The organism is Siphonobacter sp. SORGH_AS_0500 (genome assembly GCF_031453245.1).
Taxonomy (GTDB): Bacteria; Bacteroidota; Bacteroidia; order Cytophagales; family Spirosomataceae; genus Siphonobacter.
This window is the reverse complement of sequence record NZ_JAVIYT010000001.1, coordinates 3,319,432-3,377,102: the sequence shown is the minus strand read 5'-3', so window position 1 is coordinate 3,377,102 and position 57,671 is coordinate 3,319,432. Positions and strand designations below refer to the sequence as shown.

At 42.9% G+C, this 57,671-nt stretch carries 50 protein-coding genes, 2 tRNA genes and 1 pseudogene (1 of these 53 running past the window's edge); 25 read left to right on the top strand and 28 right to left on the bottom strand.

Going from position 1 to position 57,671, the window contains the following annotated elements; genetic code table 11:
* From QE357_RS14475 to QE357_RS14460, 4 genes are all read left to right on the top strand, one after another.
* Nucleotides 1–1,121: the 3' portion of a hypothetical protein gene (locus QE357_RS14475; RefSeq protein WP_309708738.1), read on the top strand. 361 nt of this gene lie to the left of the window's left edge; only the last 1,121 of its 1,482 coding nucleotides appear in the window; the start codon falls outside the window, past its left edge; it ends in the stop codon at nt 1,119–1,121.
* A gap of 387 nt (nt 1,122–1,508) precedes the next feature.
* Nucleotides 1,509–1,694, top strand: a complete 186-nt coding sequence (locus QE357_RS14470; protein WP_309708735.1) for a type II toxin-antitoxin system HicA family toxin — start codon at nt 1,509–1,511, stop codon at nt 1,692–1,694.
* A gap of 68 nt (nt 1,695–1,762) precedes the next feature.
* A complete protein-coding gene (locus tag QE357_RS14465; protein ID WP_309708732.1) occupies nt 1,763–2,143 on the top strand; it encodes a hypothetical protein in 381 nt (126 codons plus the stop codon).
* Nucleotides 2,144–2,203: 60 nt separating this feature from the next.
* Nucleotides 2,204–3,034 (top strand): DUF2971 domain-containing protein, encoded by an 831-nt coding sequence (locus QE357_RS14460; RefSeq protein WP_309708729.1) that lies wholly within the window; start codon nt 2,204–2,206, stop codon nt 3,032–3,034.
* Between the two features lie 199 nt (nt 3,035–3,233).
* Here the strand turns inward: QE357_RS14460 and QE357_RS14455 are convergent, their stop codons facing one another.
* Together QE357_RS14455 and QE357_RS14450 are read right to left on the bottom strand one after the other, a co-directional pair.
* Nucleotides 3,234–4,355 (bottom strand): phage integrase SAM-like domain-containing protein, encoded by a 1,122-nt coding sequence (locus QE357_RS14455; protein WP_309708727.1) that lies wholly within the window; start codon nt 4,353–4,355, stop codon nt 3,234–3,236.
* Nucleotides 4,356–4,871: 516 nt separating this feature from the next.
* On the bottom strand, nt 4,872–5,468 hold the full coding sequence (locus tag QE357_RS14450; protein WP_309708724.1) for a helix-turn-helix domain-containing protein: 597 nt from the start codon (nt 5,466–5,468) through the stop codon (nt 4,872–4,874).
* A 125-nt stretch (nt 5,469–5,593) separates the two neighbouring features.
* Between QE357_RS14450 and QE357_RS14445 the strand changes: the two genes are divergently transcribed.
* The 8 genes and pseudogenes from QE357_RS14445 to QE357_RS14415 all read left to right on the top strand — a co-directional run bounded on the left by QE357_RS14445 (nt 5,594) and on the right by QE357_RS14415 (nt 11,529).
* On the top strand, nt 5,594–5,812 hold the full coding sequence (locus QE357_RS14445) for a hypothetical protein (protein WP_309708721.1): 219 nt from the start codon (nt 5,594–5,596) through the stop codon (nt 5,810–5,812).
* A gap of 233 nt (nt 5,813–6,045) precedes the next feature.
* Nucleotides 6,046–7,188, top strand: coding sequence for a site-specific integrase (locus QE357_RS14440; protein WP_309708718.1), 1,143 nt, complete (start codon nt 6,046–6,048; stop codon nt 7,186–7,188).
* Nucleotides 7,185–7,430 (top strand): hypothetical protein, encoded by a 246-nt coding sequence (locus QE357_RS14435; protein ID WP_309708715.1) that lies wholly within the window; start codon nt 7,185–7,187, stop codon nt 7,428–7,430. The genes QE357_RS14440 and QE357_RS14435 overlap by 4 nt, the downstream gene beginning before the upstream one ends.
* 103 nt (nt 7,431–7,533) lie before the next feature.
* The gene (locus QE357_RS14430; protein WP_309708713.1) at nt 7,534–8,709 is read left to right on the top strand and encodes a VapE domain-containing protein; all 1,176 of its coding nucleotides are present in this window, start codon (nt 7,534–7,536) and stop codon (nt 8,707–8,709) included.
* 318 nt (nt 8,710–9,027) lie between these two features.
* Nucleotides 9,028–9,243 (top strand): annotated as a pseudogene (locus QE357_RS25030) (CHC2 zinc finger domain-containing protein); the annotation flags it as partial.
* Between the two features lie 78 nt (nt 9,244–9,321).
* A complete protein-coding gene (locus QE357_RS14425; RefSeq protein WP_309708710.1) occupies nt 9,322–9,855 on the top strand; it encodes a toprim domain-containing protein in 534 nt (177 codons plus the stop codon).
* 4 nt (nt 9,856–9,859) lie between these two features.
* Nucleotides 9,860–10,102 carry a hypothetical protein gene (locus QE357_RS14420; protein ID WP_309708708.1) on the top strand — a complete coding sequence of 81 codons (243 nt, stop codon included), beginning with the start codon at nt 9,860–9,862 and terminating at the stop codon, nt 10,100–10,102.
* Nucleotides 10,103–10,422: 320 nt separating this feature from the next.
* Complete coding sequence (locus QE357_RS14415) at nt 10,423–11,529, top strand: RimK family alpha-L-glutamate ligase (RefSeq protein WP_309708706.1); 1,107 nt, start codon at nt 10,423–10,425, stop codon at nt 11,527–11,529.
* 34 nt (nt 11,530–11,563) lie between these two features.
* Here the strand turns inward: QE357_RS14415 and QE357_RS14410 are convergent, their stop codons facing one another.
* From QE357_RS14410 to QE357_RS14385, 6 genes are all read right to left on the bottom strand, one after another.
* Complete coding sequence (locus tag QE357_RS14410) at nt 11,564–12,244, bottom strand: hypothetical protein (RefSeq protein WP_309708704.1); 681 nt, start codon at nt 12,242–12,244, stop codon at nt 11,564–11,566.
* Between the two features lie 328 nt (nt 12,245–12,572).
* Nucleotides 12,573–13,286, bottom strand: coding sequence for a DUF2290 domain-containing protein (locus QE357_RS14405; RefSeq protein ID WP_309708700.1), 714 nt, complete (start codon nt 13,284–13,286; stop codon nt 12,573–12,575).
* Nucleotides 13,286–15,442 (bottom strand): ATP-binding domain-containing protein, encoded by a 2,157-nt coding sequence (locus QE357_RS14400; protein WP_309708697.1) that lies wholly within the window; start codon nt 15,440–15,442, stop codon nt 13,286–13,288. The genes QE357_RS14405 and QE357_RS14400 overlap by 1 nt, the downstream gene beginning before the upstream one ends.
* A 172-nt stretch (nt 15,443–15,614) precedes the next feature.
* Nucleotides 15,615–15,699, bottom strand: a tRNA-Ser gene (locus tag QE357_RS14395).
* A gap of 58 nt (nt 15,700–15,757) precedes the next feature.
* A complete protein-coding gene (locus QE357_RS14390; protein WP_309708694.1) occupies nt 15,758–16,276 on the bottom strand; it encodes an ABC transporter permease in 519 nt (172 codons plus the stop codon).
* Between the two features lie 102 nt (nt 16,277–16,378).
* On the bottom strand, nt 16,379–17,755 hold the full coding sequence (locus QE357_RS14385) for a cystathionine beta-synthase (RefSeq protein WP_309708691.1): 1,377 nt from the start codon (nt 17,753–17,755) through the stop codon (nt 16,379–16,381).
* 177 nt (nt 17,756–17,932) lie between these two features.
* On the opposite strand from QE357_RS14385, the gene QE357_RS14380 reads away from it, so the two are divergent.
* A complete protein-coding gene (locus QE357_RS14380; protein WP_106635726.1) occupies nt 17,933–18,259 on the top strand; it encodes an iron-sulfur cluster assembly accessory protein in 327 nt (108 codons plus the stop codon).
* A 106-nt stretch (nt 18,260–18,365) separates the two neighbouring features.
* Here QE357_RS14380 and QE357_RS14375 read toward each other — a convergent pair whose 3' ends face one another.
* The 5 genes from QE357_RS14375 to QE357_RS14355 all read right to left on the bottom strand — a co-directional run bounded on the left by QE357_RS14375 (nt 18,366) and on the right by QE357_RS14355 (nt 23,801).
* Complete coding sequence (locus QE357_RS14375; protein WP_106635727.1) at nt 18,366–18,692, bottom strand: MGMT family protein; 327 nt, start codon at nt 18,690–18,692, stop codon at nt 18,366–18,368.
* 74 nt (nt 18,693–18,766) lie between these two features.
* A complete protein-coding gene (locus QE357_RS14370; RefSeq protein ID WP_309708688.1) occupies nt 18,767–19,351 on the bottom strand; it encodes a DUF3109 family protein in 585 nt (194 codons plus the stop codon).
* Between the two features lie 102 nt (nt 19,352–19,453).
* Nucleotides 19,454–21,757, bottom strand: a complete 2,304-nt coding sequence (locus tag QE357_RS14365; RefSeq protein WP_309708686.1) for a LysM peptidoglycan-binding domain-containing protein — start codon at nt 21,755–21,757, stop codon at nt 19,454–19,456.
* An 88-nt stretch (nt 21,758–21,845) separates the two neighbouring features.
* Nucleotides 21,846–22,487, bottom strand: coding sequence for a class I SAM-dependent methyltransferase (locus tag QE357_RS14360; protein ID WP_309708684.1), 642 nt, complete (start codon nt 22,485–22,487; stop codon nt 21,846–21,848).
* A 78-nt stretch (nt 22,488–22,565) separates the two neighbouring features.
* Nucleotides 22,566–23,801 carry a pitrilysin family protein gene (locus QE357_RS14355; protein WP_307143521.1) on the bottom strand — a complete coding sequence of 412 codons (1,236 nt, stop codon included), beginning with the start codon at nt 23,799–23,801 and terminating at the stop codon, nt 22,566–22,568.
* A 380-nt stretch (nt 23,802–24,181) separates the two neighbouring features.
* Here QE357_RS14355 and QE357_RS14350 point away from each other — a divergent pair, with 380 nt between their 5' ends.
* Nucleotides 24,182–25,156, top strand: a complete 975-nt coding sequence (locus QE357_RS14350; protein ID WP_309708680.1) for a glycosyltransferase family 9 protein — start codon at nt 24,182–24,184, stop codon at nt 25,154–25,156.
* Here QE357_RS14350 and QE357_RS14345 read toward each other — a convergent pair whose 3' ends face one another.
* From QE357_RS14345 to QE357_RS14330, 4 genes are all read right to left on the bottom strand, one after another.
* Entirely contained in the window at nt 25,157–26,689 is a 1,533-nt protein-coding gene (locus QE357_RS14345; RefSeq protein ID WP_309708673.1) for a DUF1097 domain-containing protein, read from the bottom strand.
* A gap of 381 nt (nt 26,690–27,070) precedes the next feature.
* Nucleotides 27,071–27,198: transfer RNA gene (locus QE357_RS14340), tRNA-OTHER, on the bottom strand.
* A gap of 207 nt (nt 27,199–27,405) precedes the next feature.
* Entirely contained in the window at nt 27,406–28,176 is a 771-nt protein-coding gene (locus QE357_RS14335; protein WP_309708670.1) for a DNA polymerase beta superfamily protein, read from the bottom strand.
* 186 nt (nt 28,177–28,362) lie between these two features.
* A complete protein-coding gene (locus tag QE357_RS14330; RefSeq protein ID WP_309708667.1) occupies nt 28,363–29,928 on the bottom strand; it encodes a TROVE domain-containing protein in 1,566 nt (521 codons plus the stop codon).
* Between the two features lie 101 nt (nt 29,929–30,029).
* On the opposite strand from QE357_RS14330, the gene QE357_RS14325 reads away from it, so the two are divergent.
* Nucleotides 30,030–31,073, top strand: coding sequence for a WYL domain-containing protein (locus tag QE357_RS14325; protein WP_309708664.1), 1,044 nt, complete (start codon nt 30,030–30,032; stop codon nt 31,071–31,073).
* A gap of 4 nt (nt 31,074–31,077) precedes the next feature.
* On the opposite strand, the gene QE357_RS14320 is transcribed toward QE357_RS14325, so the two are convergent.
* The 7 genes from QE357_RS14320 to QE357_RS14290 form a co-directional block, all read right to left on the bottom strand.
* Entirely contained in the window at nt 31,078–31,845 is a 768-nt protein-coding gene (locus QE357_RS14320) for a TIGR03915 family putative DNA repair protein (RefSeq protein ID WP_309708661.1), read from the bottom strand.
* Entirely contained in the window at nt 31,846–33,108 is a 1,263-nt protein-coding gene (locus QE357_RS14315; protein WP_309708659.1) for a putative DNA modification/repair radical SAM protein, read from the bottom strand.
* A gap of 450 nt (nt 33,109–33,558) precedes the next feature.
* Nucleotides 33,559–34,968: a tetratricopeptide repeat protein gene (locus QE357_RS14310; protein WP_307143514.1), complete on the bottom strand. Its 1,410-nt coding sequence runs from the start codon at nt 34,966–34,968 to the stop codon at nt 33,559–33,561.
* Between the two features lie 921 nt (nt 34,969–35,889).
* A complete protein-coding gene (locus QE357_RS14305; protein ID WP_106635738.1) occupies nt 35,890–38,889 on the bottom strand; it encodes a DUF2723 domain-containing protein in 3,000 nt (999 codons plus the stop codon).
* A gap of 169 nt (nt 38,890–39,058) precedes the next feature.
* Nucleotides 39,059–40,390: an ABC transporter permease gene (locus tag QE357_RS14300; protein WP_307143512.1), complete on the bottom strand. Its 1,332-nt coding sequence runs from the start codon at nt 40,388–40,390 to the stop codon at nt 39,059–39,061.
* Between the two features lie 13 nt (nt 40,391–40,403).
* Entirely contained in the window at nt 40,404–41,333 is a 930-nt protein-coding gene (locus tag QE357_RS14295; RefSeq protein WP_307143511.1) for an ABC transporter ATP-binding protein, read from the bottom strand.
* A 250-nt stretch (nt 41,334–41,583) separates the two neighbouring features.
* Nucleotides 41,584–42,021 (bottom strand): hypothetical protein, encoded by a 438-nt coding sequence (locus QE357_RS14290; protein ID WP_106635740.1) that lies wholly within the window; start codon nt 42,019–42,021, stop codon nt 41,584–41,586.
* Between the two features lie 228 nt (nt 42,022–42,249).
* Here QE357_RS14290 and QE357_RS14285 point away from each other — a divergent pair, with 228 nt between their 5' ends.
* On the top strand, nt 42,250–43,524 hold the full coding sequence (locus QE357_RS14285) for a dicarboxylate/amino acid:cation symporter (RefSeq protein ID WP_106635741.1): 1,275 nt from the start codon (nt 42,250–42,252) through the stop codon (nt 43,522–43,524).
* Between the two features lie 244 nt (nt 43,525–43,768).
* Here QE357_RS14285 and QE357_RS14280 read toward each other — a convergent pair whose 3' ends face one another.
* Nucleotides 43,769–44,107, bottom strand: a complete 339-nt coding sequence (locus QE357_RS14280; protein ID WP_106635742.1) for a phosphoribosylpyrophosphate synthetase — start codon at nt 44,105–44,107, stop codon at nt 43,769–43,771.
* A 157-nt stretch (nt 44,108–44,264) separates the two neighbouring features.
* On the opposite strand from QE357_RS14280, the gene QE357_RS14275 reads away from it, so the two are divergent.
* The 3 genes from QE357_RS14275 (at nt 44,265) to QE357_RS14265 (ending at nt 46,533) form a co-directional block, all read left to right on the top strand.
* Nucleotides 44,265–44,495: a 4a-hydroxytetrahydrobiopterin dehydratase gene (locus QE357_RS14275; protein ID WP_106635743.1), complete on the top strand. Its 231-nt coding sequence runs from the start codon at nt 44,265–44,267 to the stop codon at nt 44,493–44,495.
* Nucleotides 44,496–44,567: 72 nt separating this feature from the next.
* Nucleotides 44,568–45,239, top strand: coding sequence for a 16S rRNA (cytidine(1402)-2'-O)-methyltransferase (rsmI, locus tag QE357_RS14270; protein WP_106635744.1), 672 nt, complete (start codon nt 44,568–44,570; stop codon nt 45,237–45,239).
* Between the two features lie 118 nt (nt 45,240–45,357).
* The gene (locus QE357_RS14265) at nt 45,358–46,533 is read left to right on the top strand and encodes a DUF4105 domain-containing protein (RefSeq protein ID WP_309708645.1); all 1,176 of its coding nucleotides are present in this window, start codon (nt 45,358–45,360) and stop codon (nt 46,531–46,533) included.
* Nucleotides 46,534–46,848: 315 nt separating this feature from the next.
* On the opposite strand, the gene QE357_RS14260 is transcribed toward QE357_RS14265, so the two are convergent.
* Nucleotides 46,849–48,210 carry a methyltransferase RsmF C-terminal domain-like protein gene (locus tag QE357_RS14260; protein ID WP_309708641.1) on the bottom strand — a complete coding sequence of 454 codons (1,362 nt, stop codon included), beginning with the start codon at nt 48,208–48,210 and terminating at the stop codon, nt 46,849–46,851.
* A 175-nt stretch (nt 48,211–48,385) separates the two neighbouring features.
* On the opposite strand from QE357_RS14260, the gene QE357_RS14255 reads away from it, so the two are divergent.
* From QE357_RS14255 to QE357_RS14245, 3 genes are all read left to right on the top strand, one after another.
* The gene (locus QE357_RS14255) at nt 48,386–49,165 is read left to right on the top strand and encodes an alpha/beta hydrolase (protein ID WP_309711400.1); all 780 of its coding nucleotides are present in this window, start codon (nt 48,386–48,388) and stop codon (nt 49,163–49,165) included.
* A 93-nt stretch (nt 49,166–49,258) separates the two neighbouring features.
* Nucleotides 49,259–49,924: a CBS domain-containing protein gene (locus tag QE357_RS14250; protein WP_106635747.1), complete on the top strand. Its 666-nt coding sequence runs from the start codon at nt 49,259–49,261 to the stop codon at nt 49,922–49,924.
* Between the two features lie 108 nt (nt 49,925–50,032).
* Nucleotides 50,033–50,530: a low affinity iron permease family protein gene (locus tag QE357_RS14245; protein ID WP_309708636.1), complete on the top strand. Its 498-nt coding sequence runs from the start codon at nt 50,033–50,035 to the stop codon at nt 50,528–50,530.
* A 208-nt stretch (nt 50,531–50,738) separates the two neighbouring features.
* Here the strand turns inward: QE357_RS14245 and QE357_RS14240 are convergent, their stop codons facing one another.
* Nucleotides 50,739–52,004 (bottom strand): glutamate-5-semialdehyde dehydrogenase, encoded by a 1,266-nt coding sequence (locus QE357_RS14240; protein ID WP_309708633.1) that lies wholly within the window; start codon nt 52,002–52,004, stop codon nt 50,739–50,741.
* A gap of 112 nt (nt 52,005–52,116) precedes the next feature.
* Nucleotides 52,117–53,148, bottom strand: a complete 1,032-nt coding sequence (gene proB / locus QE357_RS14235; protein WP_309708630.1) for a glutamate 5-kinase — start codon at nt 53,146–53,148, stop codon at nt 52,117–52,119.
* A gap of 346 nt (nt 53,149–53,494) precedes the next feature.
* Between proB and QE357_RS14230 the strand changes: the two genes are divergently transcribed.
* The 3 genes from QE357_RS14230 (at nt 53,495) to QE357_RS14220 (ending at nt 57,409) form a co-directional block, all read left to right on the top strand.
* Complete coding sequence (locus tag QE357_RS14230; protein WP_106635750.1) at nt 53,495–54,700, top strand: histidinol-phosphate transaminase; 1,206 nt, start codon at nt 53,495–53,497, stop codon at nt 54,698–54,700.
* 126 nt (nt 54,701–54,826) lie between these two features.
* Nucleotides 54,827–56,380 carry a flavin monoamine oxidase family protein gene (locus QE357_RS14225; RefSeq protein ID WP_307143504.1) on the top strand — a complete coding sequence of 518 codons (1,554 nt, stop codon included), beginning with the start codon at nt 54,827–54,829 and terminating at the stop codon, nt 56,378–56,380.
* 72 nt (nt 56,381–56,452) lie between these two features.
* Nucleotides 56,453–57,409 (top strand): hypothetical protein, encoded by a 957-nt coding sequence (locus tag QE357_RS14220; RefSeq protein WP_309708623.1) that lies wholly within the window; start codon nt 56,453–56,455, stop codon nt 57,407–57,409.
* The last annotated feature ends 262 nt before the right edge of the window (nt 57,410–57,671 follow it).

Sequence of the window (57,671 nt, the reverse complement as noted above, 5' to 3'; positions counted from 1 at the left end):
GGACCAACTGTATAAGCTTTGTAAATGGTTTTGTAATAGAGCTTTGCGGGTATAAGCTGGACGCCGATAGCCACCGGGGGCGAAACGATGATTTTGTGCTGATGGATGAAGCCTTACGCTTCAAGCGTGAATGGCTTAAAATCTGTTTAGGCCGGATTCGGGCCAATGTGGGTAAGTTTTCTTCAAATCTGCATTGGCTTTTCGCTTTTTTCAGCTCACCCCCTTACGGAGCGGTGGGCGACTGGATGTGGGAGTATGAAGACCTGCAACGAAAAGACCCCAAGCGGTACCACTTTACACAAGTTATTACCAAGGATAACGAGGTTTTTTTACCCCCTGGTTACATCGCCGGATTAAAAGATAAGCTTACCCCGCTGGAGTATTCCGTTGAAGTAGAAGGCAAACGGCTTTCGAGTATTCCAAAGGCTTATTATTCGGCGTTCGATTGGGAAAAACACAGCGATATTGACGACTTGCCAGGCACGTGGTACAATCCGGACGCACCCCTGGAAATGTCGGGCGACTTCAACGTCCTATTCACGTCTTGCACCGTATGGCAGGACGAAGGCCGCCTACTCAAAGGCCAGCGGGCGTTGTGGGTAAAAGAGCCCATGAAAGACCCCGAGACAGGGGTACCCCTGACAATGGCCGAGACGTTAGCCCACAAGGTAGCCAACGCCTACGAAGGCCACGGCCTAAAAAGAATCTATGTGACGGGGGACCGGAACGGGAACAATAAGTCAGCCGGGGCCACTAAAACCATGTATGAGTTATTCGCTGGAGTTATGGAGGCCAAGGGCTGGGAGGTTATACTTTGCCCGCTTAACTACAATATGGAGCATTACGAAAGGTACTTACTATTGCTTCGCATCCTAAGCGAGAACCAGGCCAGTGAGTACTACGTCCGGATGCACTCGGTAGACTTCAAAGGAGCAATAGCCTCCATGATGTTCACACCCATTAAGGCGGACTACACGAAGGACAAGAGCAGCGAGAAGAAGGGCGGGGTGGAGCAGGAGAACGCCACGCACCTAGGCGACACGGTCGACTACTACCTGATCTGGAAGCACCAGGGCGGTATGTCCTGGTGCGACAGCGGCTTCGACATCGAGTATTATTAATTGCCTGAGCCTACCAGGCTGCAACTCGAACCGGGCGACTGATCGATGAAACCAACCGTCGAATAGTCGCCCGGTTCTGTAGTATTTCCAATTCAGCTATTCGCCAAAATCAAAAATGGAAATTTCCAATCCGTGATAGGGCGGGCGGAAAATAGGGAAAATTTGGCCGTTTTTTAATTTTTTTTGAATTAAACTACTGATAATCAAATATTTATGTTGATTTTTAAGTAAAAAAGAGTGCAACTTTTGTAACCTACTGAATGTCAGATATTTAAAAGCTAAAAAAGATTATTTTTAGCTTTGGCACAAAAAAGTGACTTAAATATTTGAAATGTAGACACAAAAATGTGACCTTTGTAATGTCAATCAATCACAACCAAATATGACATGACAGCAAGGGAAATTTTAAAGATGCTTCACCAAGACGGCTGGATGATAAAAGACCAAAACGGGAGCCACTTACAACTGGTTCACCCCACAAAAAAGGGAAAAGTTACGGTACCAGCCCACGGCTCGAAAGACATCCCAAAAGGAACCCTAAACTCGATTTTGAAACAGGCAGGGTTGAAGTAAAAGGAGGGGCGAAAGCCCCGCCTTTTACCGCTTCCCGGAGAATTTTATACACTTAATGACTTCTACAAATGTCAACTAAAATTGAATTAATTATTGAAAAGGGCGAAGGCCAAACCCTTTGGGGCCGCGTCAATTATGAGGACGATCTGTTAACCGACGAAGCCGAAAGCATTCAGGAATTGGAGCAAAAGATGCGTAGATTACTGGAGGACTTTCATAAGCTTTCAGACGTAGAATTTTCCTACTCGTATGACTTGAGTGCATTCTTTGAAACTCACGACTATTTGAAGGTTTCCAAAATTGCAGAATTAGCTGGAATGAATCCTAGCCTATTACGCCATTATGCTGCCGGTACGAAAACCGCATCAGCTGATCAAGTTAAAAAGATTGAAGACGCCGTACAGGCTGTCGCTAATCATTTAGCTTCTATATCCATTATTGCAGCTTAATATAGTTGATATACTTTTGAGCCTAGATCTTAAAGCTAGGCTCAATAAAACTCAAACAATATGTCAAAATATAATAAAGGATTTGAAACTGTTACTATTAATGTTGAAGACTATACTCCTGAAGAATTAAAAGAATTCATTCCTCAAAAAGTATATAAATACTTTTCAGTAAATAAGTTTTTTTTCAAAGTACTCGAAACTAATGCATTATGGTATTCAAGTCCATTGGATTTTAATGATCCTTTTGATTGTAGTATTAAATTAAATTATGGAGAAAATAAAGAAGAATTAGAAGACAGTACTAAAATAATTTTTAGAGACAACCCAGATATTCAGAAAATTATACTTGAAAAACTAAGTGACGATGATATAAATGGTTGGAATTTTTTGTTTAACCAATCTATCCAAATGGTTTGGGGGGAACTTCTAGGAGTATGTTGTTTTACAGAATTTGAAGATAACCCACTAATGTGGGCACATTATGCAAATAGCCATTCAGGTGTATGTTTAGAATTCAATGGGCGAGGGCCTACATTAGATGAAAAATTGATACCAATTATGTATGAAGAAGAATATCCTATTATAAAGCTTAAAGATTTTGGAGAAAATAAGTTATTTGATTTTTATTCTCAAGTTGCTTTATACAAAAGTGATGATTGGCAATACGAACATGAATGGAGAGCTTGTTTAACAACAGGAGGAAGAAAATCTAAAGAATTTGATAAAAGCGAATTAACAGGTATAATTTTCGGATTAAAGACAACAACACGTAACGTTAATAAAATAATAAAACTTGTAAAACAATATGAGTATCCTAATGTTGTCTTTTACCAAGCTGAATTACACCCAGATAAATTTGAAATGGTAATTAAGCCTATTGATGTTAGTTAATTATATTATGTATCCATTACACATTAAATATTTCAAGAATTAAAGAAAGGTTGGCATTTGCCAACCTTTCGCACTTTCTCAGAGTTACTAAAATGTAATAAGAGTACGTACAACCTTCAGCCAGAAGGCGACCAACAAATTTAAACTTTTTTGGTCGCCTTTTAATGGCCTTCCAGGACTTGTTTATAGTGGTGAGTGATTATTTAATAGTCTGATAATCTTTAGGCTTGACTCGGCCCAGCTCTAAAGCAACGCGGCGTTCGTCTGGCTTTCCGTACACCTCAAGTCCCCGCGTTGTTTTTCGGCCTAGCATGACCGCAATGGCGTCTTTAGTCATTCCTAACTCATTCATGGCCCAATCCGTAAACGTTTTTCTTCCAATCTTAACCGAGATTTTCGAGGCCAGCGGCTCTGGAAACTTCATTTCTGCCGCCATAATTTTGAGCCAGTCGTTCATCGTCTTGTTAGATTTAATAGGCAGGTTCTCCCAGCCGCCATATTTGGCTAGTATGGGCCTGATTTCATCGAATACGGGCAATCTAGCCTTATGCCCTGTTTTAATGCGTGGGTGCGTAATCCAGTCGGTTTTGTCGATACCCTGGTGAACCCTGGACTCAGCCAGGCGGGCCATATCTTTTAAATCCTGGTAATGAAAGCCGGTACGGCAATACACTATAAACACATCGGCCACCTGCTGGAGTGCTTCATTCTGGAACGTGTGGGTTTTGAGGGCTTCAAACTGTTCGGGTGTGAGGTGCAGCGGATCTTCCGTTTCTTCGTTTTTCACCCGGAAACCGGCCAGCAAATCACCGTCCGAAAGCCCAGCTCCAACGGCCCAGCGGCTCACTTGTTTAATGACTTGGGAATGCTTTCGTACGTAGCTATCCTTATGCTTTTTTTGCATCCAGCTCCGGTATTTCTTGAGCATAGCGATGTCGAAAAGTTCTAAAGGCAGGTGAACCTGTTTTTCTGAAAGTAAGAAGTCCACGACCTTCTTACGTACCTTATCATACGTCTTTATAGTGGACTGGGTGATTTTTGGATTCTGGCCCATTTCATCCTTTAGCCAGATGTCGAAAGCTGCCATAAACGTGTAGGTCTTTTTCGGATTCTTATAAAGGTGCTTAATGTGCTGGACATTAAAGGGCTTGTCCTGGCGATACAGATCGTTAAATATGGCGGTTAGCTTTGTTCTTAGCAGCAGCAGTTTTTCGTTTTTAAATTGGCTCAGCGGATCTAGTTTGCTGACGGCATGGCCGTTCCAATGTTCAGACAAAATTTTAACGCCCGTTGTACCGATTTCGAGGGTGTGGTTATCCATAGAGATTTGGCAGTAAAGGGTTGAATAACCGGGAGTTTTTGAAGTGTGGCGGAAAAAGGAAATTTCCATGCGTGTGTACTTCATACTTGTGAACGCCCGGCAAGGCCATCCACAATGTAATGACGTTTGATAAGAAGAAAGAGCTAAAAATACTTAAGAAGGTACCAGTGAAACCGGGAAGGGGGGTGCCAGTGAGCCTTTTAGGGTGCCAGTAGAATGTCCGGTGAGCAGGTTAAAAGCTGAATATCAGACAGGTAAGGCACAAAAAAAACCAGCTTTTAGAGGCTGGTTATGATCTTATTCAGATGCTTAATTAAGCGTTGCAGAGGGTGAGGATTTAAAAATATGACTTATAATTGCCTGATTATCAAAAGATTAATGTATGTGTGTTAAAAATATGGTCATAAGTTACTTAATAAAATACAGTCAATATCTAGTGTGATTTTTTTAAGTCATTGATAATTAGTGCGTTAAGGATGAAATCGTTTTTTTTATTGCCAATAAGATATCCATTTGCTAGATGTTATGAAATGTTACAATATCTTCGAAATCTTCCCCTTTTAAAAGTGATACTATTTTAAGGAATGGAAAGTCTTCAACCTCTATAGCTTTGAGTTGCTTTAAATAACAAATCATTAGAAAAAGAGGCTTGTATCTATTACGTAAATAATCTTCTAACTCGTGGTAATCTTTTTCTGATTCTGGTACGTGATACTTTAGATCATCTCCCCATAATTCCACTGCTATAGTAGTACATGCCTTATCAATAGCTTGGACCGTATCTTGAAGATTCTCAAAATATATCTTATTCTGTCTTTTATAAAGGTCAAGAAGGGTTTCCAGTTCTTTTACCTCATTTTCTAAGTTTTTGTTACTTAGAGCTATATCCTCATTAGAGGTTTTTTTTATTTCCTCTTTACCATACTGAAGTAGTTCTATGATAGTCATTCCAAGGACATAAGCAATTTTTTCTAATTGATCCAGTGTAAGCTTAGTGCCTCTGTTTTCGAATCTATGATAGTTAGATCTCTCGATATCAAGCATTTTAGCCATTTCGGATTGCTTGATTCCTTTGTCTTCTCTAGCCTTTCTTATCTGTTCTGATAGCTCCATTTGTTACAAATAGTGATAACACTTTTACAAAACAGTGTAAATATTTAGAAAAAATAGTTATCATAATTTGGAACATTGTGTTCTATGATATTATAATTGCATCCACAAATTAATAACAACAAGATATGGACTCTATACAAACAGCATCTCCTCTTGCTCGAATCATAGCAAGGTATGAGTGCGAAAGTCATTTAGCATTTAAGCCCAAACCTTCATTCTATGATAGTATTGGAATTAATCGGATTAGATTTTGGAAACTGGTTAAAGGAGAGAAAGAACCAGTTACCAGTGAGGTTAGAAGTTTAGCAAAATTCCTCAAAATCAGTGAACAAGAACTTATTTAACAAAAAGCCCCGGCACTACTCGTAATAGTAACCGGGGCGAAATAATCTCGGAAGAGAAGGCAAAGATTATGATTAATAAAAGAAATTTAGCTCGTTCAGAGCGATTTATTCGCCAGGCCAATCAGGCCTCAATGCCAAAGTGCAGAGTTTCCTTTTATTTCCATGCCTCTAAAAGAGGCGGTTATTGTGGCACCGTATATGTGAAAGTTGGTATAAATGGCAAAGACGCCCAAATGAGTACTGGTATCTTTGTTGAGAACCGTAAACACTGGGATAGTGCTACAGTTTGTATCGCTGGAAATGAATCTAAAACGCTACTTCTTAGACATCTGAAGACAGAAATTGAAGCGGTGTATGTGGAACGCTTTGTAACAGATCGCAGCTTAGATCCTTTTATCATTCTTCAGGTAGCAGCAGGATTAAGAACGCATGATGAAAATGTGCCTACTGTATTAGAAGGTGTAGACAAATGGGTTAATCAATACCGGGAACGTTTACACATAGACGTTACTTCTTCTACACTTCAAACCTATGTGCAGTATGCTGACCGCATTAAAGAGTTTTTAGCGTATCAGGGTTATGGGAGCCGGTTGACGTTTGACGATGTAAAGCCCGCAATGGCCGCAGAGCTTATTCTCTATTTAAAGAAAAAGCGGCAATACAGTCATAATTACGCTATCAAGATTGTACAGTTTCTTCGTTCAGCAATTAACTATGCCATTGCCTACGAATGGGCAGACCGTAACCCCTTATCTGCTACCCGGTTACGAAAAGAGTTTAGAGAAATCTCTGCTTTAACGGAAGTACAGGTTCAGCGGATCATCGACGCTGATTTTGCTTCAACAGCTTTAGATAAAGCACGTGATCTGTTTGTTTTTCAGTGCTTTACGGGCCTTGCTTACGCTGATTTACGAGAGCTGAGTATAGGTAATTTGATTACGACCGCAGACGGCCAACTTTACATTGAAAAGCCCCGCAAAAAGACAAGTGTAGTTCAATGCATTCCATTGTTGGAACCCGCCTTAGCCATGCTTGCTAAATATCAAAATGACCCCTGTCGTAAACGTGGCTTACTTTTCCCAGTGCCTTCCAATCAAAAGCTTAATCAGTATTTGAAAGACATTCAGGACTTATTAGGTATTAAAGAGAAGATTCACACACACTTGGCCCGTAAGACCTGTACCACGCTGTTCATTGTCAATGGTGTCCCCCAGGCTACTACTTGTCAAGTAATGGGTTTCTCACTTCAAATGATGGAGAAGCATTACCTAAGTGTACGTAAAGACGTGATTTTAAGCGATGTGCACAAAGCTTTTCAAGGTAAGTTTACGGTTCACCGCAATGATGAAAAACCTCTTACCTCTCAGGCGTTATGAATCTATTCGAAGAACTAGAAAGCCTTAAAGAGCAGGTGGACCTATACGCCAGGAAGCATCAAGAGCAAGAAGAAGAACTCTCAGAAATGACGGGAGAATACCTTAAATCTCTTCAGGCGGGCCAAGTCTTGATTCAGGAGAATAAATGGCTTTGGCAGCAGGTGGAAACGCAGCAAAACCTAATTGGCAAGTACTTAAAGATGATCAAACGCTTAAAGCAACTTTTGTTGCTACCTAATTAACACAAAAGCTCTTTCACTTAGAAAGAGCTTTGTATGGTGCTGCTTGTGTATAATTCATTCATTCAAAAGCCTACCTGAAGACTTTTAAAACCGTGGCAAATATATGGCAAAAGAGCGTTCTATCTCTGAAAATGCCCCTAAAATAACTCGCATTCAACACTTTATTTTTAATCGTTTTGACCTTCGTTACAACGTGATTGCTAACGAACTCTTGAGCCGTCCCAAAGGTAGTCAAGGCAGCTTTGAAATGATCGACAAAAACGAACTGAACTACCTCTTGTTTGAAGCGGGATTCTCCAAATTTAGCTCCGAGCTGGATACCATTATGGCCGTGAAGGTTCCCAAGTTTGATCCGATCAAACACTACTTTGAGCATTTGCCCGCCTGGGACGGCTTCACCGACCACATCAACTATCTATCCAGCTTTGTAGAGACGGACGATAACGCTTTTTTTCAAGCGATGTTCAAGAAGCATCTGGTTCGAATGGTACGCCAAGGCTTGGCTCAGGAAAGCTCATTCTTCAATAAGCATTGCCTAACCTTTGTGGGGCGGCAAAATGACGGGAAAACGTCATTCTTTGATTTTCTAGTACCGCCTTCTCTATTCAACTACAAACGCAAAGGGCTTGATTTTGGTAAGAAAGACGGGCTTATTTCATTGGTGCAAAACTTTCTCATCAATCTAGACGAATTAGCATCTTTCGATAAGAAAGAACTGAATAATGAGTTTAAGACCGTGCTTTCAGAAAGTGCGGTCAAATTCCGAGCCTTGTACGATAAGAACGAACGGCCTCACACTCGCCGGGCTTCGTTTGTTGCTTCTACTAACCAAACCGAGTTTTTAACCGATGAGACGGGGAACGTTCGCTGGCTGGTGTTTCAAGTCAAAAACATCCGGCACGACCAGGGCGGCAAACGTGGCTACTCGTATCTAGTTGACATTGACCTGGTATGGTCACAAGCTTACGCCCTTTGGAAAGATCGCTTTCCCGATCAGCTAGACCCCGACGAGCTGAAAACGCTGGAACGTCGCAATGCTAATTTTTTACGCGTATCGCACGAAATGGAACTAGTGCGAACGCATTTTATCCCCGCCGTCAAAGGGGAAGCTAATGCTGTTTTTTGGCAAACAACCAAACTGATGAACGAGCTCAATAGCCTGACCACGCTTAACCTACGAGCGGAAATGATTGGTAGGGCGTTGACCGCTCTTCACTACCCTCGATCCAAGGATTTTGGCGTGTACGGCTACTGGTTAAAGCGGCTAGCAACCCCTTAAAACACTTACCTAACTTACCTAAGACTATAAAGTATTGATAATAAGAAGATTATAGGGTAAGTAGGTAGTTACCCGAAGTTACCCAAACTTACCTTTAATACAGTACCTGGGTAAGTAAAAGGTAAGTAGGTACTTACCCGGTAAGACCTTCACGTTAAGCGAATTAAAAGCCAGGGTAAGCTAGGTAGGCAAAAACTAAGTAAAAAAGTGCCAAACACGTTGAATTGGCTTTAATGAATTATTAATCAATGACTTAAGGCCGCAAAAAGAAAAAGATGATTTCAAACCCACAACTCAGCCAGGCTAAAGCGGTTCCTATTGCTAGTTACCTCGAAGAGCAAGGTTATCTACCAGAAAGACAGCTTGGTCCGGAGCTGCTTTATAACAAGCCCCTTACGCTTAGAGAATACCCCTTCGTTTTACGTACACCTGACCAGAAACGTCTTTAAAGACTTTGGGGGAGACGATCATAAGGGGGATGTTATCAAGCTTTGTCAGCTCTTGGAAGGTTGCTCATTTGCTGATGCAGTGACCCGGCTTTTATCGGGAAGCTATAAGGCCCCTTGCTTTTCTTTTAGCGGCTCTTTAGTTAAAGAGGAAAAGCAAAGCTCAATGCATCTGACAGCGGTCAAACCCTTAACACATGCGGCCCTAGTCGCTTACACGCAAAGCCGGGGCATTCCTTTAACTGTTGCCCAAACGTATCTAAAGCAGGTTCACTACGAGCGATCCGGTAAGAATTACTTCGCTTTAGGGTTTGCTAATGATGCAGGCGGTTATGCTCTTCGCAATGGAGCCGGGTTTAAAGGCCAAACCATGCCCACTGGTATCTCTACCATTCCAGGGCAAGATAACAGCTTGGCGTGTCTGTTTGAGGGCTTCTTTGACTTTCTATCTGCCCTGGTCTATTACCAAAAAAAGACGCCCCGATTTACGTGTATCGTCTTGAACTCAACGGCTCAACTCTCGAAAGCTATTCCGGCCCTAAAAGCCTACCGCTCGGTTCACTGCTTTTTAGATCGGGATGCCGCTGGAAGAAAAGCACTAACCCAGCTTGAAGAGAAAGGGCTGACGATTCAAGACCAATCCAGCCTCTATGACGGCTACAATGATTTCAATGAATTTCTCACTTTAAATCCCCAATGATCCAATGAAAGAACCCGACCTTATTCAACGCATTGAAGACGAACTTTTAGAGGGCGAATTAGTCCCCAAGCGAGTCTTAGAAACCTTAGCCTACCAGGTAGCCACAGGTAGCATATTCATAGGAGCGTTAGTGCCTTCGATGTATGCTAAAGAGCTAAGTCAATATGTAGAGCGAGAAGAGCTAAAATGGAAATTTCCAAAAATTGCCGCTTCGCTCGAATTGCTCAAAAAAGCAGGCTACTGGTAACAAGTGTGCTGACTATATACGAAAAATAAGCGTAATTAACTGACTATCAGTTAGTTAAAAAAGTTGCACTCTTTTTCAATACAAAAACAGTTTAAGTGTCTATTAATCAATGTTTTACATTTTAGAAAACATAAAAAAAGTGTAAAAATCCCTCTTTTCACCCCGCCCTATCACGAATTGGAAATTTCCAAAAACGTGCTGGCCGAATATATGAATCGCCTTTTATTGTTGGCCTTTTTGCTCAACAATTTGCTCGAAGGTGGCGGGGTATCATTTGTCTCAAATTTTTCCAAACATTCCATTTTACCATTTTTTCAAACATGAAATTTCTCATTTTAAGTACTGGCCCCGTTTCTAAATTCTTAACTGACGCGATCACTTCCGCAGGTCACACCTTTGAAGCTCATGACCCTCGCGACATGTACCTATACATCTCTGAGATTGATCGGGGCTATGACCGCGTGTACATCGGTGACCCTAGCCTAGATGAGCCGAAGCGAATTATGAGTAACCACTATGACGCAATCATATCTCGGATCGGCAAAGACTTGCCTTTAGCAGTAAATATTCTAAGGCATTTAACCATGAACCTAGGTATCTACTGCCCTCAATCTTCCTTAGGAATTCAGATTGCTCATGATAAATTATTTACTTCTCAAATTCTGAGCTGTGAAGGAGTAAAGACACCGATGACCGTTTTTTCTTGCCGACCCAACCACGTTAGTTTTTTTGTTGATAAGCTGGGTGGATTACCCATTGTCGTTAAGCAGCTTACTGGCTCACAAGGCACAGGGGTGTCAATACTAGAAACGCCACTAAGTACTAACACCACCTTAGAGAGCTTGCACCGGGCGGGCGTTCCAGTTAAGATGCAACGCTTTATTAAGTCTGAAGGGATGGAAGTGGAAGATTTTAGAGCAATCGTAGTAGGCGGCAAGGTAGTTTCTGCTATGCGTAGAACAGCACCCCAAGGTGACTTTAGAGCCAATCTTTCGAGAGGGGGGACGGGTAGCAGCGTAAAGCTATTCGACTATGAAATTCAAATGGCTATTGATGCTGCAAAAGCGTTGATGCTTGAATTTGCCGGCGTGGACATCATGCGTTCCAACTATAAAAAGAAAGAAAGCTATATCACAGAAGTAAACGGAAACCCTGGTACGGGCATCATCAATATCACAAAGCATAATCACTTCAAGGATTTAGTGGAATTCACAGCTTTAAAAGCTGCTGCGAAGAAGAAAGAAAAACCACAGCAAAATCAAACACAAACGGTGAAAGTAGAAGTTGCAATACCGAACCAACTAGATGAGCGTGCTCAATTAGCTATTTTGGAGGAAAAAATTAAAGTGCAGAGTCAGAAATATCATGGTGTAAACTTACATGATTATGCGATGTGGACATTTCTTAAGAAAAAAGTAGGATTCTGATAAAATTGAATAGGCAAGATTTATTAAATCTTGCCTATTCAATTTTATAAGGATAAGATGGATAGCCAGGGGGTAATTGATCGGTAGTTCCTACATGATTGAACTCCAAGTATCTATTTTTATTACTTTCATTCCAAGTAATTTCAATAAATTTTTGAATATTGTTCTTTTTAAAAATAAGTGTGTTAGGGTGAAATGTGCCCCATTCATCTGGATTGTCAGGTTTTCCTAATAGAAAATTGAATTGAAAGTTATTAAATTTAAATTTAGCTCCTAATATTTCACCTTTAATAGGATGGTAAAAGGGTTGAAAGCTAAAATCTTGATTATAGTATATTGGTTCATCAGTTTCTTTCATAAAATATAATCCCCATCCTTCAGGCCAAGGTTCCTGAGCATATAGAATTTTTAACCATTTGATATCTAGTACAGGCTTGTTGATATTTTCACTTAGCGGTATGATTTGATCAGATGCTACCATATTACAAACAGTTTTCAACATCCATTTTTCTAAATCTATGCCGCTAAATACAAATATTTCAGAAATGTAATTGCCTCTAGCAAATTCCGAATTTATTTTAGTGATTATTCGTAACATATCACCAGCTTGTTTATCAAGCCCTGATGAATTTTCATTATGCCTTTTACATAGTATTTTGGATGATAAGTTTGTAGGAGTTATTTTTTTAAAAATGTCCTTTTTGATCCAAGGCAATCCGGTTATTATAATAGTTTCGTCAGTATGTTTTACATGATTTAAAACATATTCTGAAATGTAATGTTCTCTAGAAATTTTTTCGCAACAATCATTGCTAAAATTTAGATAACATTTAGGGTTAGAGTAGTTAGTTTTAGGAGGTTTAGGAACTATATTACTAGGTTTTTTAAACCATATGCCGGGGCTAATTAGACAGCATGATTTCGCTTTCCTTGTGCTTCCACAAGGGCAGTTTCTGTTTTTGGGATAAAAAAACCTTAAATTCACGATTTATAAAATTAGTACATATAAGAGGAATAAATTATAATACTATATATTAAAAATATTATGTAATAAACAATTCGTATTTTTCATCACTAGACCAATTTCTTTCTTGTAGTTTAGTACAGCTGTTTTTAGCTGTATCTAAACCTATTTTAGATAACATTCCATCTTGACTGATTAATTCTTTCCATTTATAATAATAGCAATGCTTCAAAACAAATAAAGTAAATTTATAAGGTGTTATAATTTTGTCACAGGGAATTCTGATGTCATTATAATTCCCTATATGTATGTGGGATGTAGAGTGTATTAAAGGTGAATAATTTTTAAAGTCCAAATCATACCTTATAGAAGTACTAGAAGTATTGATTTGCTGTTCTGTTAAAAACTGTTCATATTCACTGTAAAACATTGCTCCTACATCTTCTACTGTTTGGAAATCGTTAATCAAGTCATGTGATAACAGAAAGTCTTGATACGATACATACTCTTGAGGGTTTTGAAAGAATGCATATCTAAAATTAAAAATAGCTCCTTCAACACAAGTATATGAAAATTGAAAAATAGATTGGTCTTCAAGTAAGAAGTCATAATCGAAATTTTTTATAGCCGTTTTATAGGTTAAAAAATAATCTCGCTTTTGAGAGATTCTTTTAAACTCTGGTGAAACATCATCCTTGTGAAGGACTTTTATTCCCTTTTGCCTTAATAAACCTATATCTTCAATAAGTTTGTAAGACATTCTGAAAGAAGTAGAAAAAGCTTCTATATTCATTACTTCTTTGATGAGAGTTTTGCCTTGATATCTTTTATAAATTCGTCTTTGTCAATATTGAGGTTTTTAGCTGCATCTTCAGCAATTCTCTCAATCTTATTGAGGGCAAGTTGCTTTTCATCTATGGTCTGTTTGATAGTTACAACGTCTTGTTCACTTGGTTGAATAAATGTAAGTTTGTAATCATTCTTTTTTAAAATGTCTAATTCATTCTTACAAATATCAGCTAAAGGGCTTACACCAGTAAGCGTAACCCAAGCTATACTTCTAGTAATTGCTGTAAATAGCTTGTTACGTTCAGTAATGTTATCTTTATCGAAAAAAACAGCATCTATACCTATTACATAAACGCTTCCAGCTTCATTACCTTTAGCTCTAAAAATTGTTGAAAGAGTGACGTGTTTAGGTACTTTAAAATTTGTGTTGTCTGTGGGTGCTTCTAACAAACTAAATGTTTTTATGCCTTTTCTATTTAGAAGCAGTTTAATTTCATTAAAATATGTCCAAACGTTTTTAGTATCTAAACATATAATGCTAATGTCCTCTGGATTAAGCTCGTCAGATATGTCTTTTTCAATTAATGATACAACTTCCTTACACTCATCTTCAAAATTTGTAAATGTTTTTACCTTTATAACATCATCATCACTTAAATAAGTATTTTTTATTGCAGGACTATTATCTTCAGGTCTATTAATTATCATTAAATCACTGACGCTTGAGTTTCCCTGTTCAACTGTGAATCCTAAACTCTCCCAGTGTTCATTATTCTCAAGCCTCTGTATTATTTTAGGTTTAGATTTTGGATTATTAAAATCATAATTGTATATGCCCAAACCAAGTGCAAATGCACTTATCAGTATTTTACGAGGATTCCTATAACATTTGTGAAGAACTAAATCTTGTACATCTGTACTCTCAATCCTGGAAAAATCTATATGATAATTTCCTTCTAAATCTCTGCCAAACGTTTCTCTCTCATCTTGAATTTTTACGTTCAAAATATTCTGAAAATCGTCGTATGCCCAAACTACACGATTATGCTTGGTGATTTGTCTACAGACCTGATAAAATTCTTTAGGAAAGTCCTGAGCTTCATCTAATATGGCATAATCATATTGCTTTTTAAGATTTCTTAAGTTTAATTCTTTACATACAAATCCAAAAGGATCATCAGGCATTTTATTTTTAGCCTCATTGTATTTCAAAGGGGGAATGTTATTGTTATTACAAGCATTGTAATAGACTCCTTCTAAACCAAAGCCACCCCAAGCATGCATAACATGGATCTTGTTCCAATCTGGGTCCTTTTCTACAAACTGTCTATAAAATCGTGTGATTAGCTTTTTAACTAGATCGTATAACGCTTTTGTGTAGTATGTGTATAGTATCTCAGCCTCGGGGTTTTGTATGTGTATTAGAGCAACTTTCATTGCTAAAATTATTGTTTTGCCTGAACCGGCTAAACCTCTGATTCTTTGAGGGCCATTTAGAGTAAATAAAGCTGCACGTTTTTGCTCTAAATCAAAGTTATGGATAGCACTTTCGATAGCACTTAAAATAGAACCTTTTGAGCTTGAAATATTCGTTCTATCTCTTAGATTTCTATCATTGGATTTGAAAATACCTTTAGATCCTTCTATTGTTGATTTTAGTGCTTTAAATTCTTCTACACTTATTTCACCAGTTTGGTGATTTTTTAATATTAGTTCTTTTAGTAAAGCATCACTGTTTACTAATTCGTAATCATTCCATTCTGGATAATTTGGTATTTCATCACAATTATTTAAGTATATAGCAGGAGTTATTTCAATTTTCAATTCTCTTCTTCTTCCAATTAATTCAGGAGTATCTTTAATAATTTTAGCATATAGTAATCTATCTATTTGATTAAGTTTCTTATCTATATTAATGGCTTTTTCATGCGTAAATCTTTCGGAAAAATCTACACATTTTAATATTATAACTCCTATATTTTCGCCAATAAGTAAAATATCTGGGTTTACAGAGCTTTCACCTGTTTCATTAGGAAAGTGGGGGAAATGATGGTATAAGTAGATATTTGAATTAATATCTTGAAAGCTATCTAACGTATCAATGAGATGTTGTATACTAGGTTCTTCTTTTATTAAGACCTCATTAACGTTCTTTTCCATATTCATCCTAAAAAGAATTTAAAACAATTAGTGATTGTAGAAGGTAAATACACAAAAAAAGGTCTGAAAAGCAATATGTTTTCAGACCTTTTTTTCATGTATTCAGTTAGTGGCACTTTTTGGGTAAAAAAAAACCTAAGTATCTGATTTTCAGTTACTTAGGTTTTACTTGCAGAGGGTGAGGGATTCGAACCCCCGGACCTGTTACAGTCAACAGTTTTCAAGACTGCCGCGATCGACCACTCCGCCAACCCTCTGTTTGTGTCACAAAAGTAGTGGTATTTGGGAGCTTTGTCAAGTGCTGTTTCGAAAAAATTATAATTCTATTAAGTCTTGAACCACTACTTTCATTCTAGGTGCCTCACCCTCAGGCACTATCACAATTAAATTTTCTGAAGAAATTTCTCCATTTTTTAATATATGTCCCACCTGAATGTTCGTGGTAGTGGTGATCATTTTGCCTTCAGCATTCTTTACCGTCTGTTTGTAGGGGATAACAAAAGGCCCGGCGTAGACCTGAGCGTCTTTTGAGGTGAGGCGTTTGCCCGTGGCGTTCACGCATAGGAAGGCGGCGAGTAAATTCTGGTTCTGCTCGCCGAAGGCGTTTGGTCGTGGAAACAGGATTTTCGAACAGCCGCTATTATTTCGAACGTACACCCGCAGTTCAAAACGGTTGTAATTTTCGTTCTTGATTTCCATCTTTCGCTCGTTTGTAATATCAAAGCCGTATTCAATGCCATTGAAATTCGTTGCGTGCTCAGTAGTCAGATCAATACTTTGCTGGGCGTAGCTTGCCAGGGGAGCCAGCAGAAGAAAAAATAGAACTTTTTTCATGTTGGGGATAAGGTGAGAAAATCGTCGCCCAAATGAAAGCGATATTCAGCAAAAAAGGAAGGCCGATAAGCCTTCCTTTCGTAGATCTTTTCTTATAAATACTTAATTAGTCATCGCCAGTAATAAATCGGCCTGAGTGATGATGTGAACGCGATCAACTTCGTCGCGAACGAGTAGGGCCTTGTTGTCTTTATCGATTAGCGAAGCTAAAACGTCGATGGTGTCGTGAAAGCCCACAAAGCGGAAAGGCTTCTCCATAATTTCCTGAATGGGTAATTCCTTAATGTCCGGCGATTGAATTAGTAATGATAGGATCGTCGATTCTGAGATACTGCCCACGAAGTTACCCGTTTCATCAACCACCGGAATCTGACTGATGCCGTCGCGATTGAGCAGGCGGATCGCCTCGCTTACGCGTGCCTGCTGGGGAAGGGTAATGAGTGGCGTGTTGCGGTGACGAATGCGGATGAGATCGCGGGCGGTAGCGAAGGAGCGGCTTTCCAGGAACCCATGGTCTTTCATCCAGTTATCATTGTAAATTTTATTCAGGTAACGCGTGCCGTGGTCGGGGAGTAGAATGACCATCACGTCGTCTTCTTTCAAATGCTCCCGAGCGTACTCCAAAGCTCCGTAAACGGCTGTTCCGCAGCTCCAGCCGACGAATAAACCTTCTTCCCGGGCCAGTCGGCGAGCCATGATGGCGGCGTCTTTGTCGGTTACTTTAAGGATATGGTCGATAAGACCAAAATCTACATTCTTCGGCAGAATATCTTCGCCGATGCCCTCCGTGAGGTAGGGGTAAATTTCATGCGGATCAAATTCGCCCGTCTCTTTATACTTTTTGAAAACTGAGCCGTAAGTATCCAGACCGACGGTTACGACGTCTGCCTTTTTTTCTTTCAGAAATTTAGCTGTTCCGCAGATCGTTCCGCCCGTACCTACGCCCGCCGCAAAGTGCGTGATTTCGCCACCCGTTTGCGACCAGATTTCGGGACCCGTGGTATCGTAATGGGCCGCCGAATTGGAAAGGTTGTCGTACTGATTGGGGTAAAACGAATTCGGAATATCCTGATTTAATTTCTTGGCTACCGAGTAATAACTTCTCGGATCATCGGGTTCTACATTCGTGGGGCAAACCACCACTTCAGCCCCCACTGCCCGTAGAATATCGATTTTTTCCTGGGACTGTTTATCGGCCATCGTGAAAATACACTTATAGCCCTTCGCGACAGCGGCCAGAGCCAGGCCCATACCCGTATTACCCGAAGTTCCCTCAATAATGGTTCCGCCCGGTTTCAGAATGCCCGCTGCTTCGGCGTCTTCAATCATCCGAAGAGCAATGCGGTCTTTCACGGAGTTACCGGGGTTGAAGTACTCTACTTTTACAAGAATAGTCCCTGGAATTCCTTTGGTAACTTTGTTGAGTTTGACAAGCGGCGTATTGCCGATGGTCTCGATAATATGGTTATAGTAGTGCATGGCTGAAAGAAAAATAAATCGATCAATGACCGAAAGTGTCAAATTCTTTAGATAGGAACTGGTAAAATTCCGTACTCAGGAAACCTATTACAGTCTATGACTGTTCGGATTTCGGAAGTAAATTTGTAGGAAGAAATCAACAATAGAAGTTTTAACCTTCTTATTTTATCAATAAATATGGTAACGGTATCTCAGGAAGCAGCTGATAAAATCATAGAATTACGCAAGAAAGACGGTCTTACGGAAGACTTTAGCGTACGGGTAGCCGTGAAAGGCGGCGGATGCTCAGGTCTGATGTACGATCTGAATTTTTCTTCTGAGCCGGAAGCAGGCGATATGGTATTTGAAGATAAAGGAGTAAAAGTAATGGTAGATCGCAAGTCGATTCTTTATCTGGCTGGCACCGAATTACAATACTCCGGCGGGCTGAACGGAAAAGGTTTTGTCTTCTTCAACCCTAATGCCTCTCGCACCTGCGGTTGCGGCGAAAGCTTCGCGGTTTAGTTATGGTTATTCTAAACGAAACATCCCGAAAGTTTTAACTTTCGGGATGTTTCGTTTAGAATAAGTTCTCTAGTTACCTAAATAACTAAAAACCAAGAACAACTAACTACAATAACTCATCCTTCGGTATCCAGTAGCGATTTTTGAAATCCTGGATCTGGTCGTTTTTTACTTCGACTCCTTCGGCCTCTAGTAACTCCTGCATCCGATTTCCTCCAAAATGATGCTTCCCGGTGAGTACGCCATTCCGATTCACCACGCGGTGGGCCGGAACGTCGGAGAGGTGATGGCAGGCATTCATCGCCCAACCCACCAGTCTTGCTCCCCCTTTTGAACCAAGGTATTCGGCGATAGCCCCGTAGCTGGTCACTCGTCCGGGAGGGATAAGTTTTACTACTTCATAAATATCCTGAAAAGCGTCTGAAGAAGGCATCGTGTGGTAAGGTAATAAAAGAGTAAATAATCACACCTTTTAGGCGAGTATTCACTTGATCGGGTAATGATTCATTAAGATTCATGCTTCGCGTCCAGGCGATCCTGAATTTCCCGGCAGAGTTCTTCGTACCAAGCTTCGCCATAAGCACTAATCAGCGGATCTTTCAGAAATTTATAGACGGGCACCTTCAGGGCTGCTCCGTGTTCACAGGCTGGTGAACAAATGTGCCAGCGGTCGTAGTTCAGGGCATCATACTGCTCATATTTTGTGACCCGAATAGGGTATAAATGACAGGAAATAGGTTTTTTCCAGTTGATCTTACCGTCCAGATAAGCCTGTTCAATGCCACATTTTAAAATGCCTTTCTGATCATAAATCGCATACGCACATTCCCGACCTTCAATCACGGGCGTAGAATAATCGCCTTCCCAATCTTCAACGTATACGCCCTGCTCTTCAATGGTTTTGATGCCTATCTCCGAAAGATAAGGTTTCACCTGCTCGTATACTTCTTCCAGCTTTGGTAATTCATCCATTGAAAGCGGAGCTCCGAGGTCGCCCTCTACGCAACAGGCTCCCTTGCATTTAAGAAGATCACAGACGAAATATTGGTCTGCGATGTCGTCTGAAATGACGGTATTATCAATCAGTATCATGCTCGTTAGGGTGGAAAGTCCACTAAAAAAGAATAGCGGGAAATGATTCCCGCTATCAAAATTAACACTTGTCGGAGGGCCTGCGTTCACGCAGACGGGTAATTATTTGTTTTTGATCTTTAACCGTTGACCTGTGCGGATCATGTCTGTGCCTGACATGTTATTCCAGGAGCGAATTTGATCCACTTTTATATCATACTGACGGGCAATACTAAACATGGTTTCCCCTTGTTGAACGGTATGGTAACGCCACTCTCCAGTGGTAGTGTTGGCAGGGATGCTGCTGGTGGCGGGGCGAGCAGCACCTGCCCGTAATACGTAGCGGTCGCCAACATTTACCTGAGGAAATGCTTGCAAGCCGTTCAGGTCTCTCAATTCTTCGGGCTTCATGTTGTATTTTCTGGCAATAGCGAAGAACGTTTCACCTGATTTAACAACGTGATAAGCTGGTTTACTTTCGGAGGAAGGAGTTGCTTCGCGAACGGGAGCCGCGGCTGTTTCTTCCACGCGAATGGGATTGGTTACGGGGGTACCTTTCACCAACACTTTCTCACCCTTTTTAAGTAAAGGATAACTTTTCAGCCCGTTTAGTTCCAGTAACTCATCGGGCTTCATGTTGTACTTACGAGCAATAGCGTAGAACGTTTCTCCCGATTCAACCGTGTGGTAGCTTTCGGAAGCGGCCTCTGTACGAACGGCAGGTTGACGAGGGGTTACCGGAGCGTCTTCTTCACCAGGCGTAGTGGGGAATTTGTTGGGATTAGTAACAGGACGACTCACTACTTCCGGTTGCGTTCGGGTTGGTTCCGTCCGTACTGGTTGGCTAGTGCTGGGTTGAACCGGACGTGTAGCGGAGGGGTTACCGGATACTACCTGACCATTTTCATCCACCAATACCACCCGACCTGAGTTGGTCTGAGGCTGAGTAGGCGTTGTAGGAACCGTTACGGCTACGTCTGTTGCGGGAGTCGTCACAGGAGGGGTAGAGGTTGTAACTGGAGTCTCGGCTAAGATAGGAGTCTCCTCTTTCGCTTTTTCCGGCTCTGGTAAAGGAACGACTTCAATCGCTGTTTTGCAGGGGCGGCGTTTCTTCATCCACAATACACGGCCTGGTTGCAGAGGTTCGGTAGCAGAAGCAATGCGGTTTTTCCTTAATAGGAAGCTCAAACGAATGCCATACATTTGAGAGACATCCCAGGCTGTTTCTCCGTGTTGTAACGTATGGAATTCAACGGGTGCACTTTTAGCTTTTTTCTGAATATAATATACTTTACCTCCTACAATTTTGTCATCCTCTTCCATGTCGTTAATGGATAGAAAACGACCCGCCCGGATGTCCGCACGTTTAGCGATGGTTTCGTAGGTATCTCCATCCTGAGCAAGAATTCCATCTCTACCATTAATCTGATAGTAAACAGGACCGCTGGAAGCACGATTGGAGGGGGGGGTAATGCGTTTCAGAACCGGAAATTCAGGCTCTCGGGCTTTCGCTTTCCGGGCTGCCGCTGCCGTAGCTGTGCGATTAGCCGAAGGAGTAGTCGTTTGCGAAACTGCTACGGGTGGAGCCGACTGATTGGAAGCAAGGGCAGCAGGACGGTTGTTGTCCACTACTACCAGCATGGTATAAGGGCGATCCTGGGGAATTTTTGAGCCGCCCACCCAACGGTTATACCGACGTAATTCTACTTCGTCCACCCCGAGCTGATCGGCAATTTGCGTAAAAGTTTTTCCACCGCTGGCCTTGTATTCGTAGAAAGGCGTTTGGCTGGTGCGGTATCCGCGTAACTCGTTTTCATACACTAGTTTGTGAGCCAGGCAACGCAGAATATAGCGATCCGTTTTGTCAGTAAGTGTTATTTCATTTGCTCCATTCCATTCCGTTGGTACCAGTGACCGAACGCCGCCGAGGCCTAAGTAATAGGAATAAAGGGTTGAAATCCAGTTATTTAAGGCTGTGTTATTTTTCTTTAAATAATTAGCCGCCGCTCGCGTAGAAGCATGAATATTCTTGCGTTCATCTATTTCATCGTCCACACGCAGGCCGTAATCCGTAGCCGTTTCTTTCTTGAACTGCCAGAAACCTACGGCATTGGAAGTGGAAACAGCATCGGGAGCGAGGCCACTTTCCTGCAAAACCAGGTATTTAAAATCATTAGGGACTTTCTCTTCCGAAAGGATATTTTCAACGATCGGAAAGTAAAGAGAAGCCCGATCCAGGCGTGTGTTGAGGGTGGTCCGGTTCGACAAAAGGGCATAAACGTCGGTTTGGACTATTTGCTGGGCTCCGGCGTCGAGTTTTACGTTGACATTTGCAAAGGTAAGCCGCGTGGGGGCCTGAAAAAGCTGGGCAGAAGCGTATGCGTTTAGGACAAGAGTAAACGCAAGAATAAGGATACCTCTAATCATGGTTGATCTGGTTAAGCGTTGTCCTCTATAACGAAGACCTGAACCCTAACGATTCAAAAGATTACTATCGGAAGGTAAAAATGCAGAATTATTTTTTTCGTACGACCATCAAGCCATCACGAATAGGTAATAATATATTTTCAACGCGATCATCCTTCTGAATTTTCGCATTAAAATCCAGAAGATGCTGCGTGTCTTTATCAATTTTCACGTTGGCCTGAGCTACTTTTCCACTCCAGAGTACATTATCAGCAATAATCCAGCCGCCGGGCCGTACCCGATCAATCGTCAGGTCATAGTAGGTGGAATAACTGGGTTTATCTGCATCGATAAAGACAATGTCGAAGACTTCGTCCAGATCGGGTATTAAGTCGCGGGCATTCCCCAGCCGGTAATCAATCTGGTTTTTATAATCAGACTGATCCAGAAATTCCCGGACAAAAGGTTCCAGCTCGGCCTTGATATCCATGGTAATGACTTTCCCGCCTTCCGCCAGACCTTCCGCAAAACACAGGGCCGAGTAACCCGTATATGTTCCAATTTCAAGCACAACTTTTGGGCGAACCATCCATGAAATCATCGACAGCATCCGTCCCTGAAAATGCCCTGACAGCATTCGGGGGTGAAGAATTTTCACGTGTGTCTGCCGATTGAGCCTCTTGAGAAGATCACTTTCCGGGCTGGTGTGAGCTTCTGAATAGGCCTCTATTTCCTGATCAATAAAATACATTCTAAAACAAAACTAGGGAAAACCTTCTCACAAATGACATGATTTACTAGGTAATTTTACCGTAATATTGAATATTTGTCAATGTTCTGGTAAAAAAGTAAGGCTACAGAATTGTTTTTCGTCAAACATTTCGTTCGCTAAGTCCTGTAATTCCTGAGCCGTAATGGCCTTAATATGCCCAAAAAGATTTTCCAGCGATTCAATCCGATGGGTATCGAGCAGGCTCTTGGCCATCATTAGCATATAACTCATGTTACCCTCTTCAGACATGGCCAGCTGCCCCATTAATTGTTGCTTGGTAATGTGTAACTGATTGGCTGTTAGAGGCTTTTCGCGTAACGTTTTGAGCTCCTTCTGAATCAGGGAATGGGTCTTGTTGAGCTGACTGGCTTCCGTACCAAAGTAAATGCCAAAATAACCCGTATCAGTAAACGGTGTATACTGAGCATCTATTCCATAAACCAGACCATATTTTTCACGAACGGAAAGGTTCAGCCGGGAATTCATACCGGGGCCGCCGAGTAGGTTAACCAGAAAGAAAAAGGGGAGACGTTTAGGGTCTTCCAGAGCATACGACTGACGGCCTATCGCCACCTGAGCCTGGGTAATGTTCCGGCGAACGGTTTGGCTTTGAGGCGTGTAAAGGGTAGGAGCCTGACGAATTCGCTGGGTTTTCTTGGCGGGAATATCCTTCAGTAGTCGTTCGGCCAGAGCTACTACTTTTTTGAAAGGTAGTTTACTAACTGACGAAACGATGATCTTTTCAGTATCAATATTCTGAGCAATGAATTCCTGGAAATCCTCGCGTTTGTAACGTTTCAGGCTATCGGCGTCACCCAGAATATTGGCTCCTAGCTGATGCTGAGTAAAAATCAGTCCATCAAAATCGTCCTGAATGGCATCTTCCGGCGAATCATAATACATGGAAATTTCTTCCAGAATGACATTACGTTCGCGTTCGATCTGCTTCTCAGGAAAAGAAGAATGGAACGTGATATCAGTGATCAGATCCAGAGCCTTATCGAAATGCTCCGTTAGAACCGAGGCATGAAAGCAGATTTTTTCCTTGGTCGTGTACGCGTTCAATTCGCCGCCTACGTTTTCCAGGCGATTAATGATCTGAAGGTTACTACGCCGTTCGGTGCCTTTGAAAGCCATGTGTTCCCAGAAATGAGCGAGACCTTGCTGATGAGGCTGTTCGTCCCGAGAACCAATATCGAGCATGATGCCCACGTGAGCAATCTGCGTATGTGTAAGCTGCTTGTGTACAATTCTTATCCCGTTGGGTAAAGTATGTAATTGGTATTCTTCCATTGATAATCAGGGCCACATTTCGCTGTGAAAGGAATCCTTTCATCTTCCTCCTATCTCTTTGATGAGAGAATACAATTGTCGTAAAGAAGAGTAAGCGGGTGTATATTACTCAAAGTTAACCGACATTAAAGCAAAATGTTAATAGTTAATAATGGTATTTAAATAGGATGATATTGCCTGAGTAAGTTTTTATGCGGAAGAAGTATTTGTGCGGCTCCCATTCATTTCAAACTTTTAAGCAGCTGCAAATATAAGAAGGAATGAATAACTGATTGGAAATCAAATAATAAACAAATGTGAAGGGCTGATCAGTACTACTGATCAGCAGAGAAGTATAAAATCCTCAAGGAGCATTGTTTTTTCTTGACGAACTTTGCAGGATGAAAATTCTGGTGATTCAAACGGCTTTTATTGGGGATGTAATTCTGGCGACCTCGTTGCTTGAAAAAATCCATCATCATTTCCCCGAAGCTGAGATTGATTTTTTGGTCAGACGAGGAAATGAAAGTCTGCTGAAAAACCATCCCTACTTGCACGAAACGCTGATTTGGGATAAAAAGTCGGGCAAGTACGCCAGTCTATGGAAGCTTCTCAAGACGATTCGTTCCCGGAAATACCAGTATGCCATTAATATTCAGCGATTCGGTACCACGGGCTTGTTAACGGCCTTTTCCGGGGCAGAAACGACGGTTGGTTTTGATAAAAATCCACTTAGTTTTCTGTTTTCAAAAAAAATCCAGCACCGCTTTGACGGTCCGCACGAAGTAGAGAGAAATACGGATCTGATTTCCTGGTTTACAGATGCTCAGGTTTTTCCGCCGCGATTGTACCCTTTCGAATTATCCCTTCAGCCTACCAGTCCTTACGTTTGTCTGGCACCTTCGTCGGTTTGGTTTACGAAACAATATCCAGAAGAAAAATGGGTGGAACTGATTCAACAGTTGCCCTCGCATTTACAGATTTATTTACTAGGTGGCCCCGGTGATCGGGAATTAGTGGAGCGAATTCAGAAAGCGGCCAATCGGGAGAAGGTTGAATCGTTGGCGGGTAAGTTAAGTCTCCTGGAATCAGCGGCTTTGATGAAAGGAGCCGTAATGAATTATGTGAACGATTCGGGTCCGATGCACTTATGCTCAGCGGTTAATGCTCCTACAACGGCCATTTTTTGTTCGACCGTCCCCACATTTGGCTTTGGCCCGCTGTCAGAGGTTTCCAGTATCGTAGAAGTTGACGAAAAACTAACCTGTCGTCCCTGCGGCATTCATGGATACAGAGAATGCCCCGAAGGGCATTTTAAATGCGGGAAAGACATCCGGACAGAACAGTTACTCGGCGTCTTAACTACCATGTCCTAGTTATTGAAAGTGGATGGTTCCCTCGCTTTGAGGATTTAGTCTGCCTTCTTGGTTATTAAAATAAAATTGATGCAATTGATAAGTACCTTCAGGAAAGCTTCCTTTTCTTAAGGGAGTATTGACTACATACCCCTTGCGAGTGACTTTTCCAGTAAGTAAAAGTTGTTTGAGAGAATTTCTAAGTAATTGCGTCGGTAGGAAAATAGTATCCATTTCAGAAGCCATTACTATAGCGTATCCTTCGTCTTTTTTAAAAATACCCGGAGCTTCTCCATTATAGACATGTACTGAAATAAATGGGTTATTAAACGAATTATTACTTCGTACAAGTAAGCACTTATGAAAACCCTGGTTTGTGATCTTCTTATTTTGAAAAGCAGTCAGAATATCATATTTGGGTAAGGTAACAAGAGGTGCCTTTTCTTGGTTAAAAAACGTATTATAATAATTTTCGTAAAATGCACTAGGCTGATATATTATCCAATTTTTATTAACCATAAAATTAATATAGCCAGTACTTAACAAATTACGCTGATTTAATAGGTTTATATAACTACTGAATTGACATACTCCCCATAGCAATGAACTGAAGACTAAAAAAACATAAGCAAAAATATGCTTATTGCGATTGTTATAAGTAAGGTAAGCTACGCAAAATAGCATATTAGCCAGAGCAATAATGGAATAAGGATAATATCGACTTTTAAAAATGACAAATATACCTTCTGAAGATCTCCCAATGGTAATAAAAGCAAATGTTATGAACATAAATAAAGAAACGGAAACGACTGCGATAGCATCACGATCCGTTCTCTGATAAGCCTTAAGAAGTACAAGAATGAAACAAATGATAATAAATAAACCAATATAGATAGCTGGATAAAAAAATGATATAACTGGTTCAGAATCAGAAAGATCTAAAGAGCTGTAATCAAAGTAAGTAGCTCCTGCCAAGCCTGTAATGATATTCAGAATTTTAGTAGGTAGATTGTCAAAAATGCCAGAAATTTTACTGCCAGAAGGGGTTTCTTTCAGCGTGACATGGCTAAGGTATAAACCAATTCCTAAGGCAGAACTAACCACCCACCCCATGAGAGCCTTATAGTTTTTTAAAAGTAATAAAGCCAGAAAACCAGCAGGCCAGATGGCCATTCCATTTCCCGAAGAAAAGGTACATATCATACCCGCTACAACCGCAGGAAGAAACGAGTATACTGAGAGCTTTTCAACTTTACATAGAAGATAAATAGTTAGAAAGCACATAAAGGTTACTCCCAAATGTTGCAGTCCAGCCATCGTCCAGAAAATGGCTTGGTAGGAGGCGAGAGAAACTAATACGAATGTAATGCTAAGTAACCAGATCCTTGGAAAGGATTTAATCCAACGCTGGTAGAAGAAAAAGATACTCGTCCAGGCTAATCCCGCCGATAAGGCGAATAGTGGCAAAGATATTTTACCCGTAATGCCGTAAAGAATAGATACAAGAATAGTAAAAAATAAAAGCTTATGTTCAACAAAATTATTGCTGATCATAAGCTGAATTTTTTCTGATAAAGAACTGGAGTTATGGAGCTTTAGTAAGAATTCATAAATAGTGGGTAAATCATCTCCAAAGGGAACTGGAGAAATGAAATAATATATGAAGAATAGAAAATTTAATAATAATATGAAGCAGATTAAATAAATTGATTTATTATTAGGGGATATAGCCTTACTCTTGAATCTAAGTGTCATACGAGTAATCAGATATAAAGTTAAGTTAGTGTGGAAGAATACCAAAGTAAGTCACTTAACGTAGTTAAATAACTCGTTCCACAAGGTAATAAAATAAATATTCCGTACAGTAATTTAAGTATTTTTATTTATTAAAATGAAAGGGCAATAGGCAAACAGTGCTTAAAACTGAACTACAAAGGCCGGACTCGAACCGGCGACCTTCCTGTTTCTAGGACGTTCTAACCGAAGGATCACTGCTTTACGGCACCTTTACAAAGGATGCAGGGTAATAAGTAGGGAAATGATCTGCTCTAACCAACTGAGCTACCTGATAAATTTCAGGGCCGGGTTCGAACCGGCGACCCGATGAAACACTCCCTGACGACACCTGCGGAGTACTGAGCAGCCCTATAGTAAGGAGTAATGTTTGATACGGGGATTTGAGGGCTCGAACCTCCGTTGAAACCAGCGTCTCAACGCTAACCAAGAAGTAACCCGTTTCTACGACATCCTTAAGAGCTGATTGAAGGTAATTAACGATAAAACTGGTTTTTGAGCTGGAAGTTATACTCTCTTAACATCCTTTCCAACGGCTCCGCCTTACCCTCCCGACGCGGTTGATTCGATTCCATACTACTTATATATTCCTGGATAACTCTGACCATACAACCTCTTTCTGCTTCAGCCACTTCCTGTGTTTCAAGTTCCTGCTGCTTACGTTCGAGGCTTTCCTTCGCCATGCTCAATACGGGAAAGTTAGTGTCGAACTGATCGAAAAGCTTTTCGACTGTAAGCTCTGGCAGAATACCCTGTCTGGCGATATCGGCGGATAATAACCCACGCAGGCAGTAAAAAACTACTTTATACGTGAATTTATTACCTGATGCGAGCAACTTCCAATGCGTCTTAGCCAGCGAGAAGTAATGACAATACAAATTACTGAAATTCAGGTGATTCGTTAGCTCTTTACTAAAAGATGACCAGTCGGGTAGGGCATTGAAGTAAATCAAATGTGCCCGAATCCATTCATAGGTGTTTGGATTCCCTTGGGCCAATAACCCAAACATTTTGTCCAGATCATAAGAGACAAAATCGAAATCTCCATCCATGACTTCAATGACATCCCGGTGCTTTCTGAAATCATAATATTGCTCCTGCGATTGGAGGTGAAATCCCCGCACGTCGTAGTCACTATTGGGACTGGCTATATTCCAAAGCCGACTCCCACTTTCAATGTAGAACAGCGGAATTCCCTTGTGAACAGTGAAAACCTTAGCAATCTGTTCTTGGATTAGTAAGTTCATGGTATGCAATAGATAAGGAGTAACAAGCGATTTGGGTCGGGGGACCGTAATGAGGACTCGAACCTCCATCCTGACCGAAGTCATAATGCCCACCCCCTAAGTGCTACGAAGTAACCCATCTCTACGACATCCTTAATTTCTGAGTTGATAGTTGCGGGTTAATGGAAAGTAATGAACAGCGATCTCTCAACTATAAATTCGAATATTTTCAATAACTGATTCATAGTCTTCCAGTGCGGCCAGAACCCCGAAAATTTTGTCACTCCAGCCTGCAATCAGGCAGACCTCATGATCAAGCATCTTCAAAGGAACCTGACCGTAGCCATTCAAATCGAACAGATATAAGCGAGCCTCGGCATGAACGTTAGCCTTATATTGTTTCCAGAGTCGAGACATGGGTTCATTACCGGTACCGGTGTTCCAGAGTTGTAAGTCGGTGAAGAACATGATTTTATCCACTTTTTCTTTCCGTTCCAGTAACTCCTTCAAAACCAGATGCCCGTTCGTGGCATAACCCACTTCACCCTCGCGTTTGTAAAACTCCTGAACGTTTGACAAAATATTACGTGTGGGAACTGGAATGCGTTTCCAGGTATTTCCAAACATGCCCACCTGTACATTTTCACAGCGGGATTGTAACATCATGGCTAGCATTAACCCAATGTCGTACAGTAATATTTTAGACTGCGGTGAGATAGGTCGCTGCATCGAGCCCGACACGTCACAGGCCAGCAGAACGCGGGTGTTTTCATCGAAACCACGAAAGTTTTTCGCACTGTGCTGGGCAGCACTTTCCAGACTGTCTAGTACTTCCTCAAGGTAACCTCGTCCATTCCAGAGCCTTTCCATCCAGTTTTTATTCTGATTCAAAGAACTCTTCAGGTTTAACAATTCACGATAGGCCGATAAGAATCGGAAGGGAAATTGTTTGGAGCGAGCCACCTGCTCGCCATTGGATAAGGTTTGTGTTACCTTCTTAAGGTGAGCATAAGACACTCCAGCTTGCAGAATATTCCGCAGGTTACGTAATAAAGCCATGTACCCCAGCTTATTACTATCGATGAGCTCTTCCCATTTTTGACGAAACGCGATGGTCTTTTCTTTCTCCGTTTCAAATTTCTGCTGGCCCAGCTGTGATAATTCCGTTTCCCAGGTGTAGGGTATGGCAAGCGTATGAGCTGCAATCTTATTGAATAACTCCTGTTGCTGCTGGTTTTTAGCTTTGGGGTGAACCAGAAACAAGGCATCCCGAAGCTTAATGGTTGTATCCCGATTGTATTTCGCAAACTGATATTCATCGAAACGATTAAATGCCGCAGCCAGCCCTTTCTGCATCTGCTTGGATAAACGATTCAGTTTTTTAAATCCTTCTCGCTTATTTAAAGTCTCATAGCAAGCTAGTAATTCCGTGATTTCGTCAGCCCGGGTAATGACTTTTTCGGTTGCCCAAGCTACGGTATTATCACCGGAATGAATTCGGGCTAACTCTGTAAGTAATACCAGCGGAACGGAACGCATGTGCATTTCATGGCGGGCGTAAATCGCTAACTGAGCTACGAAACCTGGTTTGTTTAGAGCAATCAGATGGCGAATTCGAATCAGCCGCTCGTCATTCTTTTCGTAGAACGTATCATTCAAGGACCAGGTTACTACAGCCGAATACAATGCCATCGCTGAATCCATGCGGTACGCTTTAGCTCCTTCGTGATTCAGGGTTACCTGGTTGTTTCTAGTAGTTGTATTGAATTTCATAACCTGTATTGTTTTGCTTTGGTGATACAAAGGTTTTGGGTGACTACGCAGTCTTTGTGCGTAGTAGAAATTATTTTCTATTTTTCTGAAAATTTTTTTCGATGCCCCTCAATCGCAACGCTCTTATCCGTTACCGAACCATTGATCAATGTCTGCAAAACCGATATCGTAAATGGACGCTGGACAATCTAATGGACGCTTGTTCAGAAGCTTTGTATGAATTTCAGGGAATTGAAAAAGGCGTGAGTCGCCGGACGGTTCAGGCCGACCTTGAGATGATGCGAAGCTCGAAGCTGGGGTATGAAGCTCCCATTATCGTTGTTGATCGGAAGTATTACACGTATGCGGATAAGAATTTCAGCATTACCAACATTCCGCTGAATGCTCAGGATATGCAGGTATTGAGTGAAGTTGCGGGCTTATTACAGCAATTCAAAGGCTTCAATCACTTCGCCGATTTACGGGAAATGGTGAGTAAACTGGAAGACAAGATTTATACCCAGCAGACGAGTAGTTCGCCCGTTGTTGATTTTGAGAAAAATGACCACTTGGTCGGCTTGAATTACATCGAAACCATTCGGAAAGCGATTGTTAACAAGACGACTTTGTGCATGACCTATCAGTCTTTCCGGGCCCGGCAACCCGCTACGTTTTGTTTTAGTGCTTTTTTACTGAAAGAATACCGAAACCGTTGGTTTGTACTGGGGCAATCGCATCAAAAACAGAAACCCATTTTAACCCTGGCATTAGACCGTATTCAAGATCTGGAAGAGGATAAAAAAGAAACTTACCGCGAGAATGACTCACTGGATTTGAAGACTTTTTACTCGGATGTAGTCGGGGTAACCAAAACGCCGGGACAAAAAAGCTGTGAAGTGGTTTTCTGGATAGATCCGATGAATGCCCCGTATGTAATCACCAAGCCGATTCATGCGTCACAAGAGCTAATTTCCAGAGACAAAACGGGTTCCATTTTTCGAATTAAGGTGGTTCTTAACTTTGAACTGGAGCGGGAATTATTAGGCTTTGGTGGAAAGCTGAAAGTAATAAGACCCCGTTTGTTGCGTAGTCGAATGATCAAATGCGTGCAATCGGCTTTGGCTAATTATGAAAACCCACTTGCTGAAAGTAATGAAGATGAATGATTACCTAATAAACCTGCTTCTCCGTTAAATACCGCCAGAAGCGGCGGGGCATGCTTCGAACCTGTAGTTTAATATTCCGTCGGGAAGCGATGTTGGTGCTTTTGAAGTAATCCTTCCACAGCAACTGATACATTTCTTCATTCGTCTCCTCAGAAATGGGAGCAGGGAGATTACTGGTGTTATGCTTCTGGAAATCAATGTTAATAAGTTCCAGATTTCGCAGGTTATAATAAAGACCGTACCGCCGCTGGTGGTCATAAATAACCCAGGGCTGATCGGCGTAACGGTCTTTGAAGTGTTTGGCAATGAGTGGCAGAACGTTGTACTTTGGCTCTACCGGGGCATAATACATCCCATCGCTGGTTTGCTGAAAACGAATGAAGGCTTCCAGGTGATGCTTTTCCCGCTCTACTTTTCGGGCCGTCTGAGTTACGTATAAAACGGAATCATTCCCATAATTATCTTCTGGATTTTCTACGTCACTGAAGACGTAAACGGCAAACTGAAAAAGGTGCTGAAAGGCTTCGGGTAACTCAGACAGAAAGGTGCAGTAAAAATTTCGCCAACCCGCATTCGTCAGTTTTTTCTGTAAACCCGTAGCTACGCGGGTAGCTTTTTCAGCATCAGTACTAACAACATACGCCGGATTAAACGCACTTGGCTGGGAATGCTTTTCGGAGTTAACCAGAATAGCCCCCGGCTTGCGATTGTACCAATCGAAGATCAGGGTTAACAACCCTTCCAGCGTATCGTCAAAAACATAAGTTTCCATCTAAAACAGGCTTAACTGCTGCGTAGCGGCTTTCTGAAACTTCCCGTGGCTATTGCCCAAAATGAAGTTTTTGATTTGCGTAGGTTGCCAGTCTTTGGAAAGAAAAGGCGTATCCGCACAACGGATGAAATATTTGGCCCGATTATAAGCAATGCCAAGTTTTTGCAATTGATGCGTGCGTAACTGCCCAAAGCGACGAGCGGCAATGATTTTCTGAGCAGAGCCTACGCCAATACCCGGTACGCGAAGAATCATGTCGTACTCAGCCTTATTGATGTCAATGGGAAATTCGTGCAGATTCCGTAAAGCCCAGCTTAGTTTGGGGTCAATTTCAGTTTCGAGATTGGGGTGAGCCTCATTGAGAATTTCTTCCACCCGGAATCGGTAAAATCGTAGTAACCAATCGGTTTGATACAAACGATTTTCCCGCAGTAAGAGAGGCTGACTCCCAATGGAAGGTAACAAACGGTCGTCTTCCCGAATGGGAACGTAACCTGAATAATAGACTCGTTTCAGCGAATAGTCTTTGTAAAAGCGATCGGCGGTATACATAACCTCCAGGTCCGATTCGGGCGTGACTCCCACAACCATTTGAGTACTTTGCCCCGCCGGAACGAATTTAGGTGTACTTTTGATCAGTTTGGTATCTGCCTTATAGATCTGAATTTGCTGATTAACAAAATGCAGCGGCTTCTTTACGTCCTCGTGGCTTTTCTCGGGAGCCATCAGTTTCAAACCCGCCTCCGTTGGCATTTCTAGGTTAATACTCATCCGATCAGCGTAAAGGCCCGCTTCCTGAATCAGTTCCTCACTGGCTCCGGGAATGGTTTTAAGGTGAATATAGCCATTAAAACGCTCCTCAATTCGAAGTTTCTTGATAATACGGAGAAGTCGCTCCATCGTATAATCCGCATTCTTGAAAATGCCGGAACTCAGAAATAATCCTTCGATGTAATTCCGACGATAGAAGTTGATAGTTAAATCAACGACTTCTTCGACCGTAAAAGCGGCCCGCTGCACATCGTTACTTTTTCGTGAAACGCAGAAGGCACAGTCGTAAATACAGTGATTGGTTAAGAGAATCTTCAGCAGGGACACACAGCGACCATCTTCCGTGAACGAATGACAAATGCCATTAGCTTTGCTGTCGCCCAAACCCTTATTCTCATTCTTGCGATTGCCTCCGCTGGATGCACAGGAGACGTCATACTTAGCTGCATCAGCAAGAATTTGTAGTTTTTCGCTGGCCCTGATTAAATTCATATTTATAATATTTGTGTAAATATATTAACTTAAAATAAGTAAAAACAGTTTAAATGAATATAATTAATAGTTAATGAATAAATATTTTACCTAAAAATCTCTGCCAGCGTTTAAAAATGGTCTATGTAATAGGGAAACCATGTATTAGCCTCCCACTTTGTTGGTGAGGGTAGTTGGGTGAAGTATTCATACCCCATGTCATCCAGAGCGAAGCGAAGGATCTTATTGCGTTTCGGATTAGCTTAGTGATGAGGAAACGTTAACAACCCCAACACTGACCCAGTCCACTGAAGCTCTCTCACTTCATTCGAGATGACAGTTTAGAGGACCTGCCGTTATTTCATCAATTGGAGAAGGCTTCTAAATCATGGGTCTTGTACCGTTTTTTACAGAGCACAAAAAAAAGACCCGGATTATAGTCCGGGTCTTTGGTTGATAACTAACAAGTTATTACTCCTTCTTATACTGCTCGATGATTTTGTAAAGAGCCTTCTGCGTCTCCAAACTGGTGAAGTATTCGAACAGCATAATGTGCATGTCGTAATTAAGCGTAAGGGCCGTTTCCAGGTATAAAAAGGCTTCGCGAAATTTGCCGTTATGAATCAGGTAAACAGTTAACTGATAATACAATTCCCCTTCATCCGGGCATTCGTCCAGAGCCTGATTAATAACGTCGATGGCCTGATCAAAATCGCCCTGTTCGTAGTACAAGAGCGACCATTTTACCCAAATTTCAACGTCTTCAGGAGCAATTTCAACACCAGCTTTGTAGGCTTCTTCCGAAGAAAAAGCATTTCCAATGCGTTGTTCCGTTTCGGCTACGGCGAGCCAGTAATCGGCGTTTTTCTTGTTTAGGTTCAGGGCTTTCCGCAGGTAATGCAGAGCCTGAAACCATTTGTTCATTTCATACAGACAAACGCCCACCCCGTACCAGCCTTCATCCCACAACTGATCCAGAGCAATGGCATCTTTATACTGCTTGATGGCCTCTTCATACTTCATTTGCTTTTCCAGACTGGCGGCCAGACAGCAAATGGTTTCGGGCGTTGGATCTTCATTCGCCAGCGTTTTTTCGTAAGCTTCCTGAGCTTCCTGAAAACGATCCAGGTTCATGTAGGTGTTACCCAGATTGTAATATGCCGAGGCAAAATTTTTCTTCAGATACGTAGCATATTCGTAGGCTTCGGCAGCGTCATCGTACCGTTCCAGTTTCGAATAAGCGATACCGAGGTTATACCAGGCATTGTACGAAGAAGGATCACGATCCGTAAACTCCAGGTAATAGGGAAGGCTTTCTTCCAGTTTACCGAGTTGATCGAGGCAGTTTGCCAGCTCGTATAAAGCATTTTCATTACTCAAGTCGCCGTGAATGGCTTCGCGGTAATGCTCAATGGCTTCTTCAAATTTTCCCCATTGCTGGTAAGCCAGACCAATGTGGTAATGCACTTCATCTTTTTCTTCGGCGTAATCGAGCACTTCTTTGAGCATTTCAATGGCATGCTCATAGTCGCCGATCAGGCCATAAACCGTACTACGGAGATAAAAAATGTCTAAATCATGGGGATTGAAAAGGGCCGCACGTTCCAGTAGATCGAGAGCTTCGTCGTACCGTTGAAAATTGGCCATAATCTGAGCCTGATTTAGCATCAACTCTAATGAATAGGGATATTGAGATAACCCGTATTCGCAGGCTTTAAGAGCGTCCTCTAACTTGCCTTCTTCCAGATAGTGTTCAACAATTTGCTCGTAAGTATCCAGATCAAAGAATGAATCTTCCCGACTATTCAACATATTCTCAAATCGTCTCACAGAATCCTGTGTTGTTTCCGGGCGGTCGTCGAATTCAGGTTGTTCCATCATAAGGCAACGGGTATAATGACAAACGTGAATAAACAAAGGTGGTTCTAACTACTTGTTAAGCAACCCACTAAGCACAATCACACTAATTCACGTTATTGGTTTTCATGTTAAGGAACATTCTAAGATATATAGAAAATTCCATTTTCCTAAGGTTAGACTTAAAAACTTGGGTGAACAAAAGCAAGCTTTAGAAGCTTTCTGCCCTGAAATCACTCAGAATGAATTGAAGAGTTATTAGGATTTTTTTGGGGGGATAATCGAAAATAGGCTTTACAAGCGGCTTGGCTATTACTTATCCTATGTTTACTTAACCGATTGACTTTCGGATTTGTATGTATGAAAACCGTGGCTTTAAAACGGAGAACACAACCCAGCAGGGATTAGCTTTTCGTTGGTAGTATGGAATTAAGGAGAAAATCTTTGCTTACCGAATAGCGTGGCTCGGACAGCGAAAAAGGAAAATGAACGGAGTTTAAGAGTCTCTCAAAAATAAGGTTTTAATAAATGTTGCTTCCCCGGATCCATCCGGGGCTATTTGAATATTGAACCCCGCTGGGATTGTTGTTATCATAAATTTACAACAAATAACCCCGGAGGGGTTAAACATGGATAGCCCCGGATGGAATCCGGGGACTAAGGCAGGTTCCATCTGCCGTTATCCCTCAAGCCTGTCATTCACAGCCAAGGGAAGAAACGCATTCCGATTCGGTTAATGTCTTCGGTTACAAATTTTAGACAGCTTTTAAGATATGATCTTTCCTGCCGTTGCCAGCTTTTCGCTGGCAGCAACAAGCTAAAGTCATCCAGACCAGGGTTTTTATGCTGGCAAAAGGAAAATGAAGGGAGTTTAGATATGATCTATTAAACGTAAAGACCCGCCAACGAGCGGGTCTTTACGTTTAATAGATCACAAAAACTTGATTATTCCGCTCCGCTACCATCATCTAAACGATTGCCTAGACGCTGATACTGGCGATTGAACATCTGTTCGTATTTGTTAGCTTCATTTTCCAGCTTGGCATCATGCAATTGCTGAACCACTAAATTCATTTCATAGAGGTTAACCCGAATGTCCTGACTATCGCCATTGGATTCAATGAAATAATTCAGGTTTTCGTCGCAACGCTTCATGATCGTTTGAGCCATTTGCAGAGCTTTTGCTTTTTCACCTACCGAAATCAGCGGTCCGATGAAGCTTACCGAAATCTGATCGTAAGGAATAGCTTTGTCAGGAATAACTTCCAGACAGTGATTCAGAACGGCTTTAGCTTTGTCCAGTTTGTTTTCCTGAATCAGTTGATTCGCTAGACGATAAAAGGCAATACGAGCCGAAACTACGGGAGCTCCCCGGTACGTTTCGTCGTAATAAACCTTCGGGTTATTCATTTCACGCCAAGCCATTTTCGTCATCATTTTCTCGTACATAATGTCCGAGTTAACGAAGCCGTCACGGGCACCGGGTACTTTGAATGGCATCAGACGATACGCATAACCTTCGAGTTGTAAAAACTCTTTCAGACCCAGGAAGCTTTGTGAACCTAACGTCGAAGCAAAGTAAATCGGACGCTCAAAGTTGTTATGAGCGATGATGTCTAACTGAATTAACTCTGGCTTGGTGATGTCACTCTGACCATAACTCCAGGTAAGACGGTCGCTATTCAACAGAGGTTCGAATTCCTTAGAAACGATTCCCATCTGACGAATCTTCGTCGAGTCCAGTTTCAGCGAGAATACCGACGAAGGTAGCACGTTCATCTGGCCCAGGGTAGTCTGTACCTGAATAGCAGGGTTATTCTGTTTCACCAACTGAATATATTCCTGTAAGTCAATGCCATCTTTTACGTTCGGGTTTTCTGAGAAAGGAATCTGATCATTAATACCCGTACGGAAGTTATCCATTTCCAGAGAAATCGGCAGGGGCTGAGATTCATACGTCTTCCGTTTCATCTGCTCGATATACCAGTCCGTACCTAATAAGGAAAGGTTACATACCCGAACGTCCGTACGGAAATGTTCTACTTCCTGAACGTACCATAAAGGGAACGTATCGTTATCTCCACCTGTAAACAGAATGGCGTTTGGGGCACAGGAGCTTAACAGATTTTTCGCGAAATCGACCGAATGCCAGCGGTTCGAACGATCGTGGTTATCCCAGCTTTTCGCACCCATCATGATAGGTACTCCAATGGTTAATACGAAAGCTAAACCACCCGTAGTGACCATATTCTTGGAAACGCGACTGAGTAACTGTTGCAAAGCAATAACACCTAAACCTGCCCATAGAGCAAAGAAATAGAACGAACCTACGTAGATGTAATCCCGTTCGCGAGGCTCGGTTGGGGGAGAGTTCAGGAATACCACCAGAGCCAGACCCGTCATAATAAAGCTGATGGCAACGATGAGCCAGTCTTTGTCTTTACGTAAGAATTGGAGCACAAATCCTAGCAAACCCAGAATCAAAGGCAACATATAGAAATTGTCGTGGCCTTTGTTAGTGGCGATACTTTCCGGAAGGTTCGATTTGCCGGGACGCGTCCAGTCGGCCCACTCGTAATCACTTTCACGACCAGCGAAATTCCACATGAAATAACGCATGTACATAAAGCCCATCTGACGGGTGAACATGTAACTAATGTTCTGTCCAAACGTTGGTTTTACGTAACGCGATTGATCGGTAGGGTCTTTAGGTAATCCTAAAATGGAAGCGTATAACTGAGCATGGCCGGGTTGTTGGGACCACAAGCGGGGAAGAAGCATTTGCTGATCTTTTTCCCACACGTACTCGGGTTTGTAGTCATAAATTTTATATTGACCGCCTTCCATTTTATACATCGGGTCGCCACGTTTAATGTCCGTTACACGAGCCGTGAAGAGCGGTCCATAAGTTAAAGAGCGGCTTCCGTATTGTTCACGTTTGAGGTAGCTCAGGTAGCTGATGGCATCCGAAGGATTGTTCTCGTTGATTGGCGGATTAAAGTTTGCCCGAACCAGTACCTGCGTGTAGGAAATGTAACCAATCAGTACAAACGCCAGTGATAAAACCGCTGTGCTCAGGGTAGGGTTATTTTTCTTCTGAGCGTAAATAACGCCGTAAATTACGGCTCCGAAAAAGACCACTACGAAGAACAGAACCCCCGTGTTATAAGGTAATCCAAAGGAATTTGCGAAGAGTTTTTCAAAGAAGAAGGCCAGACCGGGAATGCCAGGAATGATACCGGCATTGATAATACCCAGAATCACAACACCTACAACTAAGGCAGCAATCCCGCCGAAAAGCGTAGGCTTTTCTTTCTTCTTGAAGTAATACAGCAGAGCTAGAGAAGGAATCGTAACCAGGTTTAGTAAGTGAATACCGATGGAAAGACCCGTCAGGTAAGCAATTAAAATGATCCATCGGTTAGCGGCAGATTCGTCTTCAATGAGTTCCCAGCGGTACATGGCCCAGAAAACCAGGGCAGTAAAGAAGGATGACATGGCGTATACTTCGGCCTCAACGGCTGAAAACCAGAACGTATCACTAAAGGTATAGATCAAGGAACCCACAATCCCGGCTCCTAAGACGCCAATGCCTTCACCCAAACTCAGTTGATCTGCTTTTTTATCGAAAAGCTTGCGACCCAGCATGGTGAGCGTCCAGAACATGAACAGAATGGTAAAGGCACTAGCCATGACGGACATCATGTTGATCCAGAATGCTACGCGGGTTAAGTCACTACCGGCAAACAGTGCGAACATTCTACCCAGAAGCAGGAAGATGGGTGCTCCGGGGGGGTGGGGTACCTGTAATTTAAAAGAACACGCAATGAATTCACCACAATCCCAGAAACTGGCGGTTTGCTCAACGGTCGAGGCATAGGTGAACAACGCAATGGCAAAGACACTCCAACCCAGAAGGTTATTGAGCCGCTGAAAATTTTTCATGAAGTAGTTTTATGCTAAATAATCTAATTACGGATGATGGTTGTAGGGATAGATTGGCCAAAAATAGCAAAAAGCCCCCGACCAATAGGGCTAGGGGCGTTAAAATCTGTTAAGTAATCTAAACGTTGGCTACCAGGAGATGGTTTTTAAAGAACTTTTGCTATGAAAACTAGACCTTATAGAAAATCCATTTGGATAGTTCTTTTAGCGTAACCTTCTTACCGTACATCAGAATTCCGACGCGATAAATCCGGGCAGCGAGCCAGGTCGTACCGATAAAGCCCAGCACCAGTAAAGCCATGGATAACCCAATTTCCCACCATTCGACCCCAAAGGGAATGCGAGCCATCATATTGACGGGGGAGGTAAACGGAATGATTGAAGCCCAGAAGGCAATTTTACTATCTGGCTCATTGATGATGAAACTCATCAGCATAATACTGATAATGAGCGGCATCGTTACCGGGAAAATTAGCTGCTGTCCTTCCTGCGGACTTTCCACTGCCGAACCAACGGCGGCGAATAAGGCACTGTAGAAGAGGTAACCGCCCAGGTAATAAAAGAGGAATAAGGTCAGGATTTTAGCCCAGGGTAAATCGCCAATGGTATCCATAATACCCATGACTTTGGAGCCAGGACCAGCTTCGCTCATTTGCTTCACGGCGGCTTCCACCTGTTTTTGACTGGCCTGACTGCTCAATTCCGTTTTAGCTTTCGATTCAAGTTTGACTTTCAGAAAATGCGTCGTAGCACTGGAAATAGCAATCGTTAAACTGATCCAGAGTACAAACTGGGTTAATCCAACCAACCCTACGCCGATGATTTTTCCCATCATCAATTCTATCGGACGAACCGAAGAGACGATTACTTCAATGATGCGGTTACTTTTTTCTTCAATAACCCCGTTCATTACCTGTGATCCCGAGAAGAAAACGACGAAGTAAAGTAACAGGGCAATGGCGTAACCTAACCCCATTGAAACGCCAGTATTACTCGATTTTTCCTGTCCCTCGGTTAAACTGTAGGTTTCGGCATTGACGTTAACCCGGTTATCTTCAATGATTTGCGTATCGATACCGGCCCGTTTGAGCCGCTGATTGCGAACTTCGGCCTGAACGATGTTCTCAATGTCGTTCTGTAAATTCAGGCCCACGCTTTTTTCAGAAAAAATTTCCAGCCCGTTCGGATGGTCAATAATATCAGCCGGAATATGAACCAGGGCCGTCACCTTATTTTTTTTAAGGTCAGCTTTTGCCTGCGATACAGGAGCTTTTTTAAAGGTATAAGCGTAGTCTTTACCGCTCTTGAATTTATCCTTGAAAAGCCCGGTTTCATCAATAACTTCAATCGTTTTCAGATCGCCGCCTGCAAAAAACAGCAGGGCCGGGATAGCGTAAATGGCAGTAATTAATAGGGGTGTGATAAGCGTAGTAATCCAGAAAGAACGCTTCCGTACCCGCGTCATGTACTCCCGCTGGAGAATGAGGAGAATTTTATTCATAAGGTAAAGCAGGTTAAGGAATGAGGGCTTGCGTAGCGGTTTCGCCGACTACACGAATGAAAATGTCGTTGAAAGAAGGCACGTTTTCGCTGAAAGACTTCAGCTCCACCTGGTCAATTAGCTGAGCTAATAAGGCATTCACACTACCTTCAGGACCAATCCGAACATTGGTACGGTAGACGTTTGGTTCCAGTTCGGTTTTGGAAATTATTTCGTACGAGTAGGGTAAAACCAAAGAACCGACGTATTCCAGTGTATAGGTATTGTCCATAAACTGGCGTTTGATGGCTCGTTTTTCTCCCCGCAATACTACTTTTGATCGGTTGATAAGGGCAATCGAATCGCAGAGTTCTTCTACGGATTCCATCCGGTGTGTCGAGAAGATAATGGTAGACCCCTTCTGCTTTAATTCCAGAATTTCGTCTTTCAGCAGGTTGGCATTGATCGGATCGAAACCGGAAAAAGGTTCATCCAGAATAACCAGTTTAGGCTCGTGAACGATAGTGGCAATGAACTGACATTTTTGAGCCATCCCTTTTGACAAATCTTCCACTTTTTTATCCCACCAGTCTTTGATGTCGAATTTAATAAACCAGCGTTTGAGGCGTTCAGTGGCTTCGCGTTGGGAAAGACCTTTCAGCCGGGCCAGGTAAATCAATTGATCGCCAACCTGCATTTTTTTGTACAAACCGCGTTCTTCGGGAAGATAACCAATGTCGGCGATATGTTTGGGATGAAGCGGCTCGCCGTTGAGTAACACTTCGCCCTCATCGGGAGCCGTGATCTGGTTAATGATTCGAATGAGCGATGTTTTACCGGCTCCATTCGGACCAAGTAAACCGAAAATCTGGCCTTGAGGGATGTCTAGCGAAACATTATCCAAAGCCGTATGGCTGGTATAACGTTTATAGACATTGCGGGTTTCGAGTAAAGGATGGGACACCTGGCTGATATTTGTTGATGAATCAAAGCTAAACGATCTAAAGCAGAAGGCTTGTTTTATTGCATCAAATTACTCAAAAAAGGGATGAACGGCTAAAAACACAAATCAGCCTCCAGCTTTTACACCGGAAGGCTGATCTTTTATATCAATTTTGAACGTCAGAAGGAGAGAAGGAGTCAATGAAGGAAGTAGTTAAACTTGATCAAACTTTCAAATAGACTTTATCCAACGGCTTCAAACTATGCCTCCTTTACCAGTATCTTTCGCGGATGTTAAAAAGTACCCATAACTCAAAAGTTGAGAAGAGGAGTGTGAAGAGAATTTCTCCGATGCCAAAGTCCAGCACGCCTGACAGAAGATTTAAAACGGTGCTAATCAGAACGGCAAAATAAAGGAAATTCCAGCCCCGGCGACGATTGGCACGCAGCGACGTAAATGCCAGCAACGATAGAATAGAAGTAACCGCCGTGGCTAATAATGAAAAGGTGGCCTCGGTAGTCACACCATAAGAAATAGCGTAAGAATCACTGTATACTTTAATGAGGCGGACAATACCTAAAATGCCATTGATAAGGGCTATCCAAGGCATTACCTGAACAAATCCATCTTTAACATTGAATGGCATAGGGGGGAGCTTACGAAGGAAAAGCGGTTCCAGTTCAGCTTCCAGGGGTAACTTGGATTTCATAACGAGATTTGGTTGATAGGATTGCGTTAGCGGCTGCAAACATGTCTCAATTCTACAAGAAAGGACGTAACTTTCAAATGGATTCGTCTAAAAAGGGCGTTATATTGGGGGTTTTTTTAGTATTTTTTGCGAAAAATAGATGCGAGGGCTTGTGAAATGTGAGTTAGTGATGCACTATCTTTACCCGAAAGGGTCAACAAACCATTGTCTTTTACCTGAATTTTCTCTATGAAACTTTCTATTACCTGGCGTATTTTTATTGGATTGGTTTTGGGTGTTATCGTGGGATTGGCAGTCCACACGGCTTATGATTCGGGCAGCCCAGCCGACCAGGAAACACTGGCTACGTGGAGTAAAAACCTTCAGATTTTAAGTAAGGTTTTTCTTCGAATGATTAAAATGATTATCGGACCATTAGTTTTCTCCATGCTGGTGGTAGGCATTGCGAAATTAGGAGATTTCAAGTTAGTAGGTCGCATTGGCGGTAAAACCTTAGGTTACTTTCTCTTCGCTACGGTTCTTTCGTTACTAACCGGCTTAATTACAGTCAACCTGCTGAAACCTGGTAAGGTGATGCAGTTACCCCTGCCTCCCTCGGGAACCGATATCGGGGTAGAAGCCAAGAAATTTTCGGTTGAATCGTTTTTCTACCACATTTTCCCACAAAGTATCGTGGAATCGATGGCAGCGAATGAAATTCTTCAAATTGTTGTCTTCTCGATCTTCTTTGGTATTGCAACCGCCGCCATTGGTGAAACGGGCAAGGTAGTTATCAAAGCCCTGGATGCGGTTTCGCACGTGATGTTCAAAATCGTTTCATACGTAATGGGCTTTGCTCCCTTCGGCGTCTTTGGAGCAATTGCCGCCGTAGTAGCAACCGAAGGTCTGGGGATTTTTATAGGATATGCGTATCTGATTTTCAGCTTCTTTATCGGCCTGTTCTTCTTTATCTTCATTGTACTCTGGGTGATCTGTCTGGTTAATAAAATACCTTACTTCAAATTATTGGGTTTAATCAAAGATCCAGCTTTGCTATCCTTCAGTACAGCGAGTTCAGAAGCGTCTATGCCTCAGACTATTGAAGCTCTTCGCAAATTCGGTTGTTCTGAAAAGATCATTAGTTTCGTGTTACCTCTAGGTTATTCGTTCAACCTTGATGGTTCCATGATGTACATGACCTTTGCGACGGCATTTATCGCTCAGGCTTACGGGAAAGACCTCTCCACAACGCAACAAATTACCATGCTGGCCACGCTGATGTTGAGCAGCAAAGGGATTGCAGGCGTGCCCCGTGCTTCGCTGGTAATCATTGCCGGAACCATGACCATGTTTGATTTACCCATCGAAGGATTGGCTCTGTTATTAGGAATCGATCAGATTCTGGACATGGGTCGCTCGTCGACGTCCGTAATTGGAAATGCCGTAGCTACTGCAGTAGTATCGAAATGGGAAGGAGAGCTGGACATAGCAAAAATGAATGGTACGGAAGATGTAACGGTATAAGTTACATCAGATTCATCATTAAAAAAGGAGCCCGACAAGGCTCCTTTTTTAATGAAGTCTCATACGGTTGCTCGGCTCTGCCGAGTGACTGCATAGCCGTAGGCCTCTGGCCTTCTTATGAAAAAAGCTAACGTAGGAAAAGAAAGGTATCTTACCTGAATAGTCTACTTGTAATCGTCAGTTAGAGGCCTATGAGTGTCGATCTGCCGTCACAGAAATAAGGAGCCTCGCAAGGCTCCTTATTCTATTCCTGACCTTTGGCGTTGGTTGCTCCTAAAGCTCCTTTTCGCATGTCCAGTTTCTGAATCAGATCGGCTGATAGCGGTTCTGAATAGGTTCCGTAAGCCATCACGAGTACACCTTTATGACCGTCTTTCGACTCGATGGCATAAACCGCAGACATATCGCCCGGATCAGTTACCCCTTCGAAGCGATACGCTTCTACTACTTCAAAATCTTCAGGGTGCAAAACCATCCCTAAAGACTGGTAATTAAGGGCACCGTTTTCAATGCTAAAACTTTCGGTATAACCCCGAGACGCTAAATCATTAATAGCCTCGGTTTCGGTGGTGTATTCATCCATGATTGTATGCGTTTAAAGGTTTACAGATGCTCTTGCGTAGGGCGGTTGATGGTTGGCAAGCCTCTTTACTTGTGTAGAGAGTATAAAAAATTAGGCCACCTGAACGCCTAAGGCTAGGGCTCAGCCTGTATGTTTGTTCTAAAATCGTCTATCACTCATGTGGGAAGAAAAAGATAATCAACTCCAGCGAACATTCGAATTCAACGATTTTTCAGAAGCGTTTGCCTTTATGACTCGGGTAGCTTTAGCGGCAGAAAAACTGAACCATCATCCCGACTGGTCGAATGCGTATAACAAAGTAACCATTGCTTTGACTTCGCACGATGCTGGTCACGTGGTTACGGAAAAAGATCGCAAGCTCGCGGAAATTATTGATACCTTCGTTTAAGTAACTGGAATGTCGTCATGGCTTAACTCTAATGATTTTTATGAGTCATGACGACATCATTGATCATAACTGATGAAATTGTATTTAGTGCCAACACCGATTGGCAATTTGGATGATATTACGCTGCGAGCGTTGAAGGTATTGCAGTCGGTAGATGCCATTCTTGCGGAAGATACTCGTACGACGGGTCAGCTTCTCAAGCATTTAAACATTCAGAAACCGCTCATGGCTCATCATTCGCACAATGAGCACGCGTCTTCGGGGGGCGTTATCAAAATGCTGCAATCAGGCAAGACCCTGGCGTTGGTGTCCGATGCGGGAACGCCCGGCATTTCGGACCCCGGATTTTTGCTGGTGCGTGAATGCCTCAAAAATGGCCTTGACGTGGAATGTCTACCCGGCCCAACGGCCTTCGTTCCGGCTCTGGTGAACTCGGGCTTACCAACCGATCGTTTCTGTTTTGAAGGCTTCTTACCCCAAAAAAAAGGCCGTCAGACGCGATTGAAAGCCTTAGTGGAAGAGGAACGAACCATGGTTTTCTACGAGTCACCGCACCGGATTGTGAAGTTACTTGAGCAACTTGTAGAAGTAGTAGGCCCTGATCGCCAGGCTTCGGTTTCGAGGGAACTAACGAAGATGTTCGAAGAAACCGTTCGTGGAACCTTAACCGAACTGATTCAGCACTACACCGACCACGCCGACCGGGTGAAAGGGGAATTTGTGCTGGTAGTAGCCGGAGCATAAGTTTTCAGTTTGCTGTTTTTAGTTTTCAGTTAGTTCGCTTGTTTAGCGTTTTGGGTTTAGAGTTAAGGGAGGCGTCCCCAAACTCAAAACTCAAAACCCCAAACTCAAAACCCTCCACATGTTCCTTCGTCGATTTATACTTTTCTTTTTACTGGCATTTCCGCTTGGGTTGGGGGCTCAGCAGTTGAGTCCGATGGCTAAGGTTAGTTTGATTACCGTTGGCCCGGGTGACGAGATTTATACCTTTTTTGGCCATACCGCCATCTGGATCTACGATCCGGGGTTGGGAATCGACAAAGTGTATAACTACGGAACGTTTGATTTCCGGGCTTCTGGCTTTTACTGGAATTTTCTGAGAGGGAACCTTCCGTATCAGCTTTCTACGTCTCCCCTGGATTATCCTGATCCGCAGTATAGCTTGCTGGAATACTGGAAAAGTGAAAACCGCAGTGTAATCGAGCAGGTGCTGAATTTTACGCCCCAGCAAAAGCAGCGTCTCTTCGAATTGATGGAGATGAACGCCCGCCCCGAGAACAAGACGTATCAGTATCGACCTTATTATGATAACTGCTCGACTCGCCCCCGCGATAAGGTTTTTGAGGCTGCTGGAGATAGCATTCGTTTGGATGAAAGAGATACGTTTCTGATCGGTAAGTCGTACCGCGACTGGATGAACGATTATTTGAACCAAAGCTACTGGTCGCGACTGGGACTGAATCTGGCTTTAGGTTACCCGATTGACCGAATTACTACACCTAATCAGTCGGCGTATATTCCTAACAACTTACTTCGGATGTTAGATCGGGCCAGAATAATACGTTTGAATGGCAAGTCGGAAAAGTTGGTATTACAAACCAACACGCTTTTTGAAGCAACACCCGTAGAAACCAGTTTTCTCTGGAGAAGCCTCTTCTGGATCGTGATGGCTTCCCCGCTGATTATTCTGATGGTGAGGAAAAACAAAATCCGACCCGGTGGTACGTTTGATCGAAGCTTACTGTTCATCACTGGCGTTTTCGGCGTGATTCATACCCTGTTATGGTTCGGTACCAATCACGGCATTACCGACTGGAATTACAGCATGTTTATAACCAGTCCTTTCAACGTCATTGCTTTCATCATGCTGTCCCGTCGCCCGAAATGGCTGATGTATTATTTTATCGTAGCGATGGTGTTTGTAGTGGCTGGAACGATGTTACAATTCCTATTCTGGAAAGGTTTATACGGGTTATTATTCCTGAATATCACCCTTTTCTTACGGTATCGTCATCTCGCTTTGTATTGTAGAAAATAAGTTATTACCTAAAAAAGAGGCCGTTCTCCATTCGTGGAGGACGGCCTCTTTCATGTAGAGACGCTATGAAGTCGCGTCTGGCTGGGGTATGGGAATCCATCAAAGATAACCAAGTGCTCCCACCATGGTTGGTGAGGACACCAACCATGGCGGATAATTCAAAAGGCCGTCATCTATTGGCAGATGACGGCCTTTTTCGTAGAGACGCCGATTTATCGCGTCTGGGCAGAGGTGGTTTTAGTGATCATTGGTGATGATTTTCATCTTTTGGCTAAGACGCCATAAATGGACGTCTCTACTGTAAAAAAACGGCTCTTAATTCTCCCGAATATCCATCAGAATCCGCCAGTCTTTGGGAAGGTAGTTGTTCACCCGATTCGGTAATACCTTCACCCAGCCAAGAGAGTGGCCCTGATGGGTTACTAAATGCCAGCCTTTTTTCGAAGTTTTATACTCAAAATCTTCGCGTTTAAGGTAACGTAAAGCATTTTCCCGGTTTAATTCCAGCCGGGGAACGGACTTTTCGGAAACCAGCGTGCTTAAAGCCAATTCATGATCAGGAATTAAGTCTTTACCGGCCAGCTTCCCTAGCCGAATACCCGCTTTTCGAAGGTATAACTGTTGGCTAATAATCTCGAAATCAACGCGGTGATCGGGGTTCAATAAAAAGAAATCACCATTTTTTTCCACCCATTCGTAAGACTGGATATGATCGACCCAGTCAGAGAAAATTGCGGATTCCTGCTTGCGGGTTTTGCCTTTTCCGGCATAATTCATCCGAAACTGAACCTCGTCCTGATCTTCAGTTTTCTGAAAAGCAGCAATAAAAAAACCTTCTCCCTGTATCTGATCGGGCCAGAAACGGTAGCCGTAGTTTTTTTCTTCAGTACAAACTTCTACGATGCCCTCCGGCAAATCCGTGAAATTGAGCGAAGTACAGCCAAAGGATTCCGAAAACCAGTCCAGAATATCTTCGTTTTCCGAACGTGAATAGGAGCAGGTCGAATAAATCAAGACACCCCCTTCCTTCAAACAAGGCCAGGCGTCGGCCAGAATGCGTTGCTGACGTTGCGAACAGAGAGCTACATTCTCCTCTGACCATTCCTCAATGGCGTCGCTGTCCTTACGGAACAGACCTGAGCCCGAACAAGGAGCATCAATAACCAGTACATCAAAAAAGCCCGGTATCCGCTGAAAATCGCGGGGGTCGTTGTTCGTCACGAACGAATTTATTCGTCCCCACTTGGTCATGTTATCCGCCAGCACGCCCGAACGGGGGCGAATGACTTCGTTAGAGACCAGCAGGGAATCTTCATCCAGTAAACTGGAAAGTAAGGTGCTTTTCCCACCCGGAGCGGCACACAAGTCCAGAACCCGTAGGGGACCTTCGGGAGCCACCTGTTTAAAGAAGGCTTCGAGGAACATAGAGCTGGCTTCCTGAACGTAATAGGTGCCCGCATGAAAGAGAGGGTCCAGAGTAAAAACTGGACGTTCGGGCAAGTAGTAGCCGTACTCCGACCAGGGAATAGGCGTGGCTTCTGCCGGAGGATTAATAACCTTAAAAGGATTTAATCTGATGGAAACGGGGGCTGGCTGCTCGTGAGCTACCAGAAACTCGTTTTTATGAAAACTACTTTCATTCTGTAAGGATAAAAGCAGGGAATCAGGAAGTTGCATAAAGAATACTGAAGTATTTTCTTCAAAAATTTAACAAATCTACAATTCAAAGATGTTGTCTTTCGATTAAGAATTATCTATTTTCATCACTTGATGAAAAAACGAGCACTGCTTTTTTGAACCTTTCAAAGAAAAAATGCTTTATTTTGCTTCAACGATTGTCTTAATCCGTGAAATGAACTATTCAATTAAACAAGAAGACGGGTACCAATTCATTGACGAAGGGCAGGGCGAGATCGTCATGATGCTTCATGGCTTGTTCGGTGCTCTTTCAAACTGGGACTCGGTCATTAATACTTTCAGAGATCAGTATCGGGTAATCATTCCTTTGATGCCGGTCTATGAAATGCCTCCTCGTGAAGCAGGGGTCGAAGGCTTAACCGCGTTCGTTGAAAAATTTGTAACCGACCGTAATCTGACTGACCTGACCCTGGTAGGGAACTCTCTGGGTGGTCATATTGCGTTACTTTATACGATTAAAAATCCATCTAACGTTAAACGTCTGGTATTAACGGGAAGTTCTGGATTATTTGAAAATGCCATGGGCGGTAGTTATCCTAAACGGGGTAGTTACGAGTACATCCGTGAGCGGGTCTCGTATACGTTTTACGATCCTAACGTAGCAACGCCAGAGCTCATTGAAGAATGCTTTGAGATTACCAACAGCATTCCGAAATGTATGAGCATTGTGCAGATTGCAAAGTCTGCCCAACGGAATAACGTGGGTAAAGATCTGGATCAAATCAAAGTACCCACTTTATTAATCTGGGGCTTGAACGATACGATTACTCCTCCCACCGTGGCACACGAGTTTAATCGACTTATTCCCAATTCGGAATTGTTTTTTATTGATAAGTGTTGCCATGCTCCGATGATGGAACATCCCAATGAATTCAATGAAATTCTGGCGAAGTTTTTAAAAAGAACCAAAGAAGTTGCTTTGGTGGAAAATTAAAGTGACTTTGCATTAGTCAATAATCTGTCTTATTTTAACAAGGAAACTATCGAAAAAACCGGATAAGCTTTCACATAACCCATACAAAGCCATATGCTCGCTGAAGAATTGATTGACCCATTATTACCGACTTTGCGACCTACCGATACGGTTGGGAAGGCACTGGACTGGATGCAGGAATTTCGAATGACTCAGTTAGTATTGGCTGAAGAAGAACGTTATGCAGGAATTCTTTCGGAAGAACGATTAATGAACGCAGATGAGGAGGATTTCCTGACGGAAGTTCAGCCCGAACACCCCGGTATTTCGGTGCAGCCTTACCAGCATATGTACGACTTGTTACGAACAACGCAGTTGTATCAACTGGATGTTTTGCCAGTAGTTACGGAAGACCATACTTTTGTAGGCAGTATCTCCGTTAACGAATTACTGAAAAGATTCGCGGACGACTTAGGAACGCAGGAGGAAGGAGCCATCGTGGTTCTTCAAATGGACGACCGGGATTACTCCATGAGTGAAGTAAGCCGGTTGGTGGAATCGAACGACGTGAAGATTATTAGCAGTTATTTTAACAGTGGTAACTACGAAAACAATCAGCCCGGACGATTGACTCTGAAGCTGAACCGTCGGAACATCAAGGCCGTGATTGCTACCTTTGAACGTTACAATTATGTCATTGAATCCGTCTTCACGGCGGAAGCTCTGGACAATACCGATCAGGAACGGCTGGATTTACTGCTTCGTTACCTGAATATGTAGATTAACTTTTCCTTAAAAAAGGTCTCGCTTGCCAAAGTGAGACCTTTTTTGTTGAATTGAGAATGGTTTTTTAGAAGATTGGATAGGATGAACTTTACCTATACAATCATGAAAAACACCCCTCATTCGGATGAATCTCACGTCCAGAAGCATAAGTTTTTTGAGAGCTTTTCTTCTTGGGTAACCAAAGCAACGGGAAGCCCGGCGGCTTTTCTGATGGCTCTGGCAGTAGTGCTGGTATGGGCGATCTCTGGCCCCTTTTTTCATTATTCCGAAACCTGGCAGCTCGTGATTAATACGGGAACAACCATCATTACTTTTCTGATGGTATTCGTAATTCAGAAAGCTCAGAATAAGGATTCCGTTTCGATTCAATTGAAACTGAATGAGTTGATTGCGGCTACCAAAGGAGCCAGTAACCGACTCGTAGGTGTAGAAACGCTGGATCAGGATGAACTGGATATTCTTTGCAAACATTACGAAACACTGGCCGAATTAACCCGCAAGGCCAGCGATTTAAGAAAATCACACTCTATTGAGGAGGCTTACAAAGACACGAAAGATAAGCTTAAAGCAGAAGAGGGAGCCACCCCTGAAGCGATTTAAGGTTTGACAGGGTTGGTACCTTTATGATTTCTCTGTTTGTCGGATTTTTCCCCGGATTGCATCCGGGGTTATTCATATTTAACCCCTACGGGTTTTTCAGCACATAAAAAGTTGTAGTGAATGCATCTAGGTAACTTCTTGTATTTCAATACAAGAAGTTACCTAGATGAAATGCAGGAGAAACCCAACCACGATACAAATAAGAAGATCACCAACGAACCTGTCCGTCTCCTTGAATTACCCATTTCTCAGTAAGCAATTTCTCCAGAGCAAAAGGCCCACGGGCGTGCAATTTTTGCGTGCTGATTCCAATTTCAGCACCTAAACCAAATTCACCACCATCCGTAAACCGAGTGGAAGCATTAGCATACACCGCCGCCGCATCAACCTCTTCCAGAAAACGTTGACAAACGTGTGGGTTCTCAGAAATAATCGCTTCCGAATGCCGGGAAGAGTAGACCCGAATGTGCTCCAGAGCTTCGTCAAGTCCGGTCACTATCTTAATTGTAATTTTATAGTCGAGCCATTCTTTGCCGAAATCTTCGGGCTGAGCATGGCGTAAAAAGGGGTAGCCCGTTTTCTCTAAAACATAATACGCGGCAGGGTCTGCGAAAACTTCTACATTCCATTTTTCGAAATCCGCACAAAGCATCGGTAAGAAAGCAGAAGCTACGCCCTGATCCACCAGAATGCAGTCGAGCGAATTACAGACCGAAGGACGGGACACCCGAGCATTAACGACAATGTCGCGGGCTTTTTCAAGATCCGCTTCTTCCTGAACGTAAGTATGCACCACACCCGCTCCGGTTTCGATGGTTGGTATCAGCGAATGCTGACGTACAAACTGAATTAAAGCACTGGAGCCTCGGGGAATAATAATATCAACGTAACGCGTGGCCGTTAATAACTCTTTCATTAATTCCCGATTGGTGGGGAGAAGCGTAATCACTGCCGCAGGTACATCGAATTCCTGCAAAACCTGATGAATTAAAGTAACCAGGTATTGATTCGTAAACCAGGCATCGCTGCCACCGCGTAAAACCACCGCATTCCCCGAACGCAGACAAATCGCCGTCACGTCAATGGTTACATTAGGACGGGATTCGTAGATAACGCCTACTACACCCAGCGGGACGGCTATTTTTTTCAGGTCTAATCCGTTGGGTAACGTCCGTTCCAGTAGAACTTGCCCGCTGGGATCGGGTAACTGAGCAATGTCCCGAACGCTCTGAGCCAAACCCTGAATCCGTTGATCATTCAGTAATAAACGATCCCACTTCGGGTCACTCTGCGGCATTCGCTCCAGATCTTTCTGATTTTCAGTCTGAATCTGACTGGAATGTTCCAGCAGAAGGGCTGCCAGACGATTCAGAATTTCCGCTTTTTGCGAACCACTCAGTCGCCGAACCGCTGGAGCTGCCGCGTGGGTAGCTTCGAGTTGGGGAAGAATGCTCAATTGTTCCGTTTCCTGCATGGAAGTGAAGAGTTTTCAGTTTTCAAGTTTGCCGTTTACTGTTTGTTCCGCAGAAAGAGTTTAACCGCTCGTTTCATACCGATTAATCCCATTGAAAACAGCAAATAGAAAACTACAGTAATACGATATCGTCGGCGTGAGCGACAGCAAAGTTCTGGGTTTTCAGATTCTGGGAAACCGTATAGGAAGACTCCCGGGCCTTAGCAACGGCAATGATCTGGCCGCTTTCATCGGTAATTTCGATTACTTCGCCACGGTCAAAGTCGCCCATCACTTCCGCAATACCCACGGCTAATAAGCTGCGTCGGGATAATAAAGCCTTGACGGCCCCATCGTCTACTTTCAATTGTCCCCTTACCAAGCTGGCGGTTCCCAGCCATTTTTGCCGGGCTTTCAGAGAAACCTTATCGGGTGTAAAGACGGTTCCGGTTTCTTCTTTTAAGGCATTCAAAATGCCTTCCGGCGTATGAATCCCAAAGATGACCACCCGAATGCCCATCCGAACGGCACGTTTGGCAAAGCTTAACTTTGAAACCATACCCCCTAAACCCACGGCAGATTTGGACGTATCGGCCATGCCGAGAATATTTTCATCAATTCGCTCGACGCGTGGGACGATGTTGTTTTCTTTATCCAGTAAGCCTCCAACGGATGTGCTGAATAACAAGGTATCTGCCCCCAGGCCAGCAGCTAGGAGTGTGGCTAGTTCATCGTTATCCGAGAACTTTAGCTCCAGATCCGATACCACGTCATTTTCGTTAGCGATAGGAATCACGCCGTTTTCCCAGAGCGTTTCGTAGGTCTCTTTTAATTGAAGAAACTGCGGTCGATTCGCGAAGTGACTGCGTTCGCACAGGTTTTGGGCTACCGGGATTCCGAAGGCTCCAAAATACTTGGCGTATAATCCTAACAGAAGCGGATTGCCAATAGCCGCAGCGGCTTTGCGTTGCGTTAACTCGCCTCGGTATTCCTTCAGATAAGCTTTACCTGCACCCACGGCACCCGAGGATACCAGAACGATGCGGTACTGATCGTGTAACTGAGCGGCTTGCCGGGCAATTTCAAGAATCGTTGCTTCATTAATCTCACCATTGGCTTTGGTGATACTGGCTGTGCCGAATTTAATAACAAGAATAGGCTTCATACTGCCCACAAAGGTAAAAAATTGGTCGGCAATCTATGTAGAGTTAGTATAGATTAGATATTTGAATATTATAGGTTTAAAAAATTACTAATTGTGGATGAAAAATTAATAAATGACAAATAATAGGTTTCTAAAAATGAGTTATTTGACGTTTAAATTGTAAAAATGTAAAAAATAGATGTAAACTGATGTTTGGTGGATGGCCAAATAATCCCTATTTTTATGCTCGGAAAGGAAAATATTTTTTTATTAACTCTGCTAATGTTGGAATTTTCTACTCCATCTTTCTAATAAGTCCCATTCTAGGTCGCACGCATACCACAAACCATCAAACTGTTACGAAAAGATGAATCGTCGTAATTGGCTTAAAAACTCAGCGGCTCTTACAGTAGGAGCGACCGCCTTGCCTACTCTTCTGCAAAAAGCTTATGCAGACCCAGCGGCTCGTCAGGAACTTTACATGGATCTGTCCCATGAGTTTCGGGCAGCTATGTTAGCGGATGCTATGCCTCCTGCAGCAGTAAAAGCTCGTTTAAGTGCGAATGAAAATCCCTGGGGACTTTCTGTAAAAACGAAAGAAGCCGTCAATAACTCACTCACTGAAGCCAACCGTTATGCGGGTCGTGCTTCTATGGATTTGTATAAAGTCATTTCGGAGAAAGATGGAATTCCGATGCCACAAAATCCTTCGGGTGGCGGCGGCTGGGGCGGTCCTTCTAAAAGCTACATCAAATTAGGATGTGGTTCCACAGAGTTACTGAATGCCAGTCTGATGCACTTCGGTTCTAAGGGAACGATCATGGTGGGAGATCCCTGCTATATTTCGGGCAACGACGAGAAGTTTCCGATGGACAAGGTGAAGCTGACGCCCGATTATCAATACGATCTGGACGCAATGGCGAAGAAGGTAGATCCAGCGAAACACAGCCTGGTCTATATCTGTAATCCTAATAACCCCACCGGTAACCTGCTTCCTGCCGATAAACTGCGGAAGTTCATTGATGAAGTTTCTCCTAAAGTTCCGGTATTGGTGGATGAAGCCTACATCGACTATGCCAATGATCCTAAAACGGATTGTATGGTAGATAAAGTGAAGGAAGGTAAAAACGTAATCGTTCTTCGCACGATGTCTAAACTTTACGCTTTTGCAGGGATGCGTTTGGGTTATGCAATTGGCAAACCTGAATTATTACAGGATATTTCAAAATACACCATGAATGGCTTTGGCGTATCACTTCCCACGCTTATGGCAGCACAGGCGGCCTTCGCGGATACGGAAAACTCTAAAATGGTATTAGCCAAGACGACGGAATCGAGAAAATATACGGCTGATTTCCTCAAAAAAGCAGGTTATAAAGTCATCCCATCCTACGCCAACTTTATGCTCTTCCCAGTAAACATGAAGGGCACGGAGCTTACGGGTAAACTGATGCAGGAAGGCGTAATGGTACGGAACTGGTTCTTTGACGGACAACACTGGTGCCGGGTGTCCATCGGTACAATGGATGAAATGAAAGCCTTCACAGACGCGTTCACGAAGGTAGTTTCTTAATTAAGTTTGTTGGGTTGCACGTTGCCCGGTATGATACAAACTAGTAATGAGCAATTGATTAGTTTAGTTGGATCATACCGGGCAGGTTCTATTTTAAAAACCTGACCAACCGCTTTCTTTCCCCATATGACCAGAAGAGATTTTATTGAAAAGTCAGGTAACAGTTACCTGGCTATGGTTGCTTTGGGCTTTCTTTCAGGTGCTCCTGCCCAGGCATTTAACTTACCTCGTAACGAAAAACCCAACGGCAAAAAGGTTGTTATTCTCGGTGCTGGCCTGGCTGGTATGTCGGCGGCCTATGAGTTGGGCAAATTGGGGTATGAGTGTGTCTTGCTGGAAGCCCGCGAACGGGTAGGTGGTCGGATCTGGACCATACGGAAGGGAACGACGGAGACGGAGATTGGAGGGGAAAAACAGGTTTGCAAATTTGATGAAGGATACTATCTAAATGCCGGGGCTGCCCGGATTCCACATCATCATCAGTTAACAGTTCAGTATTGTAGAGAACTAAAAATACCCGTAGAAATTTTCGGCAATCTCAATGAAGCGGGGTATCAATATTCTGAAAGTAACCGTGGAGCTTTAGCGAATAAGCGGGTGAGAGCTCGTGAAATTCACGCCGATATGCGGGGTTACCTGACCGAGTTAGTAGCCAAAGCCATTGATCAAAACGCTCTGGATCTGGAGATGTCTAAAGAAGACGTTGATCGCTATGTAGCCTGGTTACGCGAAGAAGGAGATTTAGATATTAACAAAAAGTATAAAGGCTCGGAGCGTCATGGCTATGAAATGGCTCCGGGAGCGGGCTTGCAGAGTGGCAAAATTGCTCAGCCTTATGCTCTGAAAGACATCGTAGAGTCAGGGTTAACGCATCCGGCTTTTGCCAATGTAGGCGAATATACGTTTAATCAGCAACCCGTTCTCCTTCAACCCGTGGGTGGTATGGATATGATTCCCAAGGCTTTTGAGAAAGTATTGGGAGAGAAGATTAAACGTTCCTGCGAGATTCTGGAAATTCGCAAAACCAATCCTGGCGTACGCATTGTGTACCAGGATAAGAAAAGCGGGCAGAAACAAGAAATGAAGGGCGATTATTGCATTTGCACCTTACCCTTACCGATCCTTCGAAAAATTCCATCTGATCTCTCCGGTGAAGTACAACGGGTAGCCGACTTCGTACCTTACATGGAAACCTGCAAAATCGGAATGCAGTTTAAACGCCGCTTTTGGGAAGAAGATGACAAAATCTTCGGTGGAATTACCAAAACCAATATGGATATTACCCAGATTTTCTACCCGGCCCATGGCATGTTAGGAGAGAAGGGCGTACTGAAAGGCATGTATAACTTCCACGGTCTGGCAAAAAAGGTGGGAGAGTTATCCATTGCGGATCGGCAGAAACTGGCCTTTGAGCAGGGTTCAAAAATTCACCCGCAGTATAAGGATGAATTTGAAAATGCCTTTTCACTAGCCTGGCATAAAATCCCGTATTCACAGGGCGGCTGGGGTATTTATTCTGAGGCCAATCGTCAGCGGTTATATGCCACCATGACGAAAAATGACGATGACATTTACTTTGCTGGCGAACACGCCAGTAACCTGCCCGCCTGGATGGCTGGAGCGTTTGAATCAGCCCGTTACGCGGTTGACTTGTTACACAAACGGGTTTCGGCGGGATAATGAATTAATAATTCGTTCAATCAGACGATTAACGAACTAACGTAATACTGATAACGCTTCAAATGTAGTCTTATGAAGAAAATTTTCCTGACGCTGGGAGTTGCCGCTTTAGTTTCTTTAAATAGCTGGGCTCAAGATGCTGAGAAACGTCCGATTACCTCTGCTGAATTTGACGCGGCCAAGAAAATTGCCGTAAAGAATCTGGAAAAAGACACCTACGTAAAGGCTGGGAATTTCATACTGGATCGCGTAGGAGATCCTTTCGTATTTAAGTTTTCAGACGGTACCGAACGTCGGGTATATCTCTATAAATTATTTGAAACTGAGAAAATGGCCGAATTGGGAATGTATGCCATTTATACAACGCCCAAAGATGGTAAGCTTCGTCAGTTTCCCTTACCCAGTCCCGATGCTGCGGGCGACGTTTGGGGAAAATACATTGATGAGTTGAAATACGGAGAAGATGCCATGAAAGGTATGGCATCCTGTATTGCTTTTGTGTTGACGAAATCGGGCGTGGGTGGTGCACCGGCGGCGGCTCAGGAAGGGGAGAAAATTGAATATTGTTTTCCCGCGGAGGCTTTGGTAACCTTAGCCAACGGCACAACAAAAGCCATCTCGGAGGTTACTACTGGTGATCAGGTACAAAGTTATGACTCCGTAACCAAGTCTTCAGAAATAGCTACTGTTGAGGAACTTACGGTTCACGCTGATCAGACTTTTGACTTAACCCGATTAACCCTGGTCGATGCAGCCACTAAAGTAACGGCATCTGCTACGACAAATTGGGAAACAGTTACCCTGGAAGCTACAGCCAATCACCCTGTTTTAACGGAAAATGGAGTAAAAAAGATGAGTGAAGTTCGGGTAGGCGATGCCCTGTATTACCGCGATGCCGAAACCAACACATTCAAAAAATACGATGTCTTTACGACACAATCTGCGGTTCGTTCGGTTAATAAAGTATATAATCTGAAAACCGACAAGGCTACCTATGTAGTCAACGGAACGGTGGTTATGACGAAGTAAGTCACTTCCAATTTTGTACATTCAAACTAGTTTCATAAATTAAATTTCGGGAAGGTATTAGTAAGGTTTTCCCCTTCTCGAAACTTAAAAGTCAAGTAAGATTACTGCCTAAATTACTCTCTTTTAAGCTATTGCGGCTTTCTCTTAACCAAAACTCGAACAGGCCCCCGCTACTCGTAGTGGGGGCTATTTTTTATTAAGAAACCAGGCGTACTATCATTGAATTTGCTAAAGAATACAGTCTTTGCTTTATTAGGTGTTA

Bases quoted from the DNA above. Each gene is read 5' to 3' on its own strand.
- QE357_RS14285 (WP_106635741.1), top strand. From the start codon at position 42,250: ATGAAACTTTCTATTACCTGGCGTATTTTTATTGGATTGGTTTTGGGT.
- QE357_RS14320 (WP_309708661.1), bottom strand. From the start codon at position 31,845: ATGGAAACTTATGTTTTTGACGATACGCTGGAAGGGTTGTTAACCCTG.
- QE357_RS14450 (WP_309708724.1), bottom strand. From the start codon at position 5,468: ATGGAGCTATCAGAACAGATAAGAAAGGCTAGAGAAGACAAAGGAATC.
- QE357_RS14315 (WP_309708659.1), bottom strand. From the start codon at position 33,108: ATGAATTTAATCAGGGCCAGCGAAAAACTACAAATTCTTGCTGATGCA.
- QE357_RS14400 (WP_309708697.1), bottom strand. From the start codon at position 15,442: ATGGAAAAGAACGTTAATGAGGTCTTAATAAAAGAAGAACCTAGTATA.
- QE357_RS14425 (WP_309708710.1), top strand. From the start codon at position 9,322: ATGCATCTGACAGCGGTCAAACCCTTAACACATGCGGCCCTAGTCGCT.
- QE357_RS14420 (WP_309708708.1), top strand. From the start codon at position 9,860: ATGAAAGAACCCGACCTTATTCAACGCATTGAAGACGAACTTTTAGAG.
- QE357_RS14465 (WP_309708732.1), top strand. From the start codon at position 1,763: ATGTCAACTAAAATTGAATTAATTATTGAAAAGGGCGAAGGCCAAACC.
- QE357_RS14455 (WP_309708727.1), bottom strand. From the start codon at position 4,355: ATGGATAACCACACCCTCGAAATCGGTACAACGGGCGTTAAAATTTTG.
- QE357_RS14240 (WP_309708633.1), bottom strand. From the start codon at position 52,004: ATGCAGGAAACGGAACAATTGAGCATTCTTCCCCAACTCGAAGCTACC.
- QE357_RS14335 (WP_309708670.1), bottom strand. From the start codon at position 28,176: ATGAACTTACTAATCCAAGAACAGATTGCTAAGGTTTTCACTGTTCAC.
- QE357_RS14355 (WP_307143521.1), bottom strand. From the start codon at position 23,801: ATGGAAGAATACCAATTACATACTTTACCCAACGGGATAAGAATTGTA.
- QE357_RS14290 (WP_106635740.1), bottom strand. From the start codon at position 42,021: ATGAAATCCAAGTTACCCCTGGAAGCTGAACTGGAACCGCTTTTCCTT.
- QE357_RS14265 (WP_309708645.1), top strand. From the start codon at position 45,358: ATGTTCCTTCGTCGATTTATACTTTTCTTTTTACTGGCATTTCCGCTT.
- QE357_RS14325 (WP_309708664.1), top strand. From the start codon at position 30,030: ATGCCCCTCAATCGCAACGCTCTTATCCGTTACCGAACCATTGATCAA.
- QE357_RS14245 (WP_309708636.1), top strand. From the start codon at position 50,033: ATGAAAAACACCCCTCATTCGGATGAATCTCACGTCCAGAAGCATAAG.
- QE357_RS14255 (WP_309711400.1), top strand. From the start codon at position 48,386: ATGAACTATTCAATTAAACAAGAAGACGGGTACCAATTCATTGACGAA.
- QE357_RS14220 (WP_309708623.1), top strand. From the start codon at position 56,453: ATGAAGAAAATTTTCCTGACGCTGGGAGTTGCCGCTTTAGTTTCTTTA.
- QE357_RS14260 (WP_309708641.1), bottom strand. From the start codon at position 48,210: ATGCAACTTCCTGATTCCCTGCTTTTATCCTTACAGAATGAAAGTAGT.
- QE357_RS14350 (WP_309708680.1), top strand. From the start codon at position 24,182: ATGAAAATTCTGGTGATTCAAACGGCTTTTATTGGGGATGTAATTCTG.
- QE357_RS14225 (WP_307143504.1), top strand. From the start codon at position 54,827: ATGACCAGAAGAGATTTTATTGAAAAGTCAGGTAACAGTTACCTGGCT.
- QE357_RS14345 (WP_309708673.1), bottom strand. From the start codon at position 26,689: ATGATCAGCAATAATTTTGTTGAACATAAGCTTTTATTTTTTACTATT.
- QE357_RS14430 (WP_309708713.1), top strand. From the start codon at position 7,534: ATGGCAAAAGAGCGTTCTATCTCTGAAAATGCCCCTAAAATAACTCGC.
- QE357_RS14445 (WP_309708721.1), top strand. From the start codon at position 5,594: ATGGACTCTATACAAACAGCATCTCCTCTTGCTCGAATCATAGCAAGG.
- QE357_RS14360 (WP_309708684.1), bottom strand. From the start codon at position 22,487: ATGTATTTTATTGATCAGGAAATAGAGGCCTATTCAGAAGCTCACACC.
- QE357_RS14250 (WP_106635747.1), top strand. From the start codon at position 49,259: ATGCTCGCTGAAGAATTGATTGACCCATTATTACCGACTTTGCGACCT.
- QE357_RS14300 (WP_307143512.1), bottom strand. From the start codon at position 40,390: ATGAATAAAATTCTCCTCATTCTCCAGCGGGAGTACATGACGCGGGTA.
- rsmI (WP_106635744.1), top strand. From the start codon at position 44,568: ATGAAATTGTATTTAGTGCCAACACCGATTGGCAATTTGGATGATATT.
- QE357_RS14470 (WP_309708735.1), top strand. From the start codon at position 1,509: ATGACAGCAAGGGAAATTTTAAAGATGCTTCACCAAGACGGCTGGATG.
- QE357_RS14405 (WP_309708700.1), bottom strand. From the start codon at position 13,286: ATGAATATAGAAGCTTTTTCTACTTCTTTCAGAATGTCTTACAAACTT.
- QE357_RS14280 (WP_106635742.1), bottom strand. From the start codon at position 44,107: ATGGATGAATACACCACCGAAACCGAGGCTATTAATGATTTAGCGTCT.
- QE357_RS14440 (WP_309708718.1), top strand. From the start codon at position 6,046: ATGAGTACTGGTATCTTTGTTGAGAACCGTAAACACTGGGATAGTGCT.
- QE357_RS14305 (WP_106635738.1), bottom strand. From the start codon at position 38,889: ATGAAAAATTTTCAGCGGCTCAATAACCTTCTGGGTTGGAGTGTCTTT.
- QE357_RS14415 (WP_309708706.1), top strand. From the start codon at position 10,423: ATGAAATTTCTCATTTTAAGTACTGGCCCCGTTTCTAAATTCTTAACT.
- proB (WP_309708630.1), bottom strand. From the start codon at position 53,148: ATGAAGCCTATTCTTGTTATTAAATTCGGCACAGCCAGTATCACCAAA.
- QE357_RS14275 (WP_106635743.1), top strand. From the start codon at position 44,265: ATGTGGGAAGAAAAAGATAATCAACTCCAGCGAACATTCGAATTCAAC.
- QE357_RS14390 (WP_309708694.1), bottom strand. From the start codon at position 16,276: ATGAAAAAAGTTCTATTTTTTCTTCTGCTGGCTCCCCTGGCAAGCTAC.
- QE357_RS14330 (WP_309708667.1), bottom strand. From the start codon at position 29,928: ATGAAATTCAATACAACTACTAGAAACAACCAGGTAACCCTGAATCAC.
- QE357_RS14365 (WP_309708686.1), bottom strand. From the start codon at position 21,757: ATGATTAGAGGTATCCTTATTCTTGCGTTTACTCTTGTCCTAAACGCA.
- QE357_RS14385 (WP_309708691.1), bottom strand. From the start codon at position 17,755: ATGCACTACTATAACCATATTATCGAGACCATCGGCAATACGCCGCTT.
- QE357_RS14380 (WP_106635726.1), top strand. From the start codon at position 17,933: ATGGTAACGGTATCTCAGGAAGCAGCTGATAAAATCATAGAATTACGC.
- QE357_RS14435 (WP_309708715.1), top strand. From the start codon at position 7,185: ATGAATCTATTCGAAGAACTAGAAAGCCTTAAAGAGCAGGTGGACCTA.
- QE357_RS14370 (WP_309708688.1), bottom strand. From the start codon at position 19,351: ATGATACTGATTGATAATACCGTCATTTCAGACGACATCGCAGACCAA.
- QE357_RS14230 (WP_106635750.1), top strand. From the start codon at position 53,495: ATGAATCGTCGTAATTGGCTTAAAAACTCAGCGGCTCTTACAGTAGGA.
- QE357_RS14310 (WP_307143514.1), bottom strand. From the start codon at position 34,968: ATGATGGAACAACCTGAATTCGACGACCGCCCGGAAACAACACAGGAT.
- QE357_RS14460 (WP_309708729.1), top strand. From the start codon at position 2,204: ATGTCAAAATATAATAAAGGATTTGAAACTGTTACTATTAATGTTGAA.
- QE357_RS14375 (WP_106635727.1), bottom strand. From the start codon at position 18,692: ATGCCTTCTTCAGACGCTTTTCAGGATATTTATGAAGTAGTAAAACTT.